The following is a 57671-nucleotide window of genomic DNA, read 5'->3' on the forward strand; positions in this document are numbered from 1 at the left end:
TTCTCAAAGCGGGTGCAAAAGTACAAACCTTTTTCTCTTATCCAAACTTTTTATTGAAAAAATTTAAAGGTTTTTTTTAACCAACTGAAAACCGGAAACTTAATCGGTAAAGTTTTTTTGAAGTTTTCTCACTTGACAAGGCGCAAGCCATACAAAACCTTTTTTGAGCAGTGGACAGCTCGAAGTAAAAAGGAATGGTTGTGGAGAAGATTTTAGTTTGCGTGAGGGATGGAAGCGGCATCCTTTTGTGAAGCATGAACAAAAGATATAGCGAACAGCCCGACGGCGAGCGATTTAGTTTTACTGAAAAACCGAAACACAACGAGCCGGCACGCCCAAATAAATTCGCTTATATATTTACTTATATATAATATTGCACGTAAAGGCGAATCTGTTATATTTGCGCTGCATAAAATATAGGATGAATGATTAAGATTACACTACCCGACGGTTCGGTAAAAGAGTTTGCCTCTGGGGCGACTCCGATGGAAGTTGCTAAAAGTATTAGTGAAGGTTTGGCCAGAAATGTACTTTCGGCTTCATTTAACAATACAACGGTTGAAACCGAAACGCAACTCACCACCGACGGCTCGCTTGTATTGTATACGTGGAATGACCTGGACGGTAAAAAAGCGTTTTGGCATTCAACTTCGCACGTGATGGCGCAAGCGTTACAAGAAATGTATCCGGGCATTAAATTGACCATCGGACCTGCTATTGAAAAAGGGTTTTACTACGATGTTGATTTTGGATCGCACAGCATTAGCGATGCCGATTTCAAGAAAATTGAAGATCGTGTTCTGGAAATTGCCCGTGAAAAACACGAATTTAAAATGCGCTCGGTGAGCAAAGCCGAAGCGCTGGCTATTTATAAAGACAATGAGTACAAAACAGAACTCATTACCAACCTTGAAGACGGAACGATTACGTTTTGTGATCACTCAAACTTTTTTGATTTGTGCCGCGGCGGACATATTCCGAATACAGGCCTGATCAAAGCCATGAAGATTATGAGTGTAGCCGGAGCTTATTGGCGCGGTGACGAGAAGAACAAACAGCTTACCCGCGTGTATGGCGTTTCATTCCCGAAACAAAAAGATTTGACCGATTACTTAGAATTGCTCGAAGAAGCCAAACGCCGCGATCACCGAAAACTCGGAAAAGAATTAGAGCTTTTTGCTTTTTCATCTAAAGTAGGACAAGGATTGCCTTTGTGGTTGCCCAAAGGCGCTGCTTTGCGCGAAAGATTGGAGCAGTTTTTAAAACGCGCTCAGAAAAAAGCCGGATACGAGCAAGTAGTTACGCCACACATTGGCCAGAAAGAACTGTATGTAACTTCAGGTCATTACGCCAAATACGGAGCCGATAGTTTCCAGCCGATTCACACGCCGGCTGAAGGCGAAGAGTTTTTGCTTAAGCCGATGAACTGTCCGCACCACTGCGAGATTTACAACAACAAACCTTGGTCATACAAAGATTTACCAAAACGCTATGCTGAATTTGGTACGGTATACCGATACGAACAATCGGGCGAATTGCACGGTCTGACCCGTGTACGTGGATTTACGCAAGACGACGCGCATATTTTTTGTACACCGGACCAGTTGGACGAAGAATTTAAAAAAGTAATTGACTTGGTGTTGTATGTTTTTGGATCGCTCGGATTTGAAAACTTTACAGCTCAAATTTCACTCAGAGACCAAGTGAATAGAGATAAATATATAGGTTCTGATGAAAATTGGGAAAAAGCTGAAAACGCCATCATCAATGCTGCTCGTGACAAAGGTTTGAACACTGTAGTTGAGTATGGAGAGGCTGCTTTTTACGGTCCTAAATTAGACTTTATGGTCAAAGATGCCCTCGGACGCAGCTGGCAATTGGGAACCATTCAGGTAGATTACAACTTGCCGGAGCGCTTTGAGCTTACGTATAAAGGTTCAGACAATGAGCTACACAGACCGGTGATGATTCACCGCGCACCGTTTGGATCAATGGAACGTTTCATTGCTATTTTGTTGGAACACACCGCCGGTAACTTCCCGCTTTGGCTCATGCCCGAGCAGGCTATCATCTTGTGTTTGAGCGAGAAATATGAAAATTATGCGAAAAAAGTTTTAGAATTACTGGAAAATCACGAAATTCGCGCCCTAATTGACAATAGGAACGAAACCATTGGCAAAAAAATCCGTGATGCGGAGGTGCAAAAAATGCCGTTTATGCTGATTGTAGGCGAAGAAGAAGAGAAAAATGGTACGGTATCCATTAGACGTCACGGCCAAGAAGGCAAAGGAAACACAACTGCTACGGTTGACCAATTTGCCGCGATGGTTCAAGAAGAAATAGACAAAACATTAAAAGTATTTACAGTTTAACATTTAAATTTTAAAGTCATAGCAATTAGAAACAACAGGGGTTATCAACCCAGAGTAGAAAAAAAGGATGCGCACCGAATTAACAATTTGATTCGCGGTGTTGCAGAAGTTAGATTGGTGGGTGATAATGTTGAGCCCGGAGTTTACAAAATTTCTGACGCCTTAAAACTTGCAGACGAACTTGAACTTGATTTGGTAGAAATTTCTCCAAACGCCGAGCCGCCTGTATGCAAGATTATTGATTACAATAAATTTGTGTACATGCAGAAAAAGCGCGAGAAAGAACTCAAAGCTAAATCGTCTCAGATTGTGGTCAAAGAAATTCGTTTCGGACCTCAGACCGATGAACACGATTACGAGTTCAAGAAAAAGAACGCTGAGAAATTCCTTAAAGACGGATCAAAACTCAAAGCGTTTGTATTCTTTAAAGGTAGATCTATCATTTACAAAGAGCAAGGACAAATTTTGCTTTTGAGATTGGCGCAAGACTTAGAAGAATACGGTAAGGTTGAAGCCATGCCGGTATTAGAAGGAAAGCGTATGATTATGTTCATCGCGCCGAAGAAGAAAAAGTAGTGGCTGAATATTGGGGAAACAGAAATTCTAAGAATACACTGCTGCCCTAGCCCGGATGGAAGCAAGCTACCGCGTAGCGCGGACAGCCGGATTAAGCTTCTCAAAAAATAAAAGAAAAACCAAAGGCACAGGCAACTGATGCCTTTTGGCTTCTGAAATAGAAAGTAAATAAGTAAGTATAAATCAAAAACTCAGGAAGAAATGCCTAAAATGAAAACTAAATCCAGCGCCAAAAAACGCTTTAAAGTGACAGGTTCTGGTAAAATCAAAAGAAAGCACGCTTTCAAAAGTCACATTTTGACTAAAAAATCTAAAAAACGCAAATTAGCGTTGACACACGCAGCTCTTGTTCACCCAAGTGATGAGCGCAGCGTTAAAGAACAATTGAGAATCGTTTAATCGATATATCGTTCTTTAGGTTAAAAAATTATTTAATAACCTTGGAGTATGGCCCATTAAGTTCTCTTGATTCAATTCGGGACGCCTGCTACAAAAAAATCACAAAATTATGCCTAGATCAGTAAATTCAGTTGCTAAAAGAGCAAGAAGAAAAAAGATTATGAAGCAAGCCAAAGGTTTCTTTGGCCGCAGAAAAAACGTTTGGACAGTAGCCAAAAATGCTGTTGAGAAAGCGATGCAATACGCTTACCGCGACAGAAAACAAAACAAAAGAAACTTCCGCGCTTTGTGGATCCAACGTATCAACGCTGGAGCTCGCTTAGAAGGAATGAGCTACTCTCAGTTCATTGGTAAATTAAAAGCAAACAACATTGAACTCAACCGTAAAGTTTTGGCTGATTTGGCCATGAACCACCCGGAAGCTTTTAAAGCCATCTTGAACAAAGTAAAATAAACGTTTTATCAACCCGATTTTTACTTACTTATATAAAGAAGCCTCACTGAAAAGTGGGGCTTTTTTTTGCTTTTATTTTTGGGGCGTGCCACCGGCTGCGCTGCGCTCCGCCGCTGTCAGGCTGTTCGCTATAGCCTTGCCGCTCCGCTGCGCTGCGCGGCTTCGGGCTACCGCTGCCATCCTTCACGCAACCTTCAAAAATGAATCATCCGAAATAAAATTCATCGATTTTTGTAAATCCAAAAACCAAGTTCATAAAACTTGCGTAGATGAAGCCAAACAAAACTTCAAATACCAATCACATGAAAAAATCAATCCTATTTTCGGCCTGCTTATCAGCAGCAATGTCCTTGCTTGTGTTTACAAGCTGCAGTAATGATGACGAGACTACAACAACACCTCCGGTAACCAAACCCGACCTTGAATTCTACGGACTCACCGCCAATAATTCGCTGGTAAAATACAACGCGAATAATGCCAATGCTGTGCTGAGTAACCAAACCATTACAGGTTTACAAGCCGGTGAAAACTTATTAGCTATTGACTTTCGACCGGGCACAGGCCAATTGTATGGTTTGGGCAGCAGCAACCGATTGTACCTCATCAACCTCAACACCGGTGCTGCCACCGCAGTGGGTGCTACCTCTTTTAGCCCGGCATTGTCCGGAAGCCTGACTGGTTTTGATTTTAACCCAACGGTTGATCGCATCCGATTGGTTACATCCAGCGGACAAAACCTCAGATTAAATCCTGAAACCGGAGCCGTTGCAGCCATAGACGGTAATCTCAACCCGGGCACGCCCAATATTGGTTCTGCCGCCTATACCAACAATACTTCAGGAGCAACATCTACCGAACTCTTTACGATTGATTACAGCACCGCTATGCTATACAAACAAGATCCGCCCAATGCCGGAACACTAACCGCAGTTGGCGCCTTAGGCATAACCGCGAGTATTGAAGGCGACGGTGGTTTTGACATTGCAGCCAGCAACGGAACTGCCCTAGCCAGCATCACAACCGGCGGCAACAATCAACTTTATCAAATTGATTTATCAACCGGTAAAGCAACCAACTTAGGCAAGCTAAATACCTCAATTATTGGCTTGGCCATTCCAACAGCACCTGTTGCTTATGCCGTTGACGGAACGAATAATTTGCACATCTTTAATTTTATGAACATCGGAACACCCGTTTCTAAAGCGATTACCAATTTACAAGCCGGTGAAAATATTTTAGGAATTGATCTGCGTCCGGCCACCGGGCAGTTATTTGCACTGGGCAGCACCGGGCGATTGTATGCCATCAACACAGCTACCGCAGCTGCCACCATGATTGGCGCTGGCCCTTTTGCTACTTTAGACGGAAGTGACTTTGGATTTGATTTTAATCCGACGGTTGATAGAATTCGCATTGTGAGCAACACCGGACAGAACCTGCGTGTCAACCCCAATGACGGTTTACTCGTGGCCACTGATGGAGCGCTCAATCCGGGCACGCCCAATGTTACAGCAGCAGCTTATACCAACAACTTTCCGGGAACAACCACAACAGCTTTATTTGATATTGACACAACCACTGACATGCTCTACAAACAAGACCCGCCAAATACAGGGGTACTGACATCTATCGGAGCTTTAGGCATAAATGCATCGGCCAGCAACGGTTTTGATATTGGCGGAACATCAAATAATGCTTATGCTATTCTTACGGTGGGTTCGTCACAAGCCTTATACAGAATTGACATCGCCAGCGGTTCAGCAACCCTTGTGGGTAGTTTTCCGGCAGCAGTCAAAGGGCTAGCCATCGGACTTGGATTTTAAAACGTACGATATCTTTTTTCAAAACCCGGATTAATTCCGGGTTTTTTATTGAGCAGCTGAGATGCTGAGAAGATGATTTTTTTTAAAATTTTTAAGTGCATTGTATTCATCAATGGCTTCTTTCTTTTCTCAGGTACTCAGTATCTCAGCAGCTCAGCAACTTAAAATACGAAAAACATCGTATGGCAATACTCACTCAGACACCGTTTCTTTACCACAGGAAATAACTTGCTGGAGTGGGTGGTTAACAAACAGAAGTTTTCCTGAGACATTAAAACAAACGTCCGGAGCATCAACCGAAAAGAGATGAAAAAGAAAACCCCGACCAAAAGTCGGGGTTCTTTTATTTTGATTTTAGACCTACAAGGTTTTGAAAACCTCGCAGGTCTATCCGAAAACTTCCTCATTCACACCATCAAAACTCGCAAACACCATACTCGGATGCGAATCTTGGTGATACATATTTCCGTTTTGATCTAGGGCAATCGCACCGGCAAAACCATCAAAAGGTTTGAGCTCGGCAAAGGTTTTGTCAAAAGCTTCCGCCAGTGAAAAACCATCGGTAACGCGCGTGACAATTTTAGCAGCCACCGCTCCGCTCACAATGTCCTCACCCACACCGGTCAAACTCACGCCACAAAATTCATTGCAATAATTACCGGCCACTGTTGCAGAATCTGAAACACGTCCGACAATTTCAAAACCTTTCCCGCCAGTCGAGGTGGCCACAGCAATTCTACCTTCGGCATCCAAGGCTACACAGCCCACAGTTCCTAAACCGGTAGCTGCCAATTTGGCTTCATATTCGGCGCGTCGTTGTGGAATTTCAGTAGAGAATTTTTCAAAACCATGGGTTCGTGCAAAATGGGTAGCGCCTTCACCACTGAGAATTCGATCATCCACTTCCATGAGCTTTTGCGCTACTTGAATCGGGTTTTTTACTTCTTCAATATTAATGACACCGCTCATTTTCATCGAAACGCTGTCCATGAGTGAAGCGCTCATTCTGATTTTTCCATCGCTTTGAATCTGCGAACCAATGCCGGCATTAAACAAAGCATCGTCTTCTAAAAGCGAAACGGCATAAACCACCGCCTCCAGAGCCGAATGCGATTGCAAATAAGCATGTGATTCTTTTGCAATGCGCAGCAGAGCTTGCTGTTTGGCTACTTTGGTTTCGTGGTTGGTTGATGATTCTGAGAAAAATCCACCGTGAATGATGATTTTCATTGAAGATTAGATTATAAGATTGTAGGATTGTAAGATTGTAAGATTGTAGGATTGTAGGATTGTAAGATAACTATACTTCTTACTGTCTTAAAATCTTAATATCTTAAAGTCTTATCGTCGATTATACGTATTGCGATGACTTAATCGTCATCTTAAAGGTATCCAAATCAAAAGTATCGTTCTTGCTCAACACATGCGTGACCAAATGGTTGATCGAGATCGGCTGGCCTAATTCAACTTGCGTCAAATTGGTATCTTTTACCTCACGCCCATCTACCAAAATCACCAAGCCTGAGCCAATGGCTTCCATCTGTTTTCCGTTGGCAATAAACAAACCGGTATCTTCACCCAAGCCCACGCCCAAAACTTTTGGGTTGCCCACCACCGCTTGAAACAACCGACCAATGCGGCCGCGCTGCACAAAATGCGTATCAATAACCACATCGTCAATAAGCCCAAGGCCCGAAGTAATCTTGACTTCACCTTTAAGCAAAGCCTCACTGCTGCTGCCTTGATAAATCATATTGTTCGACGCTGCCGCTGCGCCCGCCGAAGTTCCGGCATAAATAAACGGCTCATTGCGGTATTTGTCGAGCAACATATCGTGAAACGGCGTTCCGCCCAAAATTGAGGACAAGCGCAATTGGTCTCCACCGGTAAACATCACCACATCAGCTTTTTTCAAACGATCTAAAATCTCAGGATCCATCGCTTGTTCACGACGCTCAATATGCAAAACATCCACATTGTTTGCGCCTAAGTAATTAAAAGCTTTTACGTATTCAGGGCCAATTTCTCTCGGAATTTTTGAAGCCGTAGTAATCACTTCAATACGAGATCTTTCATGATGCAAAGATTCTTTGATGATGCGTTTTAAAATACCTTCCTCAAAGAAGTTCAAATTTTTTGGGGCATTCACGTCCAAATCAGTCTCAGTAAAACTGCCTTTATCAACCGCCCCCCCAATAATAATCAGTTTTCCGTGTATTTTCATGCGGTAAAAATAACCATTTCATCCAATTGCGCAAACGTTTTTTCTGGTTTTGCAGCGCAATCCTTTCGGGGCTCATTGAGGTTGCTGCCCGCTGTCCGCGCTACGCGGTAGCTAGCTCCCATCGGGGCTAAAGGCCAACATTTTGTTTTCAAAGAACACAAAAATGCATATCCAAATTATTGAATCTCAACTCAATATTCACAAAGTGTGTTTTTTTCACAATATCATGTAAAAACCAAAACAATAATTTCCTATTTTTAACAAATTCGTTACAAAAATTTATCTATCAAGAAATCCATTATATGAAAATTGAAAAAATTCAGGCCCTGCGCGGACCCAATATTTGGAGCGTACAACGCAAAAAACTCATCCAAATGCGCCTCGACCTCGAGGATATGGAGCAAAAACCCACCAATAAAATTCCCGGATTCCGCGAGCGTATTGAGGCCATGTTCCCCACCATGATTGAGCATCGTTGCTCTGAAGGCACCCGCGGCGGATTCTTCTCACGCATTGACCGCGGCACCTGGATGGGGCACGTTATTGAACACATAGCCCTTGAAATACAAACCCTCGCCGGCATGGAAACCGGTTTTGGACGCACGCGTGAAACCAAAACACCGGGCGTTTACAACGTTGTTTTTAGTTATGTTGAAGAAAGCGTGGGCATGTTTGCCGCCGAATCAGCCGTGCGCATTGCCGAAGCGCTTATTGCCGGAACCGAATATGACGTGCAAGCCGATATTCAAAAAATGCGTGAAATTCGCGAACGCGTCAGACTCGGGCCTTCAACGGGCAGTATTGTTGACGAAGCCGTTGCGCGTGATATTCCTTGGATTCGCCTCGGCACCAACTCGCTCGTACAATTGGGTTATGGTGTGAACCAAATGCGCTTTCAAGCCACCATCACTTGCAAAACCAGCAACATCGCCGTTGATATTGCTTGTAATAAAGAAGAAACCAAACGCATGCTCGATATGGCCTCGATTCCCGTGGCCAGTGGTGGCATATGCGTGGATGAAGAAGATTTAGAAAACGTCATCAAAAAAATCGGCTTCCCCATCGTAATCAAACCACTCGATGGCAACCACGGAAAAGGCGCATCCATCAACGTCAAAAATATGGACGATGCCAAAGCCGGACTGGCCCATGCTAAAAACTACAGCCGCCGTGTGATTGTTGAGAAATTCATCACCGGATTTGACTTCCGCGTATTGGTCATTGACAACAAACTCGTAGCTGCTGCTTTGCGCGAACCTGCTCATGTTAAAGGCAACGGAACGCACAACATTCAACAACTCATCGACGAAACCAACAAAGATCCGCGTCGTGGTTATGGTCATGAAAACGTATTGACTGAAATTACCGTCGATCGCGATACCACTGATTTGCTGACTAAAAAAGGATATACATTAGAAACCGTTCCGTCCAAAGATGAAATTGTCTACCTCAAATCAACCGCCAACCTCAGTACCGGCGGAACTTCGGTAGATGTCACCGATATGATGCACCCGGAGAATATTTTCTTGTGTGAACGCATCTCGCGTGTGATTGGTTTAGACATTTGCGGTATTGATATTATGGCGCCCAACCTCACGCAACCACTCAAAGAAAACGGTGGATGTATTCTTGAAGTAAACGCCGCACCGGGCTTCCGTATGCACTTAGCACCTTCTGAAGGTTTGCCTAGAAACGTAGCTGCTCCGGTCATTGATATGTTGTATCCACCGGGTAAACCGAGTCGTATTCCGATTATTGCTGTTACCGGAACCAACGGAAAAACTACTACCACTCGATTGGTAGCACACATCGTTAAAAACAATGGTTATCGCGTTGGATTTACTACTTCAGATGGGATTTATGTGCAAAACCATATGATGGAAAAAGGCGATACCACCGGACCGGTTTCGGCCGAATATATTCTCAAAGATCCAACCGTTGAATTTGCCGTTCTTGAAACAGCTCGCGGCGGAATCTTGCGTGCCGGTTTGGGTTTTAGCCGCTGTGATATTGCCATCATTACCAATATTCAAGAAGACCATTTAGGCTTGAGTGATATTCATACGTTGGATGATTTGGCTCGCGTGAAAAGTACCGTGGTCAAAAGTGTTAAAAAAGACGGTTGGGCTATTTTAAATGCCGAAGACGAACAATGTATTAAAATTGGTGAAGAACTCAGTTGCAATGTGGCTTATTTTAGTTTGGATGAAGAAAATCCGCTGATTAAAAAGCTTTGTAAAGAAGGCAAAACCGTATGTGTTTATGAAAACGGTTTCATCACGGTCAAAAAAGGCGAATGGAAAATCCGTATTGAGCGTGCCACGCACATTCCGCTTACGATGGGCGGAAAAGCGCGATTCATGATTGCCAACGTTTTGGCAGCAACGCTTGCTAGTTATCTTTGGGGCTTTAAAACCGAAGACATTAGTTTATCCTTGCAAACCTTTATTCCGGGTGCGGCACAAACACCGGGCAGAATGAACATTTTTGAGTTCAAAAAATTCAAAGTAATGATTGATTTTGCACATAATCCAGCCGGTTACCGCGGTATTGAAGATTATTTGAGCAACGTTGAAGCCAACAAGAAAATAGGCATTATTGCCGGTGTGGGCGATCGTCGCGACGAAGATATTAAAGAATGCGCCAGAATTGCCGGTCGTATGTTTGACCACATCATCATTCGTCAAGAAAAGCATTTGCGCGGCAGAACCGAAGACGAAATCATCAATTTGATTTTAGAAGGCATTGCCGAATCAGGGAGAAACGTCACGCATGAAATCATCACCAAAGAAGTTGAGGCCATCAAACACGCCATCAGTGTTGCCGAAGAGGGAACATTTATCACTGCTTTGAGCGATGTAGTAACCAATGCCATTGAAATTGTTCAAGAATATTTAGATAAAGAAATCGAACAAGGACACTAATTCATCATCCAAAAATGTAACAAAAGGGCAATGCTTGTAGACCAAAGTCAGGGCATTGCGCTTTTTTTTATTTTTGTTTCATCTGTAAAAAAACTATTATTATGAATAAATTTACACTCGTTCTGGCGAGCTTTTTAATGGCTTGTTCCGCTGTTGGACAACAAAAAAAACTCACGCTTGAAGAAAGCGTTCTCCAGCAAAACCGTCAATTCCGCGCCGATAAATTACTTGGCTTTCAGTGGATTCCCGGCACCAATCAATATACTTATTTTGCCGAAGGCGGAAAAAAACTCATGACCGCCAACACTTCTAACAACAATGCAACTGAATTGATTCAGTTGGCTGATTTGAATAAGGTTTTGGGAACAGACCTTAGAAGCTTTATTGGAATTGAATGGAAAGATGCCACGCATTTTCTCATCGCCAACGGGCCAAAATTCTTTGAATACAATACCCAAGACAAAACGGGCAAACTAACGGGAACTTTTTCTGATACAGCCGAAAACCAAACCTATGATCACGGTCATCAAAACATCGCTTTTACCGAGAAAAATAATTTATACATCAGCGATCAAAACAATCAAAAAATTACGGTGACCAATCAAACCAACGAGGGCATTGTATCGGGGCAATCGATTGCACGCAATGAATTTGGCATTGATGGTGGAATTTTTTGGTCACCGAATGATCACTTTTTAGCCTTTTACCAGAAAGACCAATCTGAAGTGGCTGATTATCCGCTGTTGGACATCAACACCGTTCCGGGTTCATTAGAAAACATCAAATATCCGATGATTGGCCAAAAAAGCGAAAAACCATCCGTGGGTATTTACAACTTGAAAACCCAGCAAACCGTATACATCAAGCCACGCGGAAATGCCGATGATTACCTAACCAATTTAGCTTGGACACCCGATGAAAAATACGTTTTGATTGCCGAACTCAACCGCGCGCAAAACGACATGAGCCTTAATGTGTACGATGCCCAAACCGGAGCTTTTGTACGTACATTGCTCAATGAAAAAAATCCGAATTGGGTAGAACCGGAACATCCGGCATTTTTCCCGAATGCAAAGTCAAATAACTTTGTTTGGCACAGTGAAAAAGACGGTTTTCAAAACTTATACCTTTATTCTATTGACGGAAAACTCATCCGTCAGTTAACTAAAAACAAATTCCCGGCGCGTCAGATTTTGGGCGCTAATCCGGCCGGAACCGAGGTTTATTTTATGGCTACGGGCGACAACCCAACCAATATGCTGGCTTATAAAGTGGATATGAACGGAAAGCAAACACAAATTACCAAAGATGCTGGTGTGCACAACGTAACGGTAAGTACCGACGGAAATTGGTTTTTTGACGATTTTTCAAACCATAACACACCGGGCAAATGTTTGATGTATAACAAATCACTCAAAGCCACAACTTTGGTTGAAAGCCCGAATAAATACAACGGTTATGCGATGGGAACGGCTGAGATTAAAACCATCAAAGCTGCTGATGGAACAACAGATTTGTATACGCGACTCATCAAACCAAGTGATTTTGATCCGAGCAAAAAATATCCGGTTTTGGTGTATGTTTATGGCGGTCCGCACGCGCAAATGATTACCAACAGTTATTTAGATGGTGCCAATTTGTGGATGTATTGGATGGCCGAGCAAGGTTATTTGGTTTTTACTGTTGACAACAGAGGTTCTGACAACCGCGGGTTTGCTTTTGAAAGTGTCATCCACGGGCAGTTGGGCAACAATGAAATCGCCGACCAAATGAAAGGTGTAGAATATTTAAAATCATTGCCTTATGTAGATGGCAACAGATTGGCCGTTCATGGTTGGAGTTTTGGCGGATTTATGACTACTTCAATGATGTTGCGCAAACCCGATGTATTTAAAGTGGGCGTTGCTGGCGGACCGGTAACCGATTGGAAATTATACGAAGTAATGTATGGCGAACGCTATATGGATACTCCGGCTGAAAACCCAAAAGGATTTGACGAAAACTGTACGTTGAATTATGTAAAAGACCTTAAAGGAAAGCTAATGCTCATTCACGGAACCAGCGATGATGTCGTAGTGATGCAACACAACTTGAATTTGATCAAGAAATTTGTCGAAGCTGAAAAACAAGTTGATTTCTTTGCTTATCCGATGCACAAACACAATGTAATAGGCAAAGACCGCGTTCATTTAATGTGCAAAGTGCTGAACTATGTGATGGAGAACAATAAATAAACACAACGCTATATAAAACAAAACCACCAATAATACTGGTGGTTTTTTTATTTAGCAAATGTTGTCTCGGTCATTTACCAAATTATACTATAATTACTTCATCCTCAAATTGAAAAATTAAAAAAACATCAGGTCAATAAAAAGTGCCGAAAACACCACCGAACAAATGCATATGGCAACGATGATGATTTTAAGTAAAGACAAATTTTCTAAAAAGGGAAATTTTTCAAAATAGAAAACCCATTTCATATCGCTTTATTTTTGAACTATTTCATCATAAAGAAAAAAAATGTCGTTCAATAGCGAAAAAAAATGTGATGAACTCTCCAGAACTTGTGATGAAACGCACTGGTCAAGTGATGATTGAATCTAAGGCTCAGACAATATTGAGTTTTTCTACCAAAATATCGTAGTAATTCTTGGCAATGGGAATCTTGGTTTGCTGTATCGTCACAAAATTGTGCTCTAAATTGGTCATGTAATCCAGGTTGACAATATAAGATTTATGCGTTTTAAAAAACACTTGACTGTTGAGCCGTTCAATGAAGTTTGAAAGTGTGGCCCGAATGAGCTCATCTTTGTGCAGTGTTTTGATCTCAAGGTAATTTCCGTCAGACTTAATCCAAAGAATCTCATGAATATTGAGCTTGGTATATTTAAACTTGTCTTTGATAAACAACGCATCTTTGATGATGAAAGAATCAGCTTTAGGCTCAGAAACAATCGAGGCATTTTCAAGCGCAGCCAACTGATGCAAAGCCATTTCAATAGTCGTTAAAAGCTGTTCTTGCTTAAAAGGTTTTACCAAATAATTAATCGGATGCGTAGCTTTGGCGCGCTCTAGGGTTGGCGTGTCAGCATATGAAGTTGTATATATAAACGGAATTTTATAAATCTTGCTAATTTCATGCGCCAAATCAATACCGTCCAAACTTCCGTTTAGGTTTACATCGAGTAAAATCAAATCGGGCGTTGTTGATTTTAAAAGATGAATGGCCTCGTGATAATCCATGGCCACACCTAAAACTTCATAGCCCATTTTGCAGAGCATTGAGCGCACATCTTCGGCTATAATCAACTCATCTTCAACAATTAAAATTTTTACCATGGTGCATGTATTAAGTTTGTGTCGCTTTAAATTCTTTTAAATCTTTAAACAAAACCACAAATGAAGTTTCGTTGGGCTTTTGTTTGACCGATAAACTTCCGCGCAATTGCTTGCTCAGAATCGAGACCAATTTGAGCCCTAAAGATTTTAAATTCTCTAAGTCAAAATTCTTGGCCAGACCGTGACCGTTGTCAGATACCTTTAACTCATAATCAACCTTGTTCAATGCTTTGATGGCCACTTTGATGGTGCCGCCTTCTTTCTCGGCAAAGGCATATTTAAAGGCATTGGCTACGAGTTCATTGACCATCAATCCGAGCGGAATGGCCGTATCAAAATCAAATTTTAAATCAACGGTTTCAACCACCACCTGAATATTTTTTGATTTCGCACCAAATAAATCTGACAAATAAGCCACGAGTTCTATGAGGTAATTATCAACGTTTACTTTGTGAATTTCATCTGATTGATACAAATTCTGGTGAATCAAACTCATGGCCTGTACCCTGCTCTGCCCTTCTTGAATCGTAGCCAAAACCACCGGATCGTTGATTTCTTCAGATTGCATATTGAGCAAACTCGAAATAATTTGCAGGTTGTTTTTAACGCGGTGGTGAATTTCTTTGAGCAAAGTTTCTTTTTCTTTGAGCGATTTTTCAATTTGCTCTTTTTGCAGCTGAATAATCTTGCGTTGCTTTTGATGCTTTTGGGAATTGATATAAATACTGATGGTCACCAAACTGAGTAAAAACAGCGAAATCAACACCACATATTTGATTTTCTTTTGTTTGTTGGCCTCATACAATGAAGCTTCTTTTATAGCGTCTTGCTTTTTCTTGAACTCATATTCCAACTGAATCTGCGTGAGCTTGTTGTTGATTTCAGTATTGAACATTGAGTCGCTCATGGTTTTAAAAAGCACCTGATTTTCATAGGCCGCTAGGTAATTTTTCTTTTCGCGATAGATTTTGGCTAAATTTTCATAGGCAAACTTCACCGACTCAATTTCTCCGATTTCTTTTGAAATGCGCAAACCTTTTAAGGTAAATTGCTCAGCCAAATCAAGCTGATGTTGCAAATAATATACTTCACCTATGTTTCGGTACGAATCACCAATTCCTGATTTATAATCGCTTTTTGAGAAATTTTTCAGTGCTTTATTAAAGTAGTCAAGCGCCTTTGCGTACTGTTTTTGCTTTTTGCAATTGGTGCCTATATGCTGCTCATTATAGGCTATTCCAATAACATCATTGACCTTTTGATAATAGGTGTAACATTCCTCGAGCATGGCATTTGATTTTTGATAGTCTTTCTGATCGGCATAAATACTCGCGATGTTCGAAAGAATGGTATAACGCAAATCTAAATGTTGCCCGGGCACATGGTCATCAAGAATTTTAAGCGCTTTTTGATAATACTTAAGCTCCTTTTCATGCTCATTGATTTTACCGTGCAAAATGGCCAGATTGTTGGTCAGGCTTGACATTTTTCGGTATTCATGCAAGGGTTCAAAAATGCTCAAACCTGCATTGAGATATTTGAGCGATTGAGCAAAATTGTTCAGAAACAAATACGATTGACCCAGCAAACCATAGCTCACCCCTAAATCTTTACAAGTCGGATCTTTCTTAAAAATGACAATGGCTTTGTTCAAGCAAACAATTGCCTCTTGAAAGTTGCCTTTGTTGTTGTACAAACGCCCTAATGAATTGTAGATTTTTCCTTGTCCGATGAGATATTGAATCTTCACACACAACGCTAATGACTGTTTATAATAAGCAATCGCTTTTTGAACATCATCATCTTGATAAGTATCGGCAATTTTGTTGAGTAAATTGACTTTGACCGTATCTCGAATTGCATTTTTTATAGAAGTGTTTTGCGGATGAACCCGATCATAAGCTGCGAGCTTTTGTAGCAGACTATCTCTCTTGCTTTCTGTTTGCCCAAACGAGCCCACAAAAATGAAAAAACAAAACAGCAAAAGGATATTTCTGAGCATCTTATTGGCTTATTACATGATTAGGTTTTTTGAGGTTTTTTGCGCGCCGCCGGAAACAATACATTGTTCAAAATCAATCTGAATCCCGGAGAATTAGGATGCAAATCTAAAACGGTCGGTTCATCGCCCACGCGGTGTTGGTAATCTTCAGGATCATGTCCGCCATAATAAGTAAAAAATCCTTTGCCTTTTTGTCCGTGGATGTAACGCGCCTCATCATTGAGTTCGCATTTCCCTAAAACCAAAACGTTTGACTTGACCAAAGCCGAATCAAATGAAGTGGTTTGCCCCATAAATCCTTTGATGAGTTGGGTGTGGTTTTGACACAACATACTCGGAATCACATCCCATTTGGCCGAATAATCCATTAAAGTAAAATAATCACGCTCAAACGGAATCTTGCGTTTCTCAGTCATATCAATATCTGAAAACTCGTAATGCTCCGGACGACGATCTAAAATAAAATCCTTAAAAGCAAAAGTACGGCTGTAATCAATACGCGATTGATAATTCGGATCACTTGGGTCACCATCAAACATCGGTTCACAAATATCGACGCCTTCAGCCGAAAGCGCAATATCAAAACTATCGGTAGCCGAACACATGGCAAACATAAAACCACCGCCAATGACAAAGTCGCGGATTTTTTTGGCTACGGCTAATTTTTCTTGCGAAACCTTGTCATAACCCAATTGAGTTGCTAAAGCTTCGGCTTCTTTTTTCTGTTCTATATACCAAGGTGCGTTGCGATAGGAACCGTAAAACTTGCCGTATTGACCCGAGAAATCTTCGTGGTGCAAATGCAGCCAATCATACAAAACGAGCTGGTCTTTGAGCACTTCTTCATCATAAATAGGCGTAAACGGAATTTCGGCATAGGTCAAAACCATCGTCACAGCATCGTCCCAGGGTTGTTTGCCTTTGGGCGTATACACCGCTACTTTGGGCGCTTTTTCAAGCACAACTGTTTCCATATTTTGCGACGGACTTGAGATTTCATCAAGAATTTGCTGGGCTTCAGCATCTGATAAAAGCTCAAAACTCACCCCGCGAATTTGGCATTCTCTACGGATTTCTTCGGCATCGGGAAGCAAAAAAGATCCACCGCGATAGTTGAGCAACCAACTCGCTTTGTAGTTTTTATTAAGCGTCCAATAGGTAATTCCGTAGGCTTTGAGATGGTTTTTTTGCGCTATTTCATCCATGGGTAACAAGATAAAACTCGCGCGTGCCGAAAAACTGCAAGCCAGCATCAACCCCAAAAAATAAAGCAAAAATTTTCTCATCTTTTAGAAATATGGCCCAAGATAGTATTTATCCCGACGAGTTCAAAGATAAGCCTAGTTAAAAATAACCCGAAATTTCTTAGAACGGAACATCATCATCACCTGAAGACGATGGATTGATTTGACTGCCAAAGGCTTCGTTGGCCGACGGCAAGTTTTTGGTCAAAAACGGATTGTCTTCGTGGTTCATTTTGGATGGCAAATCATCATAAGCGCCGCCGTATTCATCGAGGTTGTCAAATTTACCCAAATTGCCAATGAATTTCAGACGTACGTTTTCAAGTGAACCGTTACGGTGCTTGGCGATGATGAACTCGGCCTGACCTTGTGTTGGAGAAGCTTCTTCATCATCCCATTCGTCAATTTTGTAGTATTCAGGACGATAGATAAATGATACAATGTCGGCATCTTGCTCAATTGCCCCAGATTCACGTAAGTCTGACAACAACGGACGCTTGCTCGAACCGCGGGTTTCAACCGCACGCGATAACTGCGAAAGCGCAATCACCGGAACGTTGAGTTCTTTGGCCAAGGCTTTTAAGTTTCGTGAGATGGTTGAGATTTCTTGTTCACGGTTTCCGCCGCCTTTTCCGGCACTGTTTCCGGCGGTCATGAGTTGCAAATAATCAATAATGATGAGTTTGATGCCGTGTTGTGACGATAAACGTCTGGCTTTGGCACGTAGATCAAAAATGGATAATGACGGCGTATCATCAATAAACAAAGGAGCTTTCTCAAGGTTTTTAACTTTGATGGAAAGTTGTTCCCATTCGTGTTTTTCGAGTTTCCCGGTTCTGAGTTTTTCAGATGACAAGCCAGTTTCAGATGAAATCAAACGCGTGATGAGCTGCACCGATGACATCTCAAGCGAGAATACCGCCACCGGATGTCCAAAATCTATAGCAATGTTGCGCGCCATTGATAATACAAAAGCGGTTTTACCCATACCCGGACGCGCTGCGATGATGATCAAATCGGATGGTTGCCAACCCGAGGTAACTTGATCGAGTTTTTCAAATCCGGTAGCAATTCCTGAAAGCCCTTCTTTTCCGGCAATTTCTTCGATGCGTTTTTTGGCTTGAATCACCAAACTTTGCGCGGTTTCTGAGCTTCGTTTGATGTTGCCTTGGGTAACTTCATACAAACGCGATTCAGCTTTGTCGAGCAAATCAAAAACATCAGTGGTTTCGTCGTATGATTCTTCAATGATTTCTGAAGAGATTTTAATCAAACTGCGCTGAATAAACTTCTGCAAAATAATACGCGAGTGAAACTCAATGTGCGCAGAAGAGGATATCTTTTGGGTAAGTTGAATCAGATAAAAATCGCCACCGGCCAATTCAAGTTTTGCGTTCTTTTTGAGTTGGGCCGAAACCGTAAGCAAATCAATCGGTTGGGTATCGGTAAACAACTGAACAATTGCTTCAAAAATATGCTGGTGCGCTTCTTTGTAAAAAGCTTCGGGATGCAAAATATCAATCACCTCGTCGACGCCTTTCTTGTCAATCATCATAGCGCCCAAAACCGCTTCTTCAAGTTCTAAAACTTGCGGTGGCAACTTGCCTTTTTCAAGGTTGATGATCGTGGTTTTATCGACGCGAACCGGGCTGATATTTCTGAAATTTTCCATGTTGCGAATGTATGTAAATTAGAAAAATGGATGGGCTTTAGTTATACAAGAACAAGTGTTAATAAATTTTCGGTTTTGTTCAAAACCACAAAAAAATCCGAAACCAAAGGGCTCCGGATTTAGGGTAAAAATCTATGATTTTAAACCTTATTCTTTGAACTCGCCCATTTTGCTGTATTTGTCCATACGCTGCGCAACAAGCTCGTCTGTTGATAAATCTTTGAGCTCGTTAAAAGCTTTCATGATGTATTGCTTGACGGTTTTAAACGTAGTGTCTTTATCGTAATGTGCGCCCCCCAATGGTTCTGGGATGATGTCATCAACCAACTTGTTTTTTTTCATGTCAGATGAAGTCAATTTGAGCGCTTCGGCTGCTTGTTCTTTATATTCCCAGCTTTTCCAGAGAATTGAGGAACATGACTCAGGTGAAATCACCGAATACCAAGTGTTTTCCATCATCAATACGCGGTCACCCACGCCAATGCCCAAGGCACCGCCCGATGCTCCTTCGCCCACAATCACACAAATAATCGGCACGCGCAATCGCGACATTTCAAATATGTTGCGCGCAATGGCTTCACCTTGTCCGCGCTCTTCGGCTTCCATACCCGGATATGCACCCGGCGTATCAATAAAAGTTACCACCGGAATGTTGAACTTCTCGGCCATTTTCATGAGTCGCAAAGCCTTTCTGTAGCCTTCCGGATTGGCCATCCCAAAATTACGGTATTGACGCATTTTGATGTTGATGCCTTTTTGTTGTCCGATGAGCATGAATGATTGACCGTCAATTTTGCCTAATCCACCAATCATGGCTTTGTCATCTTTGAAATTTCTGTCGCCAAAAAGTTCTAAGAAAACACCGCCAGTTATGGTCGTAATGTGCTCTAAAGTATAAGGACGATTGGGATGTCTTGACAACTGAACGCGTTGCCAAGCCGTTAGGTTTTTATATATTTTTCGTTTGGTTTCTTCGAGTTTCTTTTCGATTTGTTTGCAGGTCTCGGTAACGTCAACGTTAGATTCAACTCCAATGATCTGACATTTATCTAACTGATCTTCGAGCTCTTTAATAGGCAACTCAAAATCTAAATATTCCATGCGAAAGTGCTTTTTTTGTTAGGTGAACAAAGATAAAACTTAAAATGAGTACCGAAAGAAATTTTTTGTTTTTAGTTGTAAACAATCTCGTTAAAATTTAATCGGATTGGCGGTGTTTGATGATGCCATTGAGAATGACTGTTATAATGATAATGAGCGCTCCGAGGTAAAACTGAGGGCTCATTTTTTCTTTTTCGTCAAAAACCAAAACAGCCAAAATGGTTCCGTAAATGGGTTCAAGATTGATGGTCAGCATGACTGTATATGGGCTCAAAAAGCGCATGACTTGTACCGAACCGATAAAGGCATAAGCGGTGCAAACAGAACTTAGTAAAGCCAAATACAACCAATCTGAAGTGCTGATGCGGAAGAACGATGCGTCAAATCCGCCGGAAAAAGCCAGTAAAACAGAAAAAAACAATACACCTCCGGAAATTTCATAAAAAGAAACCACCGACGGATTGTGCGTTTTGGCAAATTTGCTGTTGATGATAGAGAACAAAGCCGACAGAAAAGCCGAGGTCAAGGCCAATAAAATGCCTTCGATATAATGCGACTCTACCCTAAAAATAATGCCCAATCCAACAATGACCAAAAGCCCGAAAAAAACTTCATACCAAACCACTTTTTTTCCGGTGAGTAATGGTTCAAGCAACGAAGCAAAAAAAGCTCCGGTAGACAAACACGCCAAGGTGACCGATACGTTGGAGACTTTAATCGCCCTAAAAAAAGTAAACCAATGCAACGCAATGACCACTCCGGCAATGAGCAATTGCAACAGTTCTTTGGTGCTGAGCTTGAGCGGGAATTTTTTGTAGAGAATATAAACCAAAATAAAGGCCGCAGCCAAAAGCATGCGGTACCAAACCAACGGCAAGGCATCAAGTGATATCAGCGCGCCGAGCACCGCTGTAAAACCCCAGATAAAAACAATCAAATGGAGTTGTAAATAGCTGTTGAATTTATCGCTTGGCATTGCGCAATAGATAATAGGCTAATCCACCAAAAATAATATTCGGAATCCAAACAGCAATCAGTGGCGGTATACTGGATTTCTCAGCCAAAACACCAAAAATTTTATCAAAAAACACAAAGGTAAAAGCAATGAGAATACCCAGAGCGAGGTTCATGCCCATGCCTCCGCGACGCTTCATAGATGATACGGCCACTGCAATAATAGTCAAGATAAACGCCGATACCGGAATGCTGTATTTTTTGTACAATACCACCAAATACACATCGATATTGGCTGAGCCTCGTTTGCGTTCTTTTTCAATAAAATCTTGTAATTCAAACAACGAAAGCGTCTCAGCAATATATACCGTTGGCGTTAAATCTTCAAAGCCAAAGTTGAATTTCATCTCGCGCTCATCGGCCTTTTCAATCACATCGTCAAGTGGACCTACCGTACGTTTAACAAAACCATAAAGCGTAAAATTTTTCTTTTTCGGATTCCAACGAATGCGGTTGGCTGTTATTTTATAATCGAGCTCATCACCTTTAAATTTCTCGTAACTAAAGTTAAAAGCCGTTTCAGACATGGTGTTGAAATTGCTCACATAAATATATTCGTCATCGTTGACTTGGCGGTATACATCAGTGTTGTCACGCATTTCTTCTCGGCCGTTGCCAATAAGATACATATACCTAAAAGTCTTGAATCCTTCACTGGCCTTGGGCACAAAAAAGAAGCCCATCATGAGCGAAGTAAACGATACAATCGTAGCGCCAATGATATACGGCCTGAGAAAACGCGTAAACGAAATTCCCGAGCTCAGAATAGCAATAATTTCAGTATTGTTGGCCAGTTTTGAAGTAAACCAAATCACCGACAAAAACAAGAAAATCGGAAACAACAAATTGGCAAAATAAACCACAAAATCAACATAATATATAGCGATTTTGCCAAACGGAACTTGGTTTTCAATCATGCGGTTGACCTTCTCAGAAACGTCAATAACAATCCCAATCGGAATAAACAACAACAACATCACCGTGAAAGTCACGAGATATCTTTTGAGGATGTATTTGTCAATGATTGTTAGCATGTTTGAAACGTTCAACGATTATAAACGTTGGCTCATATTCTTGACCATCATATCTTTCCAGGTTCTGAAATCACCGGCTAAGATATGTTTTCTGGCTTCACGAACCAACCACATATAAAATCCGAGGTTGTGAATCGTGGCAATTTGTTTTCCCAAATACTCATTGGCTGCAAACAAATGGCGCAAATAAGCCTTGGTATATTCGGTATCAACAAAGGTGTAGCCCATTTCATCGAGTGGAGAAAAATCAGCTTCCCATTTTTTGTTTTTGATGTTGATCACTCCATTGGCGGTAAACAACATTCCGTTACGCGCATTTCGGGTCGGCATCACGCAATCAAACATATCAACACCCAACGCGATATTTTCTAAAATATTGATGGGAGTGCCCACACCCATGAGATAACGCGGTTTGTCTTGCGGAAGAATATCGCAAACAACTTCGGTCATCGCGTACATTTCTTCAGCGGGTTCACCTACGGATAATCCGCCAATAGCGTTGCCCACTTGCCCTGCATTGGCAATATATTCGGCCGATTGAATGCGTAAATCTTTATAAGTACTTCCTTGTACAATCGGAAAAAAAGCTTGTGAATACCCATATTTAAAAGGTACTTTTTCTAAATGATTGATGCAGCGATCCAACCAACGGTGCGTCATATGCATAGAGCGGCGCGCATAGTGAAAATCACACGGATACGGCGTACACTCATCAAAAGCCATGATGATATCAGCACCAATCGTACGCTGAATTTCCATAACATTTTCGGGCGTAAAAAAATGATACGAACCGTCAATATGCGATTTAAACTTCACGCCTTCTTCTTTAATTTTACGGTTGGCCGACAGCGAATACACCTGATAACCGCCTGAATCGGTCAGAATGTTGCGGTCCCAATTCATGAATTTGTGCAAGCCGCCCGCTTGTTCTAAAATTTGGGTTTGCGGACGCAGGTATAAATGGTAGGTATTGCCGAGAATAATATCCGGATTGATTTCTTCTTTGAGCTCGCGCTGATGCACTCCTTTGACCGAAGCCACCGTGCCTACCGGCATAAAAATCGGAGTTTCAATGGTTCCGTGATCAGTAGTGATTACGCCGGCACGCGCTTTAGATTGGGGGTCTTGATGTAATAAATCGAACTTCATATGGGCATTTTCAGTCGGCAAAGATAACGGATTTAGGTTTGTGAAAAATAGGATTTTAAGATTTTAGGACGGTAAGATTATAGGATATGTCCGTTCGCTTTGACAATCTTATATCTTAGAATCTTATAGTCTTATAATCATCATATTGGCGTGCCCCTGCGGGTCGGGCTGTTCGCTATAGCCTTGCCGCTCCGCTGCGCTGCGCGGCTTCGGGCTGCCGCTGCCATCCCTCACGCAAACCGGTGCACAAGACAAATGATCGAAAACTTTGACAACAGTTCAAACTGTAAGCTATGTAATAACCCTGCACAAAGAACAATACCGTAGATGAAAATCTTAAGTCCTGCTTCGGTGGGACTTTTTTTTTGAGTTATATTCTTCTCTACAATCCAAATGTTAAATTGTGTCATTTTAAAAAAAATAAAAAAATGACACAATTTAACATTTGGATCAAACTTGAACTTCAATTCTTTTTAAGAAAAACTTGTTGGAATTCGGAATTAAAAAAATAGCAGCGGTTTTTTTGCGGTTGATGATTAAAAAAGCCGAGTGATTCAAAAGAATTTGTAATATGCAACAGCAAAGTCTTAACTCAAGTGGCATGCTCAAAGATTTCTGTGGTGAAACCTAATAAGGTTATGTAAACCTACAAGGTTGGGCAAACCTTGCAGGTTAGAAGCAAACCTTGCAGGTTAGAAGCAAACCTCGCAGGTTAGTGGCAAACCCCGCAGGTTAAGAGAAAACCTTCTTTTTGATTTGCCGCCCTGCGAAATAAGCCTTACTTTTGGGGCTCAAACAAATGAAACATACAAATGGCTGACATCAAACATTTACACGATTTTAGTGTGCAAGTGCGTCGCGATATTTTGCGTATGGTTCATGCGGTTAACTCGGGACATCCGGGTGGCTCGCTGGGCTGTACAGAATTTATGGTGGCTTTGTACCAACACCTCATGAAACGCAAACCCGGTTTTGACATGAACGGTATAGGCGAAGACGTTTTCTTTTTGTCTAACGGTCATATCTCGCCGGTTTTTTATAGTGTTTTGGCGCGTTCGGGTTATTTTCCGGTGAGTGAATTGGCTACTTTTAGATTGATCAACTCGCGTTTGCAAGGACACCCGACTACGCATGAAGGTTTGCCGGGAGTTCGTATTGCTTCGGGTTCTTTAGGACAAGGAATGTCGGTAGCTTTGGGGGCAGCACAAGCTAAAAAGCTCAACAACGATACAACTTTGGTATACAGCCTGCACGGTGATGGTGAATTACAAGAAGGGCAAAACTGGGAAGCCATCATGTATGCTTCGGCTAAAAAAGTTGATAATTTGATTGCGACGGTTGACCTCAACGGAAAACAAATTGACGGATCCACCGACGAAGTTTTGTGCATGGGCGATGTCAAGGCTAAATTCTTGGCTTTTGACTGGGAAGTGGTCGAAATCAAACAAGGCAACGATTTGCAAGCCATTGTGGACGGAATGACATTAGCAAAATCAAAAACCGGAAAAGGAAAACCGGTTTGTGTGCTTTTAGAAACTGAAATGGGCAACGGCGTTGATTTTATGATGCACAGCCACGCTTGGCATGGTAAAGCGCCAAACGATGCACAACTCGAAGCAGCTTTAGCGCAAAACCCAGAAACTTTGGGCGATTATTAATCTGAAGGAAAAAGACAGACAAGCATGAAAAAATATACCAATACCGGAAGTAAAGATACCCGCTCGGGCTTTGGCGCCGGAATGACAGAATTGGGCAAAACCAACGAAAATGTGGTGGCGCTTTGTGCCGATTTGATCGGTTCACTTAAATTAGATGAGTTCATCAAAAATCACCCGGAGCGCTTTTTTCAAATTGGCATTGCCGAGGCGAATATGATTGGCATTGCCGCAGGTTTGACCATTGGCGGAAAGATTCCGTTTACGGGTACTTTTGCCAACTTTTCAACCGGACGCGTTTATGACCAAATTCGTCAATCGGTGGCGTATTCAGATAAAAACGTAAAGATTTGCGCCTCGCACGCCGGACTTACTTTGGGCGAAGACGGAGCTACGCATCAAATTCTCGAAGACATCGGACTCATGAAAATGCTGCCGGGTATGACGGTGATTAATCCGTGTGATTACAACCAAACCAAAGCCGCAACCATCGCTATTGCTGACCACCACGGTCCGGTTTACTTGCGTTTTGGCCGTCCAGTGGTTCCGAACTTTATGCCGGCTGATGAACCTTTTATCATTGGCAAAGCAATCATGCTGACGGAAGGTTCAGACGTAACCATTGTAGCAACCGGCCATTTGGTTTGGGAAGCTTTACAAGCCGCTGAAGCACTAGAAGCCAAAGGCATCAAAGCTGAAGTGATTAATATTCACACGATCAAACCACTCGATGAAGAAGCCATTTTGAACTCGTTGTCTAAAACGCGTTGCATTGTTACGGCAGAAGAACACAACATTATTGGCGGTTTGGGCGAAAGCGTATCGCGTGTATTGGCGTTGAAAGATCCGGTTCCGCAAGAATTTGTTGCGGTAAACGACAGCTTTGGCGAATCGGGCACTCCGGAACAACTCATGGAAAAATACAAACTCAACAGCGCAGCCATTGTTGAAGCCGTTGACCGAGTTCTGAAAAGAAAATAGAAACCCAATGAAATAAAAAATCCCGCCTTTTGAGCGGGATTTTTATTTTAAGGACACGTTTTGTCTAAATAATTTTTCTTTCCGGAGCTACAGGTGGGTATTAAATCATAAGGATAGGGCTCTCCGGTAGCCGGGTTTTTTATTTCAAATCTGGTTAAATATCCATCACCATCATCATCGGTATCATTGTAGTCATAAATTCCATCATCGTCGGTGTCGTCATCAAAAACTCCGTCGCCGTTAATATCTTCATACATAGACAAAATACCATCTCCATCTTGATCCATTCGAACCACATCATACAGCTTAAAAGTAAACATCAACGGAGAATACGACGGAATAAAACCCGGTTGTCCTGATACACCACGAGTTTGATTGTAGTAAGCCAAACCTGAAGGAATAAACATAACTCCTGCTCCAAAATTATTATATAAAGTAGGCTCACCCTCAATAATAGTTTTGGTACCGGCCTTAAACAAAGGAATAATTTCGGTCCAACCTCTGATTACCGAGTTTAACACAAACGGATCATCCGGATAAGGATTATTTTCAAACTGTTTTGAATCTGCGATAGTTCCTGATGAATAATAAAGGTACGAACCTCTGTATGAAACCGTAGCTTTATCTACACGAGTTGGCGCAACACCGGCAGCATAATCTTCGCGGAGTTTGAGATAATAGATGGTGTAGGTTATTTCGTCAAGCTCAACTTCTTTAGAAAATAATTTAGGATAAGTGGTGCTGGTTTGTAAATCCCAAATTGAGGTTTGGGTTCCCCCTTCGGGGATTGCCGCAATGGTGATATCTTGATCGTCATAACCACTTGTGTTTTGAATATTCTGGATGTAATGTGTTTGAAGGTATTTTTGCATCAAAGCAATATCTTCATCAAATTGATCTTGAAAATCACGAAGAACAACCGTTGAAGAATCATCAGATTTATTACAAGAAAATAAAACGACGGATAAAGATAGTAGGAAATAAAACTTAAATTTGCTCATTATAACCTTGAGTTTAGTGCGGCGCAAGATACGACATTGATTTATTTATGTAAAGTATTTAACGTCTATTTTAGTTTTTCATGAGAGTCGATAAATATTTATGGTGCGTTCGGTATTATAAAACCAGAAACATGGTTACCGAAGCTTGCAAAAAAAATCACGTTACCGTTAACGGACAAGTGGCCAAGCCGGCCAAAGAGGTTTTTCCGGGTGATGTTGTGACTTTTCGAAAAGATCAAATCACTTATACCTTAACGGTTTTGGACATTCCAGAAAATCGCGTGGGCGCGAAGTTGGTAGATATTTACCGAAAAGACCAAACGCCTGAATCGGCTTTTGAACACCTTGAATTGCTTAAAATTTCGAAGATGCATTACCGCAAAACCGGTGATGGGAGGCCAACAAAAAAAGACCGTCGTGACTTATATGACTTCACCGAAGAAATTGATTTTGAAGACCTTTAATTAATACATTATGCAAAACATTATTCTCAACCACCAAGAAATTGAGCATAAAACCAAGCGAATTGCCTATCAAATCTGCGAAAGTTTTGATTCTTCATCGGTAGTTATCATCGCTGGAATTTCAAAGAATGGTTATGTATTGGCTGAAAAAATCGAGCAATTGCTCAAAGAAATTTCTGATTTAGAAGTAGTATTGTGCGAAGTTATTGTTGACAAACAAAACCCTACGCTACCGGTAAAAACATCTATTACTGAGAAAGAATACGAAAATAAAGGTTTGGTTTTGGTTGATGATGTTTTGAATTCAGGAACAACACTTATTTATGCGGTTCGACACTTTTTAAATGTTCCGCTCAACAAATTCAAAACGGCTGTTTTGGTGGATAGAAACCACAAAAAATATCCGGTAAAAGCTGATTTCAAAGGAATTTCACTGAGTACCACGTTACAAGAACACGTTCAAGTAGTTTTTGATGCGTCCGGCAACTATGCTTATCTATCTTAAAACACTCATTATTTTTTGAACTACTTGCTCTTCATTGAGTTGGTCCGTGTTAATAATATGTGTTGCCTGCTGATAAAAAAAGCTGCGTTCAAACAAATGAGGCCCAATAAATTGTCTGAGTTCTTGCTCAGACTTTCCTGAAATAACCGGCCTTTCAGCTTTTGACCGCTTAAGTCGATCTAATAAAACTTCAGTAGAGGTTTTTAAATAAAAAGAATGAACGTTTGCGCCTATGAGAAGCTTGTGGTTGTTAGCATAGCAAGGTGTTCCACCACCCAAACTCATAATAAAGTTATCTTCTGATTGCAAAAGCTCAGCAAAAAGTAAGTGCTCTTTTTTGCGAAAATAGATTTCGCCTTTGGTTTTAAAAATCTCATCAATAGACATTTGCTCAGTTTGTTCAATAACTTGATCGAGATCCAACCATTTTAAAGACATTTTTTCAGACAATAATTGTGCAATGGTAGACTTACCAGAACCCATATAACCGAGCAAAATTATTTTTTTCATACAGATAAATCCTTATGAATTAAGGCGTTAAAACGAAATATTAAAAAAACCCAAATTTAAAATAAAATTGCTTTGATAAATTAATAATTAGGTCATATATTTGCACCCGCGTTAAAGAAATGACTTTTGACTTGGTAGCTCAGTTGGTAGAGCACATCACTTTTAATGATGGGGTCCTGGGTTCGAGCCCCAGCCAGGTCACAAAATTCGACAGAAAAATTTAACGCCGACTTGGTAGCTCAGTTGGTAGAGCACATCACTTTTAATGATGGGGTCCTGGGTTCGAGCCCCAGCCAGGTCACTAAAGTCGTTCACAAGTGGATGACTTTTTTTATTTCGGCCACGTGGAGAAATTGGTAGACTCGCCATCTTGAGGGGGTGGTGTCGCAAGACGTGTCAGTTCGAATCTGATCGTGGTCACATTTACTTCGTCCGTTCGCTATCGCTCGGGTGATATTAAGAGGAGACCCAAGACCGAAAGGTCGAATTGTATGGAGCTCCTGCGAAATAAATGTCCGGTGGACATTCGGGAAAAACCTAAACGCATTTCTATTATTGAAGTGCGTTTTTTTGTTTTAAAAAAATTTTCAAAGCGGAGCTTTGAAGATGGCCGCCAGGCAATCTGATCTTCAACTCTGAAAACGAGATAACTATTTACTCTACTTTTTTTAAATTAAAATCAATCAAATACCGGAGCTTTGAAGATGGCCGCCAGGCAATCTGATCGTGGTTACATTTACTTCGTCCGTTCGCTATCGCTCGGGTGACTCGAGCAAAGCGAACTGGCGAAGCATATTAAGAGGAGACCCAAGACCGAAAGGTCGAATTATATGGAGCTCCTGCGAAATAAATGTCCGGTGGACATTCGGCAAAAACTTAAACGCATTTCTATTATTGAAGTGCGTTTTTTTGTTTTGAAACAATCGCAAGATAATTGTGTAATAAAACCAGCTCTTCTTACAAACTAAACAAATCCAAAAATTAACACCTCTTTTTGTTTATCGTAGTGTAATTTGTTTATTTTTGTTTAACTTTTTTTAAATAAAGATGAACAATATCAAAACTGTATTAAGTATCAAAGACCTTGAAAACCTTTCAGGCATCAAGGCGCATACCATTAGAATATGGGAAAAAAGATACAATCTCCTTGAACCCGTCAGAACAGATACCAACATTCGCACTTATGACGTTTCATCACTGACCAAGCTTTTAAATGTAACATTGCTCATCAATCACGGTTATAAAATTTCTAAGATTTCTAAATACAATTCTGAACAAATTTCTCATTTGGTAAAAGATATTACTACCAAAATCAACAGCAACAGTCACGCGGTTTCGGCTTTTAAAAGGTCGATGATGGAATTTGATCAATCGCTCTTTTTTAGAACTTATGACGAACTTTTAGCAGAAAAAACTTTTAGAGAAGTATTTTATCAAGTGTTCATACCGCTTATTGAAGAAATAGGTTTACTGTGGCAAACCAACACCATTTTACCCGCCCACGAACATTTTATCAGCTACCTTATCAAGCAAAAAATATTGGTCAACACTGCGCTAATTCAAACCAACCCACCTACCAAAACAGACACGGTTTTTGTCCTTTATTTACCGATGCATGAAATTCATGAATTGGGCATCATGTATCTCAACTACGAGATTTTATCGCTGGGCTATCAATCAGTATTTCTGGGAGAAAGTTTACCGGTTGAAAATCTAAAAGAGTTCACACAAATATTTGACGATGTTACCTTTCTAACCTATTTTACTGTTGAACCAAATCCGGATGAAATTGATTCTTACATCAGCAACATTCGCAAAAACATCTTGACCAATAATTCAAAATTGTGGATCACCGGTAGATTGGCCGCAAAAATAGATCCTAAAAATACAGACCATCAACTCAGAACTTTTAGCAGTATTGCCGAAATCATCAACGAAATTTCATGAGAAAAAACATTCAAATAATAGGCTCCGGATTTTCGTCAATGGCGGCTGCGTGCTATCTGGCAAAGGCCGGGCATCAAGTAACGGTTCATGAGCAAAATAGTACCGTTGGTGGACGTGCGCGACAATTAAAACGCGATGGTTTTACTTTTGACATTGGCCCGACTTGGTATTGGATGCCCGATATTTTTGAACGATTTTTTGCTGATTTTGGCAAGAAACCTTCAGATTATTATTCCCTAAAAAAATTAGCTCCTGCCTATCGCGTTTACTTTAGTGACGGAACCTACGTAACCATATCTGATTCGCTAGATGAAATAGCCCAAACCTTTGAATCTATCGAAGCCGGAAGCGGCAAAAAACTCAAAAAATTCATTGAATCTGCGCGCGAAAATTATCAAATTGCCATTGGTGATTTGGTCTATCGTCCCGGGCAATCTTTTACAGAACTCATCACTTGGGAAACCTTTAAAAAGTGTGGCTTGTTTCTCAAAAACATCAGTTCAGAAATGCGTCGACAATTCAAAAATGAAAAGCTCATTCGCATTCTTGAATTTCCGGTTTTGTTTCTCGGAGCCAAACCATCTGACACGCCTTACTTTTACAATTTTATGAATTATGCCGATTTCGGGCTTGGAACTTGGCATCCTGAAAACGGCATGTATGGTGTGGTTCAGGCCATCGAAAAATTGGCGCGTGAATTAGGTGTACAATTTGAATGTAACAGCAAAATTTCTGAAATAAAAGTCGAAAACAATCAAGCTGTTGGCATGGTCGCTAACGGAATTTTTAGAGCTGCCGATGTGGTTTTGAGCGGCGCTGATTATCACCACACTGAAAGTTTACTTCCGCAAGCCAACCGACAATTCAGCGAAAAATATTGGGATCAAAAGACTTTTGCCCCGTCATCATTGTTGTTTTATGTTGGATTTGACCAAAAAATCAAAAATGTGGAGCATCATACTTTGTTCTTTGATGCCGATTTTGATGCGCATGCCTCAGCAATTTATGACCGTGCAAAATGGCCTGAAGACCCGATGTTTTATGCAAGTTTCCCAACTATTACCGATCAAACGGTAGCACCAAATGGTCAAGAAGCCGCTATATTTTTGATTCCGTTGGCTCCCGATCTCGAAGACAGTGAAGCATTGCGTGAAAAATATTTTGACATTTTAATCCATCGATTAGAAAAACACACCCAACAATCGCTCAGAAATTCTATTGTTTTTAAAGAATCTTTTGGCATCAATGATTTTAAAGAACACTACAATTCATATAAAGGAAATGCCTACGGACTGGCCAACACACTGTTGCAAACAGCTTTTTTAAGGCCTGGTCTCAAAAGCAAAAAAATCAATCAACTCTATTTTACCGGACAACTCACCGTGCCCGGACCCGGCGTGCCTCCTGCCCTTATTTCCGGCAAACTCGCAGCTGGTTTAATCCAAAAAAATCAATAATCATGAAAGCATTATTTGACACCGTTTCGCATCAATGTAGTCGCGCTGTAACCAAAACCTACAGCACTTCTTTTTCTACAGCAGTGCAATTGTTGGCCCCGAGTATTCGACAAGATGTATACAATATTTACGGATTTGTTCGTTTGGCTGATGAAATCGTTGACAGTTTTCACGATTATGACAAACCGGCCTTGTTTGCACAATTTGAAGTTGATTTAGAAAATGCTTTAAAGCAGAAGATTAGTCTAAATCCGGTGCTCAATGCTTTTCAGTATACAGTGCACAAATATGACATTCCGCATGAACTCATTGATGCTTTTATGAAAAGTATGAAAGCCGATTTGACCAAAACGGTTTATCAATCGCAAGCTGAATATGAAGATTATATTTATGGTTCGGCTGATGTGGTTGGGCTGATGTGTCTCAAGGTTTTTGTTAAAGGAAACAATCAAAAATACAATGAACTCAAAGCTTCTGCGATGAAATTGGGATCTGCCTTTCAGAAAGTTAATTTCTTGCGTGATCTTAAAGCTGATTTTGAACAACTCAACAGAACTTATTTTCCGAATACTGATTTAACCGAGCTCAACGAACAAGCCAAACAGCAAATTATTGAAGAAATTGAAGCCGATTTCAAAGCCGGTTATGAAGGCATCGTTCTTTTGCCACTTGAAGCTAAACTCGGAGTATATACTGCATATGTTTACTACAAAAAACTATTGGCTAAACTCAAACAAACTCCATCTACGCAAATCAAACAAACGCGTATTAGAGTTCCTGATTATGAAAAATACGGCCTATTTGCCAAATGCTATTTGAGTTATAAATTGAAATTTATTTAAGAATTATGATGGTTCAAATATTCGCTTTTTTACTGACTTTTTGCATAATGGAATTTATGGCTTGGTTCAGTCACAAGTATATTATGCACGGATTCTTGTGGCATTTGCACGCTGACCACCACAAAAAAGATCACGATTCGTGGTTTGAGCGCAACGATGCCTTTTTTATTTTTTATGCCGTGGTGAGCATTTGCTTTTTCTTATTGTGGCAATATGATATTTTATTTGTTGGTTTGGCTATTGGTCTGGGGATTTTCGCTTACGGATGCGCCTATTTTCTGGTTCACGATATTTTTATTCACCAACGGATTAAATGGTTCCGAAATGCCAACAATCGATATGCTAAAGCCGTGCGACGTGCCCACAAAATGCATCACAAACACATTGGCAAAGAAGATGGAGAATGTTTTGGAATGCTCGTGGTTCCGTTCAAATACTTTAAAAATTAAATAAAAAAAGCCTTCTGAATTTGAAGGCTTTTTTGTTTGTAAAATGGGATTGTTTTAAGGAGTCATAATGGATTGAAGCGGTTTGAGTTGTTCCATATCAATGTTGGCATTTTTCAAAACCGAAACCATCTCAAGAATCGAATTCGGATTCATATCTTGACCCAAAACACGTACAATTGCGAATCCGTTTTCAGAACGATTGGCATAAATAATGAATTCACTGATGTGATCATCAGGCCCGACATAACATACCGATGCGCCGTCTTTACCCGAGCCGACTTTGATGAGTTCTTGATACTCGGGATTTTTAAGAATCGCTCCAATTTTGACACGCTCAGCTTCAAACTCCTTGAGGTTATTCGCATTGCGTTTAAAAGCCAAAACATTCACTTTTTTAAATGATGTCAAAGCTTGTTTTTGCTCATCTGTCAATTGATTTGTATTTACTTTGAGAATACTCGGAGAAATATCCAGCGAAATAAAATCTTTCTTCTCGGCATTCTCAACAAAATATTTTTGCAAGCTTGGATTTTGGTTACAACTGACCAACAATGCAAACCAACCCAAAATTGTATAGGCTAATATCTTTTTCATCTTACTTTGGGCCTTTGGGACCTTTGGGGCCTTTGGTTGCTTTTTTTAATTCATTTCCTCCGGGAAAACGCATTTTATCAGTCAAGAGTGAAATTTCGTCTAAATCAAAATTACCCGTGAGCGACATCAGAACTGTGTCATCGTTTTTGCCTCCGCCCTCAATAAACATCAAGAGCTCTCTAATTTGCGTATCCTTAGCGCCTGATTTTACTAAGATTTTAATGTTTTTTCCAGCATCATTTACACGCATCAACTCTTCTAGATTGGCTGATTTAATGTATTGATTTGCTGCCGCTCGCATCTCATTTTCAACCCGTGTACTTTTGGTGGTAAACACTTTTAAATTGTCGAGTTTTTTGATCAGATTTAAATATTGCTGCGCTTCTTTATCGCTGGCATCCATTTTTACTTTCCCCATCAAATCAAACATTTTTTTGTTGACAATGATTGATGTTACATCGTCTTGTCCGTCAAATTTGTCAAAGGCGCTTTGAGCGAACACAGTAGCCGAAAACACGACGGCCATTAAGGTAATTGCGATTTTTTTCATGATTTTAAAATTTTGATTGATTCATTATTAATTGATGATTGATTACTCCGTAATGAAAATTTTGTCTTTGGTTTCTTCATAAGTTTCTATGTATTGGATGCTGCTCACCCCCACATTTACATGTCCTGACAGCAATTCTAATGCTTTGCGCGTTTCTTTAAAAGCTACTTCAGGATTGTTGTACGTTCCGTATTGCGTAGGGTTGTTCACCGGAGCTGAAGACTGATTCGCCGTCCAATAACCAACGCCCAACAAAACAGCTACTGAGGCCGCAGCCCAATATATTTTTCGGGTTTTTCTTTTAAAAGTAAACCTTTGATTTAAAACTATTTTTTGCTCTTTTTCTTGATTGAAGTAAGCAAACATAGGCTGATATTCTTTGAGATGTTCGGCTACTAAATCTGTCGAAAAATAAGCGCGCAACTGTTGTTCTTGCGCTAATGTTGTTTCGCCGTCAAAGTATTTTTCTAATAGTTGTTCAATTACTGCTAATTCCATACTGATGGGTTTTGGTCATATATTCGCGAATGGCTTTTCGTCCGCGAGAAAGTGCCACTCGAATGGCGGTTTCATTCATGTCGAGTATTTGGGCAATTTCTGAAAATTCATATTGTTCAATATCGCGCAATTGTATGATGAGTTTTTGCTGTTCGGGTAACTCATTGAGTCCGCGCTCCATCCATTGCAAATTGTCATACGCCTCGATGTGTCTGAGCACGCCCGCTTGTTTGTCAGCATATTGATGATGTTCAAGAGTGAGTTGCGATGCGCGTTTTGATTTGAGTTGATCCAAACAATAATTTTTGGTGATGGTCATAGCCAAAGCTTCAACACTGTTGTATTGTTCAAGGCTGTCGTTTTTGTTCCAGAGGCGCATCATCACTTCTTGAGTAGCATCTTCGGCTTCTTCGGCACTCACCAACAATCGTTTGGCCAGGCGATAAACCTTATCCTTAAACGGATTGATGAGACGTACAAACTCTTGACTATTCATTCTGCTGTTTTAATCAACTTGAGGCAAGACGAGCCACCTATAGTTTTGTTACAAGACCACAATTAATAATTTGAATTTAGGTAAATTTACCGAGTTGTTGCGCGACAAATTATGAAAAAAACACTGCTCATTTCAGTTTTCATCACTTTAATTACTTGTACTCTTAGTTGTGAAGTTCAAGATGACAACCATGTTCCAGAATCGATTCAGGCACAGAATTTTGTCTGGAAAGGACTCAATTTATATTACTTATGGCAAACTGATGTGCCCGATTTAGCGGATAATCGCTTTAGCAATCAAGAGGGTCTGAATCAGTTTTTAAAAACCTACAACGATCCAAAAGTTTTATTTCAGGATTTGCTCAACAAACCGGTGAGTCAATATCCAAACTCGGGTGAATCCATAGACCGATTTAGCGTTATTTTTTCAGATTATACCCAACTTGAAGGCATCCTATCAGGAACCACTTTAAACAATGGTGCCGAAATCGGATTATACTACAAAAACAACTCACAAACTGATATTTTCGGAGTGGTTCGCTATATTTTGCCCGGTTCTGATGCCGCCCTCAAAAATGTTCAACGAGGCGATCTTTTTTATGCGATTGACGGAACAGCTTTAACAGTCAATAATTACCGAACGCTCTTATCATCCAATAGCTATACCTTGTATTTAGCCCATTATGACAGCGGCAACATTACGCCCAACGGACAAAGTGTTACTTTGACTAAATCTGTCATTTCTGAAAACCCGGTGCATATTACTTCAGTAATTCAATCAGGCGCGCATCGGATTGGTTATTTGATGTATAACGGATTTTATCCACAATATGAATCAGCACTCAACCAAGCGTTTGCCGAGCTTAAATCAGCCGGAATTACCGAATTGGTTTTGGATTTACGATACAACTCAGGCGGATCCATCGCTACCGCTACCCGACTGGCCAGTATGATTACCGGACAATTCAGCGGACAAGTTTTTGCCAAAGAACAATGGAATGCCAAAATAGAATCATACTACAACAGCCATGGATTGAGTGACCGTTTCTACAACCGATTTACCACCGATTTAGGCAATGGCGAAAACATCCAAAGTATACAACTTAATAAAATTTGGATATTGACTTCAAAAGCAACGGCTTCGGCCAGCGAACTAGTCATCAACGGACTCAAACCGTATATCCAAGTAATTCAAATAGGCGATGCAACCGTGGGCAAAAATGTAGGTTCAATTACTTTGTATGATTCTCCCAATTTCAGTAAAAACGGAGCCAACACAAAGCACAAATATGCCATGCAACCACTGGTACTCAAAGTGGTCAACAAAGACGGCTTTGGGAATTATATCAATGGTTTAGCTCCCAATTTTGAATACAAAGAAAACTTAGGACAGATGGGCGTTTTGGGTCAAGCTGACGAACCTTTACTACAAAAAGCCATTCAAAATATTTCAGGCGCAGGCAGAAGCTCACTCAGACCTGGCCGCGATTTCAAAATGTTCCAAGACCAACGCATTGAAGCCCAACTCAAGTCTGAAATGTACAAAACCGCTGCAATCCTTCCATAAAAAAAAGGCCCTGTTTCCAGAGCCTTGATTTTATAAGTTGAAGTAAAATCCGTTGGGAGCAACCTCTGTATCGATGGTTTTGAGCAAAGTACCAATCGCGATACCTCCATCGCCTGATGAATAAATCAAAGCTTGTCCGCTTTCATTAAATCCTTTGGCATCGGCTATATAAACTCGGTTGTTTCTCACCGCAAATCCGTAGATATTGACAGCTGACGAAGTAAATGATTTAGCAGTAGGCAAATCAGTAGCCGTGAGTGGCATTTTGAATATATCTTTCCCAACAACATAAAAAACAGAATTACCATACACCGTAAAATGATTGATGTGTTTTTTATCCGTCAAAGAAAAAGTTTTTACCACGGTTTGACTACTCAAATCAATTTTCATGATTTTACCTTCATTTTCATCAGCGGCTACCGGGTAACTCGATTTTCCGTTGCAAGAAACCCATAAAGCGCCATTGTCGTCTATCACAAGGTTATCAGGCATATCGCCAACTGCAATAGAACCAGTGACTGATTGAGTTGATGGGTCAATAACGGTAATGCTATTCCCTACTTGTCCCAAATCATTATGCGCTACATAAATTTTACCGTTATGCGCAATGATTTTATTTGGAGCATCAGCAACCGAAATAGTACTTTCAACAGTATTACTGCCTAAATTAATCACTGATACATACCCTGAACCGCCAAATGCCGAAGACCAATTGGTCACAAAAGCTTTCCCATTGGTAAAAGCAATGTAACGCGGAAAACTGAGTCCGCTGGTAATAGAGCCCACTTTCTTGAAAGTATAGCGATTGACCACCTCAATTTTGTTAGAATTATTGACTACAATATAAGCCAAATCACCATTAAAACCAATGCTTTGAGCTACATCACCCAGTTCTTGACCCGTGTTCTCAGTTTTAAAAATTTCATGATTCACTTCGGTCATGTCAAACGATAAATAAGTTACTTCGGCATCATTATCCGCTGAATATTTACCTTCATTGAGCACCAATATCCCGCTGTCGTAATCGCCTTTGGGCGTATAGCTATTTGACTCGGTTTCGTTTGAACATGAAGCCAGTGATAATATTCCGGCAATGGCTAAAAAAAATACTTTGTTGATTTTCATAATTATAGTTTGATATCTAATTGTAATTGATAATTTCTGCCCGGCATGGGGCTTCCGGGTACACTTTGGTACAATTCATTTGAAATATTCTGTATTTGAACACCCAAAGTCCAACCAAAACCGGCTGTAAAGTGATAAAAAACGCCCGCATTGGCTACTGCATAAGGTGTTAAAGCTGCCTTGTGATCGGCAAGTGTGTATACTTTTCCTGAATAAACCAGTTGGCTGTAACAACGAAAACCTTTAAAAACATAAGCCAAACTTGCGGTACATTTATGCATCGGAACATAGGTAAGTTGCAATTGTCGCTTTTGATCTTCTGAAACCGTATAACCATAACCGGCTTGTAATTCCAGCTGATGTTGCTCCATAACAAATCGGTTTTTAAACGAAGATTCAAAACCATAAGCTTTTACCGAAGCCACATTTACCGGGCTCCAAATACTGCCATTTTGGGGTTGCCACTGAATCAAATCTTGCATTTGGTTGTGATAAGCTGTAAAAGTGAATTGCATTTTTCTATACGTAAATTCCTGACCCAACTCAAATTGAAAAGAATTTTCGGCTTTTAAATCTGGGTTTCCTCCGGGCTGCCAAAACAAATCGTTAAAAGTGGGCATTCTGAAATTGCGTGATATATTCGTGCGAATTGTATAGCTTTTGAGCGGCTGGTATACCGTTCCGACCGAAAACAAAAACGGGCTTTTGTAGGCCGAAGTTTGCTCTTGACGGATGCTGACTTCACCCGATAATTTTGAACTGAAATTGATTTTGGCCAGCAAAGTTCCCGCGCCAATTTGGCGTTTTGATTGGCCGATGTTAGCTCCAACAGCGCGTGTTTCGAAATATGAAACTACTGATTGCAGCTCAAATTTTCGACTGAATTGATACGACAACTCAGATTGCACTAAATAAGTTTGTGCCCGAGATGATTGAACATCCTGCAAATTATAATCAAAATAATATTGATATTGTTCAGATAAAAATGCGCCTTTGAGCTGGCTTTTGAATCGGGCTTTTTGATAATTCCAACTGAGCAAACTTCGCTGGTTTAAATCGCGATACATACTTTTGGGCGATGAACCGATTGGGCCCGTAAAATGCCTTTGTTCATCATACGTTTGGGTATACAATTGAATGGATTGATGGCGGCTAAATTGATAACCCGCCTGTGCATTCAAACTCAAATTTTGGTATTGCCCATTTTGATTTTTGAGCCCCGAAGTGTTCAACAGCGGATAATTATTCTCAGAGCGATTCATTGAGACAGCACCGCCAACACTCCAATTTTGACTGCCTGCACTGAGTTTGTAGTTGGCTGAAGAAGTTTCAAAACTGCCATAATTAAGTTGCAGATTTTGCTTGAAATGTTGCCCAAACAACAAGTCATTATTCAAATGCACACTTCCACCAATAGCGCTGCTACCGTAAGCTACACTTCCGCCACCGGCTTGAATAACTACTTGATCAAAATTCCAAGCATTGATGGTATTAAAATCAGTCTGACCGTTGAATTGCGAATTGATGTTGATTCCGTTCCAAATCACAGCGGTTTGTTGTGCGGTAGTTCCTCTAAAGGTAGGAGATGAAACCATACCGTAACCGTTTTGTTTCAACGAAATCAAACTGTTGAATTGCAACAATTGCGTGAGTGAAGCCGGTTGTAAACTAATGACCGAATCATTGAGTGTTTGCTTTGAGAGCGCCCGGGTATTGGACCATAGCCGAGTATCTGAAACTACTACTTCGCGCAAGGGTACAATGCTGTCATGTTGCGCCCAACCCAATGAACACAAGAGTAAAAAAGCAAACGGTATGATCTTGTTTATCTTCATAATTTTCTGAATCTTTTTTCCCGAAGATTCGAAACTTTTAAAAATAAAGGCAGGTCTCCTGGCTTGCGTCTTGTTGTTTACCTTCCCATCACTTATGACAGTGGTTTTGTAGCTTACAACAAGCTTAATAGCTTACAGTTGCGGGTACAGCTCAGGTTTTGAACCTGATTCCCTTTTCATGCGTTGGAACTTTCAACGCAACCTTCATTCGCTGGCAAAGATAGTTGCATTGCTGGGATAAAAAAATAAAATTTGATTTTTAAAATTCAATCCATATACCTTTGCAGAGCCAACTTGAGCTTATGAAAACCATCCGCATATTTGTATTTCTGTCTTTTTTGAGTCTGCTTTTGAACGCTTGTCATCCAGCCAAAAAACCAGAGGCAACTGCCGCAAACGTTAGCAATAGCATCAAATACGCGCAAGGCCTTTCGATTCAAAAATGCAGTGGTTATTCAGTGGTTAAAGTTTCAAATCCATGGCCCAATGCCCAACAAACTTTTACCTACATTCTCAAAGAAAAAAATGCTGTCATTCCTGAATCTTTAAAAAAACATACGCTGATTTCGGTGCCGATTCAAACCGTTGTCGTTACCTCAACCACGCATATTCCGTCGCTTGAAATGTTGGGGGTTGAAAAAACATTGGTGGGATTTCCACAGCTTGATTATATTTCATCATCTAAAGTGCGCGCCTTGATTGATGCTCAGAAAGTCAAAGAATTGGGCACCAACCAAAACCTCAACACTGAAGCCTTACTCGATTTACAGCCTGATTTAATTGTGGGTTACGGCATTGACGGAGTAAATCCAACGCTTGATTTATTACAAAAAAGCGGGCTCAAAGTAATGCTCAACGGCGATTGGAACGAGGCTACCCCGCTGGGAAAAGCCGAATGGATCAAATTCTTCGGGGCTTTATACGGCAAAGAAAAATTAGCCAACGAAATATTTTCATCTATTGAAAAAAATTATTTGTCAACCAAACAAAAAGTACTTACAAGCAGCTATAAACCCACGGTAATGGCAGGTGCGCTCTATGAAAACCAATGGTATTTACCGCACGGAAACAGTTGGGGTTCGTTGTTTATCAAAGATGCCGGAGCTGATTATTTATGGGCTGATTCAAAAGGCACCGGAAGCTTGTCGTTATCCTTTGAAACTGTTCTTGAAAAAGCCGTCAACGCCGATGTTTGGATAGGGCCTTCGCAATATACTTCGTTGGCCGAGATGCAAAAAGACAATCCGCATTATGCGCAATTCAAAGCATTCAAAAACAAACAAGTCTATTCATACAGCAATAAAAAAGGGGCAACCGGAGGCTTGATTTTTTACGAATGGGCGCCCAACAGACCTGATTGGGTTTTGGAAGATATGGTCAAGATTTTTCATCCGGAATTGATGCCTGATACTGACTTTCACTTTTTTGAACCACTCAAATAACATGCAAACAAAACGCTCCAATAGTTTACTGCTGCTGTTGCTTATTTTGGCTATGGTTTTGGCTGTAGCCGATTTGAGTTTGGGCTCAGTGGTGATTCCGATGCGGGATGTTCTTAAAAGTCTCACCGGACAAGGCGCTGGCAAAAGCACTTGGGAATACATCGTTTTGAATTATCGCTTACCCAAAACAATCACCGCCATACTTACCGGTGCTGGTTTGTCAACTTGTGGGCTACTGATGCAAACACTGTTCAGAAATCCACTGGCCGGACCTTATGTTTTAGGATTGAGTTCAGGCTCTAGCCTTGGAGTTGCGTTGGTGATTTTGGGTGCGGCTTGGCTTCCACAGAGTTGGAATTTATTTTCTGAAATGAGCCTTGTAGTAGCTTCTTTAGCAGGTAGTTTTGTTGTTTTGATGGCTGTTTTGGCCGTAAGTCAGAAATTGCGCGACACCATGTCTATCTTAATTGTTGGGCTTATGTTTGGCAGTTTTACCAGTGCGTTTGTGAGTATTCTGACCTATTTTAGTTCGGCAGAACAACTCCAAAAATTTACCTTTTGGTCGATGGGAAACCTAGGTAATTTATCGTGGAATTCATTAGCAACACTCGCATGTTGTGTATGCATCGGATTGATATTAACCGTTTTTTGTATCAAATCATTAGATGCGCTTTTGTTGGGCGAAAACTACGCGCGCAGCTTGGGCATCAACTATCCAAAAACACAAACAATCATCATTATTGCCACAAGTATTCTCGCCGGAAGCATTACTGCCTTTACCGGGCCCATTGCCTTTATTGGTTTGGCGGTTCCGCATATAGCGCGCTTGATTTTTAAAACCAGTCAGCATAGAATTTTGTTTTGGGCAACGATTATTTTAGGCGCCATCATCATGCTTTTGTGCGATATCTTGTCGCAACCTCCGGGCACTGATTTGATGTTGCCCATCAACGCCATCACATCAATCATCGGAGCACCCGTGGTCATTTGGCTGCTTTTACAACCCGCACAACGCCGCCATTAATGAACGCACAAGTTTTACATACACAGCAATTAAGCATCGGCTATCAGCATAAAAAAGACAATATCTGCGTTGGTTCTGATATTAATTTAACCCTGAATTCAGGGCAATTGATTTCGATGGTAGGCGCCAACGGTGCTGGAAAATCTACGCTAATCAGAACTTTGGGCGGATTGCAAAAACCGTTGTCGGGCCATATCTTTTTAGAAAATAAAAATCTGACTGAATTTTCTACAACGCAAATAGCACAGAAACTCAGTTTGGTATTGACTGAAAAACTTCCGCCCAGCCAACTCAGTGTATATGAATTGGTGGCTTTGGGCAGGCAGCCTTATACCAATTGGTTGGGAGATTTGTCTCAAGACGATACGCAGAAAATTGAACTAGCCATCAAGCTGACACAAATTGATCATCTGCGACACAAAAAGCACCATGAAATTAGCGATGGGCAACTGCAAACTGTTATGATTGCACGCGCTTTGGCACAAGATACAGATTTGATTATTCTGGATGAACCCAGCACGCATTTAGATTGGTTGCACAAAATTTCGCTCATGCAATTACTCAAAAAACTCAGTCATGAAGCCGGAAAATGTATTTTGTTCTCAACGCATGATTTAGATATGGCGCTTGAATACAGTGATCAGATGGTGGTGCTTACAGCTCAAAAATGTTGGCAAAACACACCCGACCAACTCATAGAGCAGGGCATTTTTTCTGAGTTATTCCCAAAAGATCAAGTGACATTTGACACAACCACCAAAAAGTTTTTAATTCGGTGATTGATTTCCTTTGAGCAGATTAATGCTCACTGTGGCCAGATCAGAATCAGGAAATCTTTTGAAAACTTTATAGTCTGGATAGAGTCCGGCTTCAGCGGCCACCTTGTTGAAAACATCAATTTCAACAATGTACTGATCTGAAAAACCATGCGTGGCATCATAAGCAGTAGCAGCGGTTTTTCCGATATTTTTAGCGGCAAATTCAGGCGCAATAGTATGTAATTCTATAAGCAGCAAACCAAATCTTTTAACATAAGGCGCCCATTTTTGCATATGCTCCAACAGGTTATCTTCAACAGCGCGTGTTGAGATGAGCTCGCCTCGGTGCGCAAAAGCCCCAGTTGAAAGACTAATTCTGTTTGGAGTTGTATTTTTAGGATTTTCCCAAATGCGATTGTGATCTAAAAAAGTGCGCACATTGAGTAAATCGCCCAAATCAATATTGTAGTTTTCTTTGAGATCGCTGGCCAATAAATCTGGTCGGCCGATGTCGCCCCAAATCACTTTCGCCCAAATATCAGCTTTGATGAGATTGGCTCGGGTTACTTTGAGCGCCGCCTGATTGTAATCGGCACCCACCAAAAACAGCGGATGTTGATCGAGTATTTTTCCGCGCAAAGTTTGTCGGTCAATAACTTCAAAAATATGTTGAATAAAAGCTCCGTTGCCGCAACCCATATCGAGAATTCCTTTGGGTTGTTGCTCAATGGGAAGATTGAAAAGATAAATCAAAATTTCATCTACAATTTTAAAATAGGTTTCATGCGCTCCGCCGCTGCCCCAAACATTCATCTCGCGGTCAACGTGAATTTCATCACTGCCGTCGGGTTGCATGCGCAAAGCAGAAGGATTGCCAAAAATGAGTTCCTCAATCTGAGCAAAAGTGGGCAAATAAGAAACCGTCACTCCGTATGAAGCCGCGCGTTTGGCAAAAAACAAACCCGTCTCGGTAAATTGATAATTTCCGTTTTTGTGTTGAAACCAACCTAAATATGACAAAAATTGTAAAATCTGATCAAACATTTCAGGCGATTTGTGAAATTCCTCAGCCCGAAAAGAAGTTTCCATAAAATATTTGTGAAACATACCACTCATGCCCAAACGAACCGTGGTTGGCGCGACTAAATAACCTTCAACATGCTTGAGGATTTGATTTTGAACTTCGGCTGTGAGTGAATCTTGTGAAATTTCAAGGTTGTAGTTGCGTTTGTATTTTTCAAAAATGGCCTGGAGTTTTGCAAACGGAGCTTCATCAAATAACCTCGGATGAAATTGAGTTGAATATTTCAATAAATCAACCACATCTTCGTACAAGTAGAAATGATCAAAAGCCAACTGACTTTTATCTGAAAGCGAAAAACTGATTTTTTGCGCCACCGGATCTAAGTGATAATTCAAAAAACCTTGCGAACACAACACGCGCAAACCAACATGCAAATAACCTTTGTTGGCTTTGAATTGCAGCGCTAACTCATCTAAATCGGCTTGTTTTTGTTGTTGTAAATAGTCAAGAATTCCTGTTTTCTGGAGCGCAACGGCAACGGGTGCTGTAGCTAATCCGTCAAGATGTCTGAAAATGGTTCCGCGCAAATGAGCTGTGTTGTTCATAAATGAATTGGTTGATTTTCTCAAATATAGAAAAAATTACCAACCCATTTGTCGTTTGGCCTCACCGATGATAAAAGCACAAGCATTGGCCAAGTTGTAACTGCGCACTTGTGGTGAAATTGGAATTTTTAAATGATGGTCAAATTGGGCCATCATATCGGCACTTAAACCCACGCTTTCTTTTCCAAAAACCAGCCAATCACCATCGCGAAATTCTTGTTCGTGGTAAAATTTTGTGGCATGCGAGCTCATCAAAAAAACCCTTGAAGCATCGGGAACTTGAGCAGCCCATTGTTCAAAATTATCATACTCGTTCCAGTCAAGATGCACCCAATAATCAAGGCCGGAACGTTTGAGGTGCTTGTCTGAAATTTCAAAACCATAGGGTTTAATTAAATGCAATCGGCTTTGTGTTCCCACACACAAACGACCAATGTTTCCGGTATTGTTGGGAATTTCTGGTTCTACAAGAACAATATTGAGCATATTTATACAAGTTGATTTAATTCGGGAATTTCTTTTACATTTTGATCTTCAAGCATCTCAAGACCCACAGATCCAATACGAACACGAACCAATCGCAACACCGGAAACCCAACCGCTGAAAGCATTTTGCGCACTTGCCTGAACTTGCCTTCGTTGACTGTTACTGAAACCCATGAGGTTGGTCCATGACGCTCATCGCGGATTTTTTTGGCCCTCGGCGGAAAGTTCGGAACTTGGCTTATCAACTTGGCCTGACAAGGCAAGGTTTGGTAGCGAATTCCTTCAAAACCAATTTCAACGCCTTCCTGTAATTGGTTGATCGCTTGCTCTGAAATCAATCCGTCCACCTGTAAATAGTATTCTTTTTCAATTCCGCTGCTGCAGATGTAATCGCTGAGTTTACCATCGGTGGTGAGTAAAAGCAACCCTTCAGAATCTTCGTCCAAGCGTCCAATGGCCATGGTTCCTAGAGGAAAATCATACAACTCACCCAATAGTTTTTTGGTTCTTTTGAGATCATACTTAAACTGGCTCAAATATCCGTAAGGTTTAAACAATATAAAGTGACGATGGTGCATCGAGATTGAACGCTTAAAAAGAAGACCATTCTTTTGGAATGGCCTAACTGATTTTATTATTGTTTGCTTTGCACATAATCAGACAATTCATCAACATTGCTACTGAACTTAAAAATACCATTGAGTTTAAAATAGTTTCTTGGCTCAATGCAATAATCATATGCGTATTTAGCAAAATCAAGTTTGTTGTCTTCAAAGTCAAAAGTGTTGGCAATCTGAATAATTTGATCAACATTAAGACAATTAGCCGTGATTACTTGTTTGGCTGTTTTGAGTCGGGTATCTTCAAAAGCTTGTTTCTTAATGGTGGCCAAAGCCGCGTTAAAATTGCCTCCGGTCATACAACTTCTTCCTCCGCAGCCGCTATTATTTCCGTGATGATTGTGATCTTCGTAATCATTGTGGTGACTTGTGCTGTGACTTGACGAACTGGTTGTCGTGGTAGTTGTTGTCTGGCTAACCGCACCACCACCCATGCTGTCATTTATGGTCATACCAACGTTTACACCGCCTACATTCATACCTACGCCAATACTTACACCATCATTGGTGGTAGTGGTGGTGGTTTGGGTAACTTGGGTATTCTGTTGGCCACCTCGAACCGGAGCAACAGGTTGTCCGTAATGAACTACATGTACATTTGATGGCGGAATAAAATCAGGTCTTACCGGAATCGATGAAAAATAATTCATCTTCATTTTGGTTTTGTTGTTCTTGTCGCGTTTGATTTTATAAGTCACATCTGAATAAACACCATCAACATCTGTTAACATCAAATTATTTTTGGTGATATCAGCCAAAGCGGTATTTTCAAATTTGATTTTAGCACTGTAATACGGCTGATTTAAATCTTCAACTCTTAAATTGGTTTGCGGAGTATCATTAATGACTTCACCATTGAGAATAAGTGTAAACTTGTCTCCGTCCTCAGAAAAAATAGTCAAATGACCAACTGGACCGCCGGGTTGCGCATACGAAAGAGCACAAATAAAAAACGTAAATAATAGGATAAATCTGATTTTCATAGTTTGCGTATTTGTTTTGAGTTTTTTTTAAAATCGAGTTCAATATTAAAAACTATTTTTTAATTATCGATATTTATTTGCGTTTCTTAAGTATCTTTAAACACTCAAGAAACATATTGTATGACGCAAATAATGACCGTAGTTTTTGTATTGATAGCTTTATTAATTGGCTTTTTTATCGGAAAGTTATTATTCAAAGCACAAGCGCAATCTGAACGAGCTTCACTTGAAGAAAAAAACCAAAACTTACTCTTGAATATTGCAGCATCTAAAGAACAACTCGACAAAGAACAACAGGCCAAACTTGTACTGCAACAAGAAAAAGAATCACTAATGGTTCAGCTCAGCAAAAAAGAAGCTGATTATGACCATTTGCTCTTGCGCCTTCGTGAACAAAAGCAAGAAACAGAACAACTTCAGGAAAAATTCACTAAGGAATTTGAAAATCTGGCCAATAAAATTCTCGAAGAAAAAACCAACAAATTTACCGAACAAAACAAAGAAAACCTCAAAACCATTTTGCTTCCGCTGCAAGATAAAATTCAACTTTTTGAAAAGAAAGTTGAAGACACCCACAAAGAAAGCATTGATTATCACGCCGCACTTCGTCAGCAAATTTTAGGCTTGCGCGAAATGAATGAGCAAATGAGTAAAGAAACCATCAATCTGACCAAAGCACTCAAAGGCGACAGCAAAATGCAAGGCAACTGGGGCGAATTGGTGCTGGAACGCGTGTTGGAAAAATCAGGTTTAGAAAAAGATCGCGAATACGAGGTACAAATGGCTCACGAATCAGCTGAAGGTCAGCGCGTGTTTCCGGATGTAGTGATTCATTTGCCCGACGGTAAAAAAATGATTGTTGACTCTAAAGTTTCGCTCACAGCATATGAAAAATGGGTCAACGAAGATGACGAATCAACCAAGGCTGGTTATTTAAAAGAACATGTCAACTCAATCAAACGCCATGTTGATCAATTAGGCGAAAAAAATTACCAAGATTTATATCAAATGGAAAGCCCTGACTTTGTGTTGTTGTTTGTTCCGCTGGAACCCGCATTTGCCATTGCGCTTCAAGAGGATTCAAGCTTGTACAACAAAGCATTTGAGCGCAATATTGTAATTGTAACCCCAACTACACTTTTGGCTACTTTGCGCACCATTGACAGCATGTGGACCAACCAAAAGCAACAAGAAAACGCTTTTGAAATTGCACGACAAGCCGGCGCTTTGTATGATAAATTTGAAGGGTTTGTTTCAGATTTAATTAAAGTGGGCAACAAAATCAAAGATTCAAAAACCGAATACGATGCTGCAATGAACAAACTCGTTGAAGGCAAAGGCAATTTGGTTACCAGCATTGAAAGACTCAAAAAAATGGGGGCAAAAGCTAAAAAATCACTTCCTGAAAGCTTGATTAAAAGAGCAGAAAACGAACAGCAAGATTAAATTTATTTTTGTCAGTAATAACTTTGGCAAACTGCACCGTTAGAGCGCTGAAAATTAAGTGCATCAACTCTAATCCGACTATTGCTTTTTTAGTTTTTTTTAATACATTTGGGTCGATGTTGAATAATGTGAAAAAATTTAAGCTAAATCACACATGATATTCATCAAAAAAAACAACTAATAAAAAAAGATTGCATGAAAAAAATTACTTCCCTACTTGCATTGTGCCTGAGTTTTTGGGCAACTGCACAAAACGAATGCGCTTCACCTTTGCCTCTGAGCCCGAATGTATTGACATACGTTTCTGGTGTGAACGGCACCAACATTGTAACATCTTGTTCAAGTCAGGCAACAGCAGCCGTGTGGTATAGTTATACTGCAGCTCAAAATTACACTGTAACCATTACTTCAGATTTAATGCAGAATGTGTGCGGTGACACACGAGTTAGTGTTTATTCGGGCATCTGCCAAGAACTAATTTGTGTTGCCAATGATGACGACTCTGGTTCTGTGTTGTGCTCTAACAACAACACTTCATATCTTTCTACGGTAACTTTTAATGTTACTGCCGGAGCTACCTATCTCATCGCATGGGACAACCGTTGGAGTGCTGCTGGCTTTGATTTTATTTTAACTGAAACACCTATAGCGGTTTCTCCGATTAATTTTACACAACAAACTTTTGCAGGAAACTCAACCATTTGTTGTGTTAGTGACATGAATGGTGATTATCTGGATGATATTGTTACAGTCTCTTCTTCAGGAATCAATGTATATGCACAAAAAGCTGACGGTACCGGTTTTACTACCAATACTTATCCGCTAACGGTAAATTATATTCCGGGTTGGAGTATTGCCGCAGGAGATTTTGACAAAAACGGCTTCAATGATTTGGTGCTCGGAAACGGCAGCCGTGTTAGTGTTGTAAAAGCTGCTGCCGAAGGTGCTGGTTATACGATTGTTGAATATCCGCAAAGTATCTTTACCCAAAGAACTAATTTTGTTGATATCGATAATGACGGAAATTTAGACTTATGGGCTTGTCACGATGTTGATCAAAGTCACGCATACCGAAACGATGGCAATGGCAACCTTCTGTTTGACATTCCATTTATGCCAACACTAGATTATGGTGGAAATTACCAATCTCAATGGGCTGATTTAAACAACGACGGAAAAATTGATATGTACTTATCAAAATGTCGTGGTAGTGCTCCGGTTGGAGATCCGCAACGTATTAACTTATATTACAAAAACAATGGTGACGGAACCTACAGTGAGGTTGGTGCCGCAGCCGGAATCAATGATGGTGCTCAATCTTGGGCTTCAGCTATTGAAGATTACGACAATGACGGAGACATGGATATTATGCTTTCAAACATCTCTGACACCAATAAATTCTATCGCAACAATGGCGATGGTACTTTTACCGATATTTTTGCTGCATCTGGTATTGCTGCTCAAGTGGGTTCATGGGAAATTCAAGCAGCAGACTTTAACAACGACGGATGGATAGATTTTTTCTGGCAAAATTCAAAAGAAATATACCTCAACAATGGCGATATGACCTTTACCGGTTATGATCTTAACTTTAACGAAGGCGGTGTTGGTGATTTAAACCACGACGGTTTCTTAGATGTTCAATTTGGAAACAATGTTTATTTGAATGTTCCAAACGGGAACAATTGGATAACGATTAACCTAGAAGGAATTCAAAGTAATATTAATGGTATTGGTGCTCGAGTTGAAATTCACGGAGCATGGGGCAAGCAAATTCGCGACATTAAAAGCGGCCATGGATTTAGTCATCAAAGTACTATGAATGCACACTTCGGTATTGGTTCGGCTAGTGCTATTGACAAAATTGTGATTAAATGGCCTTCAGGTGTTGAAGACACTATATTGAACCCAACTATAAACACAGCTACTAAAATAACAGAAGGTTCTACTTTGGCAGTGAATCAGTTTGCACAAGCTGGTTTTGAAACTTATCCAGTTCCGGCGCAAAGCGTTCTGAACATAAAAGCACAAAATGCTATAGAATTCAAGTCAGCCAAAATTTACGATTTGAATGGTAGATTATTGATGCAATGCAATGCGAATAATAATAGTATCAATGTTGAGAAACTTTCAACAGGAGCCTATTTATTGTTAATTCAAGATGCTCAAGGTAAAGAGCATATGCAAAAATTCATCAAAGGATAAACATTTTTAATCTCAGGTCAAGATATAACGCTTGACCTGTTTTTTCTCAATCGCTATGAAAAAGTATTTATTGTTATTAGCAACGTTAATCGTTCTAATATTGGTCACCTTTGCATGCTCACAAGACGAAAGTTCTGATTATTCTGAAATCAACAGCAAAGCAACAAACCCTGTTGGCAGCCCTATCAAAATTGATTTGTCGTTGGTTCCGTATCCAAAGCTTTCAGATTATCAGTTATTTGTTGGCCCTCTTAAAGACCACAAACCAAATTATATGGTAATTCCATATAAACCTGCGAGTGCATTATTTACGGATTATGCTCATAAAAAAAGATTCATTTGGTTGCCAAAAGGAGCCAAAGCTTCATATAATGGTGATGACAACGTATTGGAATTTCCGGTGGGGACGGTTATTTCAAAAACATTTTATTATGACCATGTACAACCCAACGATGTGACTAAATTAATTGAAACGCGCTTGTTGGTCAGAAAAGTCGATGGTTGGAAACTCTATGATTACATTTGGAATGAGGCGCAGACCGAAGCTTATCTTGATACCAATCAAAATGGGTATTTCGTGCCGATTACTTGGATAGAAAATGGTGTAAGCAGAAGCATTACTTATAAGATTCCATCACAAACTGAATGTGTGACTTGTCATAAAATAAATCCGCTTCAGGTTGAAGGTGGCGAACGAAACACACCTATTGGCCCCAAACCACAAAATTTGAATACCTTATACAATTATGGCGGCACAACACGAAATCAATTACAATACTGGAAAAACTTAGGCTATATAAACAACACCTTGCCTGCTCTATCAGCGATTCATTCGGCTGTTGATTGGGAAGATACAAGCAAACCACTTGATCAGAGAGCTCGCTCTTATATAGACATTAATTGCGCACACTGCCACAGAACCGGCGGTCACTGTGCTTATGTACCACAAAGATTTGATTTTGCCAACAATGATTTATACACGTTTGGCGTTTGTTTGCCTCCGTTGTTTACAATTCCTAATCAACCTTATGTGATCAACGGTCGAGATCCGGATCATTCTGAATTAATCTATAGAATGAACACTAATGAAGCTGCTGAAATGATGCCTATGATTGGTCGAAGCATCATACATGAAGAAGGTGTACAATTGATGCGAGATTATATCAACTCATTACAAGGATGCCACTAAATCATAAAAAAAGCCTGTTTGTCTAAACAGGCTTTTTTATTAATCCTTTTTTACTAGGGTTACGTCATCCATTTTGTATTCTTGCATTAAATCGTCATAGCCTACATATCTGCCCTTGAGTGTATATCTTTGCTTTTCTTTGAGTTCTGCAGGCAAGATTGAATCTTTAAAAACTACAACCATGTTATCATCAACATCAGCCGAATGTGTTTCTGGAATCAAACGGCTAATAACCCCTGTATACTCAATGGTTTTATCAATATACTTCAGATTGGCCAACGAATCATTTTTGGTATAATCTTGATCGAGTTCAATTTTGGTAATCTTAAAAGCAGCAACTTCTGAACTAACATCTCTAGCAGCTTGATTGAGATAAAGATAAACTGTAGTTGCTCCCAATCCGAGTATCGCCAATGCAATACCCCATTTTTTGTTTTTCATCATTTGTTTGTTTAATTAGTTTGTTATTTAGAATTCTATCAGCTTATAGCTGTTGAGTTTGTTCAGATGTAAAATTGTTCGACTGTCATCGTCACTATCTGAATACATCATTTCAAATTTGGCTCCGTAAACGATTTCATCAAATGTATACGATGTGCTCGCCGATACAGTTGTGCTGTACATATCATCAAATGCAGTCACATATACGATGAGTTCTCCGTCAATGGATTTAAAATCCTCAGAAGAAAATCCAAAAATCGGACTATTTTCTGTTATCGGATGAACCAAAGTCCAACTCAGGTTGAGTGAGTTTACTTCAGACAATTCTAAATCAAGAGAATAAAACTTATTGACCATTTGCTCATTTTCTTCGATAATCATACCTAAAGTAATCTTGGCTTGAGCATTAGTTAGATGTGTGTTTTTGAACGGTGTCAAACGCATCATTAGTGCTTTTTGATTATTCCGATAGGGTGCTATCAATGCATTGTGTGAAAATTTAAGATAAGCTCTGGGTCGGCTAAATCTTCCGAAAAATAAACCCGTCGCAATCGCGAAACTCAACAAACCCACCAAGGCTTCAGTGGCTGCCAAAGCACTGGTTAAAAAACCGTTCGGGCTTATGTGACCATAACCAACCGTTGTAAAAGTTTGCGCACTAAAAAAATACGCTTTGCCAAATTTGATCCATTCAGAGCCTGAAGAGTCAATACCATTGAGATATTCAACATCAATCAAGTAATAAACTGAAGCAAAAATAAAATTCACAATCGCATAAAAAGCCAATAAAACCAACAAAAACTTAGCACGAGGCATTTTGAGCATAGTGTGATACCAACTGATTCTATCAAACCAAGTAAGCCCACGCTTTTGAATATTAGCAGAACCGTCTTTATTGATGAAGCGACCGCCATAGCTAGCTGCGCTTGTTCCGAAACCGGTATTGAAATCAGCCTTGGCTTTGGTGTTGATTTTTTTGAGTAAATCCATGCAATTGCTTGTGTAACATCAACCGCAAATAAGCAATTGAACAAAAGCAAAAATATACTTTTTCAAGCTTAAACATTGTTAAATAAAATTTCAAAATATATCATTGAATTTCAAAGCTATATAAAATTGTTTTGCTTATTTTTAGTAAAAAAAGCTATGAAACAAAAACTATTTTATCTGTTGATACTCTTATCGAGTATCTGTCTTGCTATTCCTAAAGCAAGTGCTACGAGTCCGGCCATTGGAGTTACTCTAGCTCGAATTGGACCTTATTACATGTTGCCAAATTTAGAAGTCAAAATCAAGAATATTGGAGATGAACCTCTGACAAATATTTATGCAACAGAAAACCCGAATGCTCCATCTGAAGGGACATATACTTTCTTCAACAACATTCCAATACTTCAACCTGGAGAAGTTTATACGGTCGCGATAAGCAAAGACAACCCATCTTGTTTCGATTCAAGCCAAATTATGGTACATGCCACAACCATTGGTAATATTGAAATTACCGACTTATCTGCTGACCCTTTCGCTTATAGCAGTGATGGTCTTCTCGGCTCCTATTATAACGATGGCTGGACATATTACCAAGCTGAGGAACCTCTCTACAGTAATCAGGAAGGGAATTATTTAGATTTAAACAACAATGGATTGGTGGATGTAGGCGATATCGTCAATTACATTTATACTTTTAACACCATGTACTTTAACTTTTTTGGATGCCAACTTATTGATAACAATGCGATTGTTGAAAATCCTATATTTGATATAGTAGACAATTACAGTACAACAGGAATTCATTATCTAACTCAAGAGGACGTTGATTTGGGATATGTTTATAATACCTCATATTTGATTGCGCCCAACACATGTTCGCAAATTTTTTATTTGAATGACGCATCTTATTGCAGCGGTTGTCCCAATCCCATGGGCGCCAACATCATCACCAAACTAACTTCTTTGTTGCCCAATAAAATTTCAGGAAGTGTCAAGTTTAACAACAATAACAATTGTGCCACCGCACTCAGTTTTAGTGGTAGACGCGTCCATACTACCGATGGTACTCATGATTACACCAGTTTTACCAATGCCAATGGAAACTACGAAATCCTGATTCCCAACGGCGGAAATTACACAACATCTGCTTTAAACGGTTTGGGCAGTGGTTTTTCATCGACGCCAACATCAGTAGCAACTGTGAGTTCAGGCGAAAACGTCAATTACAGCAACACTGATTTTTGTATTGCATCGGTTAATAACCAAACTGATTTGCTCGTGCATTTATTCAATGTAAACCAAGCCATTCCTGGTTTTGCAGCCACTTACCGACTGTATTACGAAAACAAAGGCACGACTGCTTTAAACGGAACGCTTACGTTGCATTACAACAGCAGCATACTGGCTTCATTAAATGCGAATCCCGCTTTTATAAGCGATATCAACGATGATTTGACATGGAATTTTACCAACTTGCTTCCGTTTGAAAGACGCTATGTTGATATTCAAGCGATGGTGCTGCCACCGCCGGCTGTAAGTTCGGGTATGATTAATACACTAACGCTTATCGGAACTCCAACCGATATCAACCCTGCCAACAATACTTATGTTCTGAATCAAACTGTTTTCAGTTCTTTTGATCCGAATGACAAAACGGTTCTTGAAGGTGAAAGCATCACCGCAAATCAGGCCGCTAATTATCTACATTATGTAACTCGTTTTCAGAATACCGGAACGGCCAATGCCAGAACCGTAGTTGTGAAAGAAACTTTAGACCCAGATTTGGATTGGAACACTTTTGAACCCATTGATGCCAGTCATGCCAGCAATGTACAAATCAGAAATGGTAACGAACTCACTTATACTTTCTCGAATATCGATTTGCCTTATGAATCAGTCAATGAACCCGCAAGTCACGGTTGGTTGGTATATCGCATCAAACCCAAAAGCAATTTTGTGATTGGCGATGTAGCCACGTCAAGTTCAGACATTTATTTTGATTTTAATCCGGCAGTCATCACCAACAGCGTCAATACTTCGATTAGTCCGCTATCAACGGTAACCGCTATTAAGGATTATTTTAGTGTTGTACCCAATCCGGCGCAGCAATTTATTGTCATCAGCAACAAAGAAAACTTGACTACCGAATATCAAATTTTATCTACCAACGGACAAACGCTCATTAGCGGTACTACGCAAACTTCTGAAAAAGTTGATTTGAGCGAGTTCTCAAAAGGTTTTTATTTGATTAGTCTAAAAACCCAACAAGGCACAGTTACTCAAAAACTCATCAAAAATTAAAACACCAACCCAGTCTGAAAAGATTGGGTTTTTTGTTGATTTGATTTTACCAATAAAGCGGTAAATCAAAAAGCTAATTCACTAAATTTGACGGATGAAGTTTATTTTTCGGCACTTCGGTAAAGTTTTTTTGGGTTGGCTCTTATGGCTCAGTTGTTTGAGCTGTGGCTCATCGGTGGTGAAATCTGTTTCATCAGAGCCAAAAACATCAAAATCTGATGAAAGCAAAATAGTTTTTGTAAGTTTTTTAATTTCAAAACAACCTGAAGGAGAAAGTAAAATAGAGTTGCTATCTGTTACCGAAAGCCCCGGAAAACTCAAAAAAAACACTGAAAACAAAAGTTCATTAGAAAATTATCTTACTCTGGAAATCACCAGTTATGAAACACCCAATGAAATTATCTGTATTGAGCATCCGCTGTATAAAACGGTTGAATATGTAAACGACAACCATCAGTTGACATCACAATACGTTGAGACTGATCAAGCTGATTTTTTCATCAGATTTCAAAAAACCGGAAGTACACAAATCAAGGTTTCAGAAACCAGGAAAAAGCAAAAAAGAGAATTAAAAACTTTTAAAATATAAGCTGTGAAAATTCACTACACTTTACTAGCATTATTTTTAGGAATATCTATTCAATCCCAAACTTTTGAAGTAGTTCCTATCCTTGACAACGGAAACCCTGACAAGCATCTAAATCTTGTAATTATGGGCGATGGTTATACCGATGTTCAACAAGATGATTTTATCAACACAGCACAAAACATTTCAAATTATCTGTTCTCAATATCGCCTTGGAGCACCTATAAAAATTACTTCAATGTTTTTGCCATTAAAGTAATCGCAACGCAAACCGGCGTTAAACATGCCAATACTGCAAGTGATTGCGCCGACTATTTTACCGAGGTTTCAAACCCAACCAACTACTTCGGGACCAAATTTGATGGCTACGGAATCCACCGCTTGACCATTGTAACAAGCAATGTAAAAGTAGCTAATGTGCTTTCGGCCAATTTTCCGAATTATGATTTGGTTTTTATTGTTGGTAATTCTAACGAATATGGCGGTAGCGGAGGTTCTTATGCCGTTTTTACTGCTGACGAAGCTTCAAGTGAAATTGCAGCGCATGAAATTGGCCATACTTTTGGTCGATTAGCTGATGAATACTACGCCGGCGACCAATATTTTCAGGAAAAAGTCAATATGACCCAACAAACTGATCCTAATTTGGTCAAGTGGAAAAACTGGCTTACTGAAGAAACCAATATCGGCATTGATCCATATTGTTGTGGTGGAAATTCAGCTCTTTGGTATAAACCGGTGACTAACCAATGTAAAATGGAGCAACTTAATTTGCCGTATTGCGATGTGTGCAAAGAGGGTATAGTTGAACGTATTCATGCTCTGATTAGCCCTATTGAATCCTACGCACCGAATAATGCAACGGTTATCAATGTCAATTCAGACCCGGTAGATTTTGCGCTTACTTCACTGATTAGACCGATTCCCAATACACTGCAAATTCAATGGCAACTCGACGGAAACTTTTTAAGTTCAAACGAAAATTACACTTTGAATCCGACTACTTTAAGCGATGGCGATCACATACTTACTGCCACCGTTACAGATCAAACCACACTAGTCAGAACCGATAATCACCCTACCATTCATTTTAATACGGTTGCTTGGAATTTGAACAAATCTAATTTGGGTATTCATGCACAACCACATGAAAACACCATTGCGCTCAAAATGTATCCTAATCCTGTAACAAATGTGGTAAATTTTGAACTTGACTTATTAACTTCGGCAAAAGTTTCAATTGATTTGACTGATGTTACCGGAAAAATTGTCCGTCAAATTTCTGAACGAACAGCTTCTGCCGGTGTTTCTGAAATCTTGATAGACATGAATGGATTGACTGCGGGCGTATATGTGGCCGAATTGAAAATAGATGGTGCAGCCTATCCGCAGAAAATTGTAAAGCAATAAAATTGAGTCACGGATATAAAAAATCCAAAACGCTTAAATAATAATTCAAAACACTCAAATAATAATCGAGTAAAATTCGCAACTTGACATACGCTACATTTGTTACGTTAACTTAAAACACAGAAGTTTTGAAACGTTTACTTTACATCGTATGTCTGATTTTTCTCTGCACGAGCGGACCATGCATCTTCGGGCAAAAACCTTCGGCAAAAAACCTCATCAAACAACTCAAACATACTTCGGCTGATACCGTCAAAGTAAACTTATACAACAAAATCGCCGATCAATACAAAACAAGTCAGCCTGATTCCCTATTCTATTTTGCTCAAAAAGCGCAAATATTAGCTACTAAAATT

50 protein-coding genes, 3 tRNA genes and 1 riboswitch (1 of these 54 running past the window's edge) are annotated in these 57671 nt (G+C 40.2%); of the genes, 29 read left to right on the forward strand and 24 right to left on the reverse strand.

The annotated features are described in order from the left end of the window. Positions 1-425 precede the first annotated feature (425 nt). The 5 genes from thrS (at position 426) to KIH23_RS08800 (ending at position 5624) form a co-directional block, all read left to right on the forward strand. Positions 426-2372, forward strand: a complete 1947-nt coding sequence (gene thrS / locus KIH23_RS08780) for a threonine--tRNA ligase (protein WP_213213113.1) — start codon at positions 426-428, stop codon at positions 2370-2372. 24 nt (positions 2373-2396) lie between these two features. Beyond that, entirely contained in the window at positions 2397-2948 is a 552-nt protein-coding gene (gene infC / locus KIH23_RS08785) for a translation initiation factor IF-3 (RefSeq protein WP_317197032.1), read from the forward strand. 201 nt (positions 2949-3149) lie between these two features. Next, the gene (rpmI, locus tag KIH23_RS08790; protein ID WP_073363905.1) at positions 3150-3347 is read left to right on the forward strand and encodes a 50S ribosomal protein L35; all 198 of its coding nucleotides are present in this window, start codon (positions 3150-3152) and stop codon (positions 3345-3347) included. A gap of 109 nt (positions 3348-3456) precedes the next feature. After that, positions 3457-3801 carry a 50S ribosomal protein L20 gene (gene rplT / locus KIH23_RS08795; protein ID WP_213213114.1) on the forward strand — a complete coding sequence of 115 codons (345 nt, stop codon included), beginning with the start codon at positions 3457-3459 and terminating at the stop codon, positions 3799-3801. Between the two features lie 302 nt (positions 3802-4103). Beyond that, positions 4104-5624 (forward strand): DUF4394 domain-containing protein, encoded by a 1521-nt coding sequence (locus tag KIH23_RS08800; protein WP_249684870.1) that lies wholly within the window; start codon positions 4104-4106, stop codon positions 5622-5624. Between the two features lie 387 nt (positions 5625-6011). Here the strand turns inward: KIH23_RS08800 and KIH23_RS08805 are convergent, their stop codons facing one another. Together KIH23_RS08805 and KIH23_RS08810 are read right to left on the reverse strand one after the other, a co-directional pair. Beyond that, positions 6012-6854 (reverse strand): isoaspartyl peptidase/L-asparaginase, encoded by an 843-nt coding sequence (locus tag KIH23_RS08805; protein WP_213213115.1) that lies wholly within the window; start codon positions 6852-6854, stop codon positions 6012-6014. Positions 6855-6975: 121 nt separating this feature from the next. Continuing rightward, positions 6976-7848, reverse strand: coding sequence for a cyanophycinase (locus KIH23_RS08810; RefSeq protein ID WP_213213116.1), 873 nt, complete (start codon positions 7846-7848; stop codon positions 6976-6978). 302 nt (positions 7849-8150) lie between these two features. Between KIH23_RS08810 and cphA the strand changes: the two genes are divergently transcribed. Continuing rightward, positions 8151-10772 carry a cyanophycin synthetase gene (gene cphA / locus KIH23_RS08815; protein ID WP_213213117.1) on the forward strand — a complete coding sequence of 874 codons (2622 nt, stop codon included), beginning with the start codon at positions 8151-8153 and terminating at the stop codon, positions 10770-10772. 101 nt (positions 10773-10873) lie between these two features. After that, positions 10874-13006 (forward strand): S9 family peptidase, encoded by a 2133-nt coding sequence (locus tag KIH23_RS08820; RefSeq protein ID WP_213213118.1) that lies wholly within the window; start codon positions 10874-10876, stop codon positions 13004-13006. Between the two features lie 376 nt (positions 13007-13382). Here the strand turns inward: KIH23_RS08820 and KIH23_RS08825 are convergent, their stop codons facing one another. From KIH23_RS08825 to tgt, 8 genes are all read right to left on the reverse strand, one after another. Continuing rightward, a complete protein-coding gene (locus KIH23_RS08825) occupies positions 13383-14114 on the reverse strand; it encodes a LytR/AlgR family response regulator transcription factor (RefSeq protein ID WP_213213119.1) in 732 nt (243 codons plus the stop codon). Positions 14115-14124: 10 nt separating this feature from the next. Beyond that, positions 14125-16116, reverse strand: coding sequence for a tetratricopeptide repeat protein (locus KIH23_RS08830; protein WP_213213120.1), 1992 nt, complete (start codon positions 16114-16116; stop codon positions 14125-14127). A 20-nt stretch (positions 16117-16136) separates the two neighbouring features. Next, positions 16137-17402 (reverse strand): asparagine synthetase B, encoded by a 1266-nt coding sequence (locus KIH23_RS08835; RefSeq protein WP_213213121.1) that lies wholly within the window; start codon positions 17400-17402, stop codon positions 16137-16139. Positions 17403-17481: 79 nt separating this feature from the next. Next, entirely contained in the window at positions 17482-19032 is a 1551-nt protein-coding gene (gene dnaB / locus KIH23_RS08840) for a replicative DNA helicase (RefSeq protein ID WP_213213122.1), read from the reverse strand. A 147-nt stretch (positions 19033-19179) separates the two neighbouring features. Next, on the reverse strand, positions 19180-20133 hold the full coding sequence (locus KIH23_RS08845; RefSeq protein ID WP_213213123.1) for an acetyl-CoA carboxylase carboxyltransferase subunit alpha: 954 nt from the start codon (positions 20131-20133) through the stop codon (positions 19180-19182). A gap of 97 nt (positions 20134-20230) precedes the next feature. After that, on the reverse strand, positions 20231-21109 hold the full coding sequence (locus KIH23_RS08850; protein ID WP_213213124.1) for a DMT family transporter: 879 nt from the start codon (positions 21107-21109) through the stop codon (positions 20231-20233). Beyond that, entirely contained in the window at positions 21096-22181 is a 1086-nt protein-coding gene (locus KIH23_RS08855; protein ID WP_213213125.1) for an LptF/LptG family permease, read from the reverse strand. The genes KIH23_RS08850 and KIH23_RS08855 overlap by 14 nt, the downstream gene beginning before the upstream one ends. 18 nt (positions 22182-22199) lie before the next feature. Continuing rightward, positions 22200-23330, reverse strand: coding sequence for a tRNA guanosine(34) transglycosylase Tgt (gene tgt, locus KIH23_RS08860; RefSeq protein WP_213213126.1), 1131 nt, complete (start codon positions 23328-23330; stop codon positions 22200-22202). 812 nt (positions 23331-24142) lie between these two features. Here tgt and KIH23_RS08865 point away from each other — a divergent pair. Further along, positions 24143-24988, forward strand: coding sequence for a transketolase (locus KIH23_RS08865; protein ID WP_213213127.1), 846 nt, complete (start codon positions 24143-24145; stop codon positions 24986-24988). A 24-nt stretch (positions 24989-25012) separates the two neighbouring features. Then, positions 25013-25966, forward strand: a complete 954-nt coding sequence (locus tag KIH23_RS08870; protein ID WP_213213128.1) for a transketolase family protein — start codon at positions 25013-25015, stop codon at positions 25964-25966. A 47-nt stretch (positions 25967-26013) separates the two neighbouring features. On the opposite strand, the gene KIH23_RS08875 is transcribed toward KIH23_RS08870, so the two are convergent. Then, positions 26014-26967, reverse strand: coding sequence for an FKBP-type peptidyl-prolyl cis-trans isomerase (locus KIH23_RS08875; protein ID WP_213213129.1), 954 nt, complete (start codon positions 26965-26967; stop codon positions 26014-26016). Between the two features lie 80 nt (positions 26968-27047). Between KIH23_RS08875 and KIH23_RS08880 the strand changes: the two genes are divergently transcribed. Continuing rightward, complete coding sequence (locus KIH23_RS08880; RefSeq protein WP_213213130.1) at positions 27048-27431, forward strand: RNA-binding S4 domain-containing protein; 384 nt, start codon at positions 27048-27050, stop codon at positions 27429-27431. A gap of 7 nt (positions 27432-27438) precedes the next feature. Next, entirely contained in the window at positions 27439-27936 is a 498-nt protein-coding gene (locus KIH23_RS08885) for a phosphoribosyltransferase domain-containing protein (RefSeq protein ID WP_213213231.1), read from the forward strand. Here KIH23_RS08885 and KIH23_RS08890 read toward each other — a convergent pair. Beyond that, positions 27928-28446: a shikimate kinase gene (locus tag KIH23_RS08890; RefSeq protein WP_213213131.1), complete on the reverse strand. Its 519-nt coding sequence runs from the start codon at positions 28444-28446 to the stop codon at positions 27928-27930. The genes KIH23_RS08885 and KIH23_RS08890 overlap by 9 nt on opposite strands. Positions 28447-28574: 128 nt before the next feature. Here KIH23_RS08890 and KIH23_RS08895 point away from each other — a divergent pair. From KIH23_RS08895 to KIH23_RS08925, 7 genes are all read left to right on the forward strand, one after another. Beyond that, positions 28575-28647, forward strand: a tRNA-Lys gene (locus KIH23_RS08895). A 27-nt stretch (positions 28648-28674) separates the two neighbouring features. Then, positions 28675-28747: transfer RNA gene (locus KIH23_RS08900), tRNA-Lys, on the forward strand. Positions 28748-28784: 37 nt separating this feature from the next. Then, positions 28785-28866: transfer RNA gene (locus KIH23_RS08905), tRNA-Leu, on the forward strand. 627 nt (positions 28867-29493) lie between these two features. Beyond that, on the forward strand, positions 29494-30393 hold the full coding sequence (locus tag KIH23_RS08910; protein WP_213213132.1) for a MerR family transcriptional regulator: 900 nt from the start codon (positions 29494-29496) through the stop codon (positions 30391-30393). Beyond that, positions 30390-31850: a phytoene desaturase family protein gene (locus KIH23_RS08915; protein ID WP_213213133.1), complete on the forward strand. Its 1461-nt coding sequence runs from the start codon at positions 30390-30392 to the stop codon at positions 31848-31850. Before KIH23_RS08910 ends, KIH23_RS08915 begins: the two co-directional genes overlap by 4 nt. 2 nt (positions 31851-31852) lie before the next feature. Continuing rightward, positions 31853-32692, forward strand: a complete 840-nt coding sequence (locus tag KIH23_RS08920; protein ID WP_213213134.1) for a phytoene/squalene synthase family protein — start codon at positions 31853-31855, stop codon at positions 32690-32692. Between the two features lie 47 nt (positions 32693-32739). Beyond that, positions 32740-33141: a sterol desaturase family protein gene (locus tag KIH23_RS08925; protein ID WP_249684875.1), complete on the forward strand. Its 402-nt coding sequence runs from the start codon at positions 32740-32742 to the stop codon at positions 33139-33141. Positions 33142-33195: 54 nt separating this feature from the next. On the opposite strand, the gene KIH23_RS08930 is transcribed toward KIH23_RS08925, so the two are convergent. The 4 genes from KIH23_RS08930 to KIH23_RS08945 are packed head-to-tail and all read right to left on the reverse strand — an operon-like array spanning position 33196 to position 35279. Further along, positions 33196-33735 carry a DUF4252 domain-containing protein gene (locus tag KIH23_RS08930; protein ID WP_213213136.1) on the reverse strand — a complete coding sequence of 180 codons (540 nt, stop codon included), beginning with the start codon at positions 33733-33735 and terminating at the stop codon, positions 33196-33198. A gap of 1 nt (position 33736) precedes the next feature. Further along, positions 33737-34285 (reverse strand): DUF4252 domain-containing protein, encoded by a 549-nt coding sequence (locus KIH23_RS08935; RefSeq protein WP_213213137.1) that lies wholly within the window; start codon positions 34283-34285, stop codon positions 33737-33739. A gap of 42 nt (positions 34286-34327) precedes the next feature. Beyond that, complete coding sequence (locus KIH23_RS08940; protein ID WP_213213138.1) at positions 34328-34783, reverse strand: hypothetical protein; 456 nt, start codon at positions 34781-34783, stop codon at positions 34328-34330. After that, complete coding sequence (locus KIH23_RS08945; protein ID WP_213213139.1) at positions 34764-35279, reverse strand: RNA polymerase sigma factor; 516 nt, start codon at positions 35277-35279, stop codon at positions 34764-34766. The genes KIH23_RS08940 and KIH23_RS08945 overlap by 20 nt, the downstream gene beginning before the upstream one ends. Before the next feature lie 111 nt (positions 35280-35390). Between KIH23_RS08945 and KIH23_RS08950 the strand changes: the two genes are divergently transcribed. Then, entirely contained in the window at positions 35391-36845 is a 1455-nt protein-coding gene (locus KIH23_RS08950; protein WP_213213140.1) for a S41 family peptidase, read from the forward strand. Between the two features lie 30 nt (positions 36846-36875). Here the strand turns inward: KIH23_RS08950 and KIH23_RS08955 are convergent, their stop codons facing one another. Then, entirely contained in the window at positions 36876-37970 is a 1095-nt protein-coding gene (locus KIH23_RS08955) for a YncE family protein (RefSeq protein ID WP_213213141.1), read from the reverse strand. A gap of 2 nt (positions 37971-37972) precedes the next feature. After that, the gene (locus tag KIH23_RS08960; RefSeq protein ID WP_213213142.1) at positions 37973-39805 is read right to left on the reverse strand and encodes a TonB-dependent receptor plug domain-containing protein; all 1833 of its coding nucleotides are present in this window, start codon (positions 39803-39805) and stop codon (positions 37973-37975) included. 30 nt (positions 39806-39835) lie between these two features. Beyond that, positions 39836-40026, reverse strand: a riboswitch (cobalamin riboswitch). 81 nt (positions 40027-40107) lie between these two features. Between KIH23_RS08960 and KIH23_RS08965 the strand changes: the two genes are divergently transcribed. From KIH23_RS08965 to KIH23_RS08975, 3 genes are read left to right on the forward strand one after another with little or no spacing between them, the layout of a single operon-like run. Next, a complete protein-coding gene (locus KIH23_RS08965; RefSeq protein ID WP_213213143.1) occupies positions 40108-41247 on the forward strand; it encodes an ABC transporter substrate-binding protein in 1140 nt (379 codons plus the stop codon). A gap of 1 nt (position 41248) precedes the next feature. Next, on the forward strand, positions 41249-42271 hold the full coding sequence (locus KIH23_RS08970; RefSeq protein WP_213213144.1) for an iron ABC transporter permease: 1023 nt from the start codon (positions 41249-41251) through the stop codon (positions 42269-42271). Continuing rightward, complete coding sequence (locus tag KIH23_RS08975; protein WP_213213145.1) at positions 42271-43050, forward strand: ABC transporter ATP-binding protein; 780 nt, start codon at positions 42271-42273, stop codon at positions 43048-43050. Before KIH23_RS08970 ends, KIH23_RS08975 begins: the two co-directional genes overlap by 1 nt. On the opposite strand, the gene KIH23_RS08980 is transcribed toward KIH23_RS08975, so the two are convergent. From KIH23_RS08980 to KIH23_RS08995, 4 genes are read right to left on the reverse strand one after another with little or no spacing between them, the layout of a single operon-like run. After that, positions 43039-44658 carry a class I SAM-dependent methyltransferase gene (locus KIH23_RS08980; RefSeq protein ID WP_213213146.1) on the reverse strand — a complete coding sequence of 540 codons (1620 nt, stop codon included), beginning with the start codon at positions 44656-44658 and terminating at the stop codon, positions 43039-43041. The two genes, KIH23_RS08975 and KIH23_RS08980, sit on opposite strands and share 12 nt — an antisense overlap. Positions 44659-44694: 36 nt before the next feature. Continuing rightward, entirely contained in the window at positions 44695-45144 is a 450-nt protein-coding gene (locus KIH23_RS08985) for a tRNA (cytidine(34)-2'-O)-methyltransferase (RefSeq protein ID WP_213213147.1), read from the reverse strand. Positions 45145-45146: 2 nt separating this feature from the next. After that, complete coding sequence (locus tag KIH23_RS08990) at positions 45147-45722, reverse strand: pseudouridine synthase (protein WP_213213148.1); 576 nt, start codon at positions 45720-45722, stop codon at positions 45147-45149. Between the two features lie 56 nt (positions 45723-45778). Next, positions 45779-46747, reverse strand: a complete 969-nt coding sequence (locus KIH23_RS08995; RefSeq protein WP_213213149.1) for a DUF4476 domain-containing protein — start codon at positions 46745-46747, stop codon at positions 45779-45781. 120 nt (positions 46748-46867) lie between these two features. On the opposite strand from KIH23_RS08995, the gene rmuC reads away from it, so the two are divergent. The 3 genes from rmuC to KIH23_RS09010 all read left to right on the forward strand — a co-directional run bounded on the left by rmuC (position 46868) and on the right by KIH23_RS09010 (position 51587). Next, the gene (rmuC, locus tag KIH23_RS09000; protein WP_213213150.1) at positions 46868-48193 is read left to right on the forward strand and encodes a DNA recombination protein RmuC; all 1326 of its coding nucleotides are present in this window, start codon (positions 46868-46870) and stop codon (positions 48191-48193) included. A gap of 195 nt (positions 48194-48388) precedes the next feature. Beyond that, entirely contained in the window at positions 48389-50398 is a 2010-nt protein-coding gene (locus KIH23_RS09005) for an FG-GAP-like repeat-containing protein (RefSeq protein ID WP_213213151.1), read from the forward strand. 55 nt (positions 50399-50453) lie between these two features. Continuing rightward, positions 50454-51587, forward strand: a complete 1134-nt coding sequence (locus tag KIH23_RS09010; protein ID WP_213213152.1) for a hypothetical protein — start codon at positions 50454-50456, stop codon at positions 51585-51587. A gap of 39 nt (positions 51588-51626) precedes the next feature. Here the strand turns inward: KIH23_RS09010 and KIH23_RS09015 are convergent, their stop codons facing one another. Further along, entirely contained in the window at positions 51627-52031 is a 405-nt protein-coding gene (locus KIH23_RS09015; RefSeq protein ID WP_213213153.1) for an OB-fold protein, read from the reverse strand. 24 nt (positions 52032-52055) lie between these two features. After that, the gene (locus tag KIH23_RS09020) at positions 52056-53018 is read right to left on the reverse strand and encodes an ion channel (protein ID WP_213213154.1); all 963 of its coding nucleotides are present in this window, start codon (positions 53016-53018) and stop codon (positions 52056-52058) included. A gap of 156 nt (positions 53019-53174) precedes the next feature. Here KIH23_RS09020 and KIH23_RS09025 point away from each other — a divergent pair, with 156 nt between their 5' ends. From KIH23_RS09025 to KIH23_RS09040, 4 genes are all read left to right on the forward strand, one after another. After that, positions 53175-55319: a T9SS type A sorting domain-containing protein gene (locus tag KIH23_RS09025; protein WP_213213155.1), complete on the forward strand. Its 2145-nt coding sequence runs from the start codon at positions 53175-53177 to the stop codon at positions 55317-55319. 94 nt (positions 55320-55413) lie between these two features. Then, a complete protein-coding gene (locus KIH23_RS09030) occupies positions 55414-55908 on the forward strand; it encodes a hypothetical protein (protein WP_213213156.1) in 495 nt (164 codons plus the stop codon). Between the two features lie 3 nt (positions 55909-55911). Continuing rightward, entirely contained in the window at positions 55912-57315 is a 1404-nt protein-coding gene (locus tag KIH23_RS13860; protein WP_213213157.1) for a M64 family metallopeptidase, read from the forward strand. A gap of 128 nt (positions 57316-57443) precedes the next feature. After that, positions 57444-57671: the beginning of a tetratricopeptide repeat protein gene (locus tag KIH23_RS09040; protein WP_213213158.1), read on the forward strand. 1704 nt of this gene lie beyond the right edge of the window; 228 of the gene's 1932 nt are visible here — the first part of the coding sequence; the start codon lies at positions 57444-57446; its stop codon lies beyond the right edge, outside the window.

The organism is Flavobacterium sp. CYK-55 (genome assembly GCF_018413465.1).
Lineage (GTDB): Bacteria > Bacteroidota > Bacteroidia > Flavobacteriales > Flavobacteriaceae > Flavobacterium.

Excerpts from the sequence above, each read along its gene's own strand:
- thrS (WP_213213113.1), top strand. The coding sequence starts at position 426 with ATGATTAAGATTACACTACCCGACGGTTCGGTAAAAGAGTTTGCCTCT.
- rpmI (WP_073363905.1), top strand. The coding sequence starts at position 3,150 with ATGCCTAAAATGAAAACTAAATCCAGCGCCAAAAAACGCTTTAAAGTG.
- rplT (WP_213213114.1), top strand. The coding sequence starts at position 3,457 with ATGCCTAGATCAGTAAATTCAGTTGCTAAAAGAGCAAGAAGAAAAAAG.
- KIH23_RS08800 (WP_249684870.1), top strand. The coding sequence starts at position 4,104 with ATGAAAAAATCAATCCTATTTTCGGCCTGCTTATCAGCAGCAATGTCC.
- KIH23_RS08805 (WP_213213115.1), bottom strand. The coding sequence starts at position 6,854 with ATGAAAATCATCATTCACGGTGGATTTTTCTCAGAATCATCAACCAAC.
- KIH23_RS08810 (WP_213213116.1), bottom strand. The coding sequence starts at position 7,848 with ATGAAAATACACGGAAAACTGATTATTATTGGGGGGGCGGTTGATAAA.
- cphA (WP_213213117.1), top strand. The coding sequence starts at position 8,151 with ATGAAAATTGAAAAAATTCAGGCCCTGCGCGGACCCAATATTTGGAGC.
- KIH23_RS08820 (WP_213213118.1), top strand. The coding sequence starts at position 10,874 with ATGAATAAATTTACACTCGTTCTGGCGAGCTTTTTAATGGCTTGTTCC.
- KIH23_RS08825 (WP_213213119.1), bottom strand. The coding sequence starts at position 14,114 with ATGGTAAAAATTTTAATTGTTGAAGATGAGTTGATTATAGCCGAAGAT.
- KIH23_RS08830 (WP_213213120.1), bottom strand. The coding sequence starts at position 16,116 with ATGCTCAGAAATATCCTTTTGCTGTTTTGTTTTTTCATTTTTGTGGGC.
- KIH23_RS08835 (WP_213213121.1), bottom strand. The coding sequence starts at position 17,402 with ATGAGAAAATTTTTGCTTTATTTTTTGGGGTTGATGCTGGCTTGCAGT.
- dnaB (WP_213213122.1), bottom strand. The coding sequence starts at position 19,032 with ATGGAAAATTTCAGAAATATCAGCCCGGTTCGCGTCGATAAAACCACG.
- KIH23_RS08845 (WP_213213123.1), bottom strand. The coding sequence starts at position 20,133 with ATGGAATATTTAGATTTTGAGTTGCCTATTAAAGAGCTCGAAGATCAG.
- KIH23_RS08850 (WP_213213124.1), bottom strand. The coding sequence starts at position 21,109 with ATGCCAAGCGATAAATTCAACAGCTATTTACAACTCCATTTGATTGTT.
- KIH23_RS08855 (WP_213213125.1), bottom strand. The coding sequence starts at position 22,181 with ATGCTAACAATCATTGACAAATACATCCTCAAAAGATATCTCGTGACT.
- tgt (WP_213213126.1), bottom strand. The coding sequence starts at position 23,330 with ATGAAGTTCGATTTATTACATCAAGACCCCCAATCTAAAGCGCGTGCC.
- KIH23_RS08865 (WP_213213127.1), top strand. The coding sequence starts at position 24,143 with ATGGCTGACATCAAACATTTACACGATTTTAGTGTGCAAGTGCGTCGC.
- KIH23_RS08870 (WP_213213128.1), top strand. The coding sequence starts at position 25,013 with ATGAAAAAATATACCAATACCGGAAGTAAAGATACCCGCTCGGGCTTT.
- KIH23_RS08875 (WP_213213129.1), bottom strand. The coding sequence starts at position 26,967 with ATGAGCAAATTTAAGTTTTATTTCCTACTATCTTTATCCGTCGTTTTA.
- KIH23_RS08880 (WP_213213130.1), top strand. The coding sequence starts at position 27,048 with ATGAGAGTCGATAAATATTTATGGTGCGTTCGGTATTATAAAACCAGA.
- KIH23_RS08890 (WP_213213131.1), bottom strand. The coding sequence starts at position 28,446 with ATGAAAAAAATAATTTTGCTCGGTTATATGGGTTCTGGTAAGTCTACC.
- KIH23_RS08910 (WP_213213132.1), top strand. The coding sequence starts at position 29,494 with ATGAACAATATCAAAACTGTATTAAGTATCAAAGACCTTGAAAACCTT.
- KIH23_RS08915 (WP_213213133.1), top strand. The coding sequence starts at position 30,390 with ATGAGAAAAAACATTCAAATAATAGGCTCCGGATTTTCGTCAATGGCG.
- KIH23_RS08920 (WP_213213134.1), top strand. The coding sequence starts at position 31,853 with ATGAAAGCATTATTTGACACCGTTTCGCATCAATGTAGTCGCGCTGTA.
- KIH23_RS08925 (WP_249684875.1), top strand. The coding sequence starts at position 32,740 with ATGGAATTTATGGCTTGGTTCAGTCACAAGTATATTATGCACGGATTC.
- KIH23_RS08930 (WP_213213136.1), bottom strand. The coding sequence starts at position 33,735 with ATGAAAAAGATATTAGCCTATACAATTTTGGGTTGGTTTGCATTGTTG.
- KIH23_RS08935 (WP_213213137.1), bottom strand. The coding sequence starts at position 34,285 with ATGAAAAAAATCGCAATTACCTTAATGGCCGTCGTGTTTTCGGCTACT.
- KIH23_RS08940 (WP_213213138.1), bottom strand. The coding sequence starts at position 34,783 with ATGGAATTAGCAGTAATTGAACAACTATTAGAAAAATACTTTGACGGC.
- KIH23_RS08945 (WP_213213139.1), bottom strand. The coding sequence starts at position 35,279 with ATGAATAGTCAAGAGTTTGTACGTCTCATCAATCCGTTTAAGGATAAG.
- KIH23_RS08950 (WP_213213140.1), top strand. The coding sequence starts at position 35,391 with ATGAAAAAAACACTGCTCATTTCAGTTTTCATCACTTTAATTACTTGT.
- KIH23_RS08955 (WP_213213141.1), bottom strand. The coding sequence starts at position 37,970 with ATGAAAATCAACAAAGTATTTTTTTTAGCCATTGCCGGAATATTATCA.
- KIH23_RS08960 (WP_213213142.1), bottom strand. The coding sequence starts at position 39,805 with ATGAAGATAAACAAGATCATACCGTTTGCTTTTTTACTCTTGTGTTCA.
- KIH23_RS08965 (WP_213213143.1), top strand. The coding sequence starts at position 40,108 with ATGAAAACCATCCGCATATTTGTATTTCTGTCTTTTTTGAGTCTGCTT.
- KIH23_RS08970 (WP_213213144.1), top strand. The coding sequence starts at position 41,249 with ATGCAAACAAAACGCTCCAATAGTTTACTGCTGCTGTTGCTTATTTTG.
- KIH23_RS08975 (WP_213213145.1), top strand. The coding sequence starts at position 42,271 with ATGAACGCACAAGTTTTACATACACAGCAATTAAGCATCGGCTATCAG.
- KIH23_RS08980 (WP_213213146.1), bottom strand. The coding sequence starts at position 44,658 with ATGAACAACACAGCTCATTTGCGCGGAACCATTTTCAGACATCTTGAC.
- KIH23_RS08985 (WP_213213147.1), bottom strand. The coding sequence starts at position 45,144 with ATGCTCAATATTGTTCTTGTAGAACCAGAAATTCCCAACAATACCGGA.
- KIH23_RS08990 (WP_213213148.1), bottom strand. The coding sequence starts at position 45,722 with ATGCACCATCGTCACTTTATATTGTTTAAACCTTACGGATATTTGAGC.
- KIH23_RS08995 (WP_213213149.1), bottom strand. The coding sequence starts at position 46,747 with ATGAAAATCAGATTTATCCTATTATTTACGTTTTTTATTTGTGCTCTT.
- rmuC (WP_213213150.1), top strand. The coding sequence starts at position 46,868 with ATGACGCAAATAATGACCGTAGTTTTTGTATTGATAGCTTTATTAATT.
- KIH23_RS09005 (WP_213213151.1), top strand. The coding sequence starts at position 48,389 with ATGAAAAAAATTACTTCCCTACTTGCATTGTGCCTGAGTTTTTGGGCA.
- KIH23_RS09010 (WP_213213152.1), top strand. The coding sequence starts at position 50,454 with ATGAAAAAGTATTTATTGTTATTAGCAACGTTAATCGTTCTAATATTG.
- KIH23_RS09015 (WP_213213153.1), bottom strand. The coding sequence starts at position 52,031 with ATGATGAAAAACAAAAAATGGGGTATTGCATTGGCGATACTCGGATTG.
- KIH23_RS09020 (WP_213213154.1), bottom strand. The coding sequence starts at position 53,018 with ATGGATTTACTCAAAAAAATCAACACCAAAGCCAAGGCTGATTTCAAT.
- KIH23_RS09025 (WP_213213155.1), top strand. The coding sequence starts at position 53,175 with ATGAAACAAAAACTATTTTATCTGTTGATACTCTTATCGAGTATCTGT.
- KIH23_RS09030 (WP_213213156.1), top strand. The coding sequence starts at position 55,414 with ATGAAGTTTATTTTTCGGCACTTCGGTAAAGTTTTTTTGGGTTGGCTC.